At 59.1% G+C, this 52,558-nt stretch carries 43 protein-coding genes and 7 pseudogenes; 30 read left to right on the plus strand and 20 right to left on the minus strand.

Translation table 11 applies throughout. The features are described 5' to 3' along the window. Window positions 1-247 (plus strand): annotated as a pseudogene (locus CO656_RS26745) (integrase core domain-containing protein); the annotation flags it as partial. Window positions 248-723: 476 nt separating this feature from the next. On the opposite strand, the gene CO656_RS26750 reads toward CO656_RS26745, so the two are convergent. Together CO656_RS26750 and CO656_RS26755 are read right to left on the minus strand one after the other, a co-directional pair. Continuing rightward, a complete protein-coding gene (locus tag CO656_RS26750) occupies window positions 724-1,428 on the minus strand; it encodes a hypothetical protein (RefSeq protein ID WP_097527803.1) in 705 nt (234 codons plus the stop codon). Further along, window positions 1,428-1,940 carry a DarT ssDNA thymidine ADP-ribosyltransferase family protein gene (locus CO656_RS26755; RefSeq protein WP_097527804.1) on the minus strand — a complete coding sequence of 171 codons (513 nt, stop codon included), beginning with the start codon at window positions 1,938-1,940 and terminating at the stop codon, window positions 1,428-1,430. Before CO656_RS26755 ends, CO656_RS26750 begins: the two co-directional genes overlap by 1 nt. A 359-nt stretch (window positions 1,941-2,299) precedes the next feature. Between CO656_RS26755 and CO656_RS26760 the strand changes: the two are divergent. Then, window positions 2,300-2,535, plus strand: a pseudogene (locus tag CO656_RS26760) (DUF6429 family protein). Window positions 2,536-2,542: 7 nt separating this feature from the next. Here CO656_RS26760 and CO656_RS26765 read toward each other — a convergent pair. Both CO656_RS26765 and CO656_RS26770 read right to left on the minus strand, forming a co-directional pair. Next, a pseudogene (locus CO656_RS26765) lies at window positions 2,543-2,968 on the minus strand (transposase); the annotation flags it as partial. Window positions 2,969-3,008: 40 nt separating this feature from the next. Continuing rightward, a complete protein-coding gene (locus CO656_RS26770) occupies window positions 3,009-3,179 on the minus strand; it encodes a transposase (RefSeq protein WP_234819648.1) in 171 nt (56 codons plus the stop codon). Between the two features lie 147 nt (window positions 3,180-3,326). Here CO656_RS26770 and CO656_RS26775 point away from each other — a divergent pair, with 147 nt between their 5' ends. Together CO656_RS26775 and CO656_RS26780 are read left to right on the plus strand one after the other, a co-directional pair. After that, window positions 3,327-4,346: a hypothetical protein gene (locus tag CO656_RS26775; protein WP_097527805.1), complete on the plus strand. Its 1,020-nt coding sequence runs from the start codon at window positions 3,327-3,329 to the stop codon at window positions 4,344-4,346. Continuing rightward, window positions 4,343-4,954 carry a RelA/SpoT domain-containing protein gene (locus tag CO656_RS26780; protein ID WP_097527806.1) on the plus strand — a complete coding sequence of 204 codons (612 nt, stop codon included), beginning with the start codon at window positions 4,343-4,345 and terminating at the stop codon, window positions 4,952-4,954. The genes CO656_RS26775 and CO656_RS26780 overlap by 4 nt, the downstream gene beginning before the upstream one ends. A 66-nt stretch (window positions 4,955-5,020) precedes the next feature. Here CO656_RS26780 and CO656_RS26785 read toward each other — a convergent pair whose 3' ends face one another. The 7 genes from CO656_RS26785 to traA all read right to left on the minus strand — a co-directional run bounded on the left by CO656_RS26785 (window position 5,021) and on the right by traA (window position 16,484). Beyond that, window positions 5,021-5,500, minus strand: coding sequence for a hypothetical protein (locus tag CO656_RS26785; protein WP_097527807.1), 480 nt, complete (start codon window positions 5,498-5,500; stop codon window positions 5,021-5,023). A gap of 1,449 nt (window positions 5,501-6,949) precedes the next feature. Next, window positions 6,950-9,421: an EAL domain-containing protein gene (locus tag CO656_RS26800; protein WP_097527810.1), complete on the minus strand. Its 2,472-nt coding sequence runs from the start codon at window positions 9,419-9,421 to the stop codon at window positions 6,950-6,952. A gap of 781 nt (window positions 9,422-10,202) precedes the next feature. Then, the gene (locus CO656_RS26805) at window positions 10,203-10,373 is read right to left on the minus strand and encodes a hypothetical protein (RefSeq protein WP_165914072.1); all 171 of its coding nucleotides are present in this window, start codon (window positions 10,371-10,373) and stop codon (window positions 10,203-10,205) included. A 440-nt stretch (window positions 10,374-10,813) separates the two neighbouring features. After that, on the minus strand, window positions 10,814-11,422 hold the full coding sequence (locus CO656_RS26810; RefSeq protein ID WP_097527811.1) for a TraH family protein: 609 nt from the start codon (window positions 11,420-11,422) through the stop codon (window positions 10,814-10,816). Window positions 11,423-11,456: 34 nt separating this feature from the next. Further along, the gene (locus CO656_RS26815; RefSeq protein ID WP_097527812.1) at window positions 11,457-12,620 is read right to left on the minus strand and encodes a conjugal transfer protein TraB; all 1,164 of its coding nucleotides are present in this window, start codon (window positions 12,618-12,620) and stop codon (window positions 11,457-11,459) included. Further along, on the minus strand, window positions 12,610-13,176 hold the full coding sequence (gene traF, locus CO656_RS26820) for a conjugative transfer signal peptidase TraF (protein WP_097527813.1): 567 nt from the start codon (window positions 13,174-13,176) through the stop codon (window positions 12,610-12,612). The genes CO656_RS26815 and traF overlap by 11 nt, the downstream gene beginning before the upstream one ends. Beyond that, window positions 13,173-16,484 (minus strand): Ti-type conjugative transfer relaxase TraA, encoded by a 3,312-nt coding sequence (gene traA / locus CO656_RS26825; protein ID WP_097527814.1) that lies wholly within the window; start codon window positions 16,482-16,484, stop codon window positions 13,173-13,175. The genes traF and traA overlap by 4 nt, the downstream gene beginning before the upstream one ends. A 250-nt stretch (window positions 16,485-16,734) precedes the next feature. Here traA and traC point away from each other — a divergent pair, with 250 nt between their 5' ends. From traC to CO656_RS26855, 6 genes and pseudogenes are all read left to right on the plus strand, one after another. Continuing rightward, window positions 16,735-17,031 carry a conjugal transfer protein TraC gene (traC, locus tag CO656_RS26830; RefSeq protein WP_097527841.1) on the plus strand — a complete coding sequence of 99 codons (297 nt, stop codon included), beginning with the start codon at window positions 16,735-16,737 and terminating at the stop codon, window positions 17,029-17,031. A 4-nt stretch (window positions 17,032-17,035) separates the two neighbouring features. Beyond that, a complete protein-coding gene (locus CO656_RS26835) occupies window positions 17,036-17,251 on the plus strand; it encodes a type IV conjugative transfer system coupling protein TraD (protein WP_018097559.1) in 216 nt (71 codons plus the stop codon). Beyond that, complete coding sequence (gene traG / locus CO656_RS26840; RefSeq protein ID WP_097527815.1) at window positions 17,244-19,220, plus strand: Ti-type conjugative transfer system protein TraG; 1,977 nt, start codon at window positions 17,244-17,246, stop codon at window positions 19,218-19,220. Before CO656_RS26835 ends, traG begins: the two co-directional genes overlap by 8 nt. Before the next feature lie 360 nt (window positions 19,221-19,580). Beyond that, window positions 19,581-20,021 (plus strand): annotated as a pseudogene (locus CO656_RS31085) (thermonuclease family protein). Window positions 20,022-20,185: 164 nt separating this feature from the next. Next, window positions 20,186-20,479 (plus strand): WGR domain-containing protein, encoded by a 294-nt coding sequence (locus tag CO656_RS26850; protein WP_234819649.1) that lies wholly within the window; start codon window positions 20,186-20,188, stop codon window positions 20,477-20,479. A gap of 33 nt (window positions 20,480-20,512) precedes the next feature. Next, complete coding sequence (locus CO656_RS26855; protein WP_097527816.1) at window positions 20,513-20,827, plus strand: hypothetical protein; 315 nt, start codon at window positions 20,513-20,515, stop codon at window positions 20,825-20,827. A 270-nt stretch (window positions 20,828-21,097) separates the two neighbouring features. Here the strand turns inward: CO656_RS26855 and CO656_RS26860 are convergent, their stop codons facing one another. The 4 genes and pseudogenes from CO656_RS26860 to CO656_RS26880 form a co-directional block, all read right to left on the minus strand. Then, on the minus strand, window positions 21,098-21,409 hold the full coding sequence (locus CO656_RS26860; RefSeq protein ID WP_097527817.1) for a DUF736 domain-containing protein: 312 nt from the start codon (window positions 21,407-21,409) through the stop codon (window positions 21,098-21,100). Window positions 21,410-22,008: 599 nt separating this feature from the next. Then, the gene (locus CO656_RS26870) at window positions 22,009-22,932 is read right to left on the minus strand and encodes a zincin-like metallopeptidase domain-containing protein (RefSeq protein ID WP_097527818.1); all 924 of its coding nucleotides are present in this window, start codon (window positions 22,930-22,932) and stop codon (window positions 22,009-22,011) included. A gap of 301 nt (window positions 22,933-23,233) precedes the next feature. Then, the gene (locus tag CO656_RS26875; protein WP_097527819.1) at window positions 23,234-23,821 is read right to left on the minus strand and encodes a hypothetical protein; all 588 of its coding nucleotides are present in this window, start codon (window positions 23,819-23,821) and stop codon (window positions 23,234-23,236) included. A 434-nt stretch (window positions 23,822-24,255) separates the two neighbouring features. Continuing rightward, window positions 24,256-24,462: pseudogene (locus CO656_RS26880) on the minus strand (plasmid partitioning protein); the annotation flags it as partial. A 354-nt stretch (window positions 24,463-24,816) separates the two neighbouring features. Here CO656_RS26880 and CO656_RS26885 point away from each other — a divergent pair. Continuing rightward, window positions 24,817-25,272: a GNAT family N-acetyltransferase gene (locus CO656_RS26885; protein WP_103452589.1), complete on the plus strand. Its 456-nt coding sequence runs from the start codon at window positions 24,817-24,819 to the stop codon at window positions 25,270-25,272. A 243-nt stretch (window positions 25,273-25,515) separates the two neighbouring features. Here CO656_RS26885 and CO656_RS26890 read toward each other — a convergent pair whose 3' ends face one another. After that, window positions 25,516-26,496: a DUF3991 and toprim domain-containing protein gene (locus CO656_RS26890; protein WP_234819650.1), complete on the minus strand. Its 981-nt coding sequence runs from the start codon at window positions 26,494-26,496 to the stop codon at window positions 25,516-25,518. Window positions 26,497-26,710: 214 nt separating this feature from the next. Here CO656_RS26890 and CO656_RS31340 point away from each other — a divergent pair, with 214 nt between their 5' ends. Continuing rightward, window positions 26,711-26,845, plus strand: coding sequence for a hypothetical protein (locus CO656_RS31340; RefSeq protein WP_280951819.1), 135 nt, complete (start codon window positions 26,711-26,713; stop codon window positions 26,843-26,845). Window positions 26,846-27,836: 991 nt separating this feature from the next. On the opposite strand, the gene repC is transcribed toward CO656_RS31340, so the two are convergent. Continuing rightward, window positions 27,837-29,105: a plasmid replication protein RepC gene (gene repC, locus CO656_RS26895; RefSeq protein WP_097527820.1), complete on the minus strand. Its 1,269-nt coding sequence runs from the start codon at window positions 29,103-29,105 to the stop codon at window positions 27,837-27,839. A 721-nt stretch (window positions 29,106-29,826) separates the two neighbouring features. Here repC and CO656_RS26900 point away from each other — a divergent pair. From CO656_RS26900 to CO656_RS26915, 4 genes are all read left to right on the plus strand, one after another. Continuing rightward, a complete protein-coding gene (locus tag CO656_RS26900; RefSeq protein WP_234819651.1) occupies window positions 29,827-30,222 on the plus strand; it encodes a DUF2867 domain-containing protein in 396 nt (131 codons plus the stop codon). Window positions 30,223-30,398: 176 nt separating this feature from the next. Further along, complete coding sequence (locus CO656_RS26905) at window positions 30,399-31,469, plus strand: LacI family DNA-binding transcriptional regulator (RefSeq protein WP_097527822.1); 1,071 nt, start codon at window positions 30,399-30,401, stop codon at window positions 31,467-31,469. A gap of 206 nt (window positions 31,470-31,675) precedes the next feature. Beyond that, window positions 31,676-32,782 carry a histidinol-phosphate transaminase gene (gene hisC / locus CO656_RS26910; RefSeq protein WP_097527823.1) on the plus strand — a complete coding sequence of 369 codons (1,107 nt, stop codon included), beginning with the start codon at window positions 31,676-31,678 and terminating at the stop codon, window positions 32,780-32,782. Between the two features lie 305 nt (window positions 32,783-33,087). Beyond that, window positions 33,088-34,116, plus strand: coding sequence for an LLM class flavin-dependent oxidoreductase (locus tag CO656_RS26915; protein ID WP_097527824.1), 1,029 nt, complete (start codon window positions 33,088-33,090; stop codon window positions 34,114-34,116). Between the two features lie 141 nt (window positions 34,117-34,257). Here the strand turns inward: CO656_RS26915 and CO656_RS26920 are convergent, their stop codons facing one another. After that, window positions 34,258-35,184: a LysR family transcriptional regulator gene (locus CO656_RS26920; RefSeq protein ID WP_097527825.1), complete on the minus strand. Its 927-nt coding sequence runs from the start codon at window positions 35,182-35,184 to the stop codon at window positions 34,258-34,260. Window positions 35,185-35,472: 288 nt separating this feature from the next. Here CO656_RS26920 and CO656_RS26925 point away from each other — a divergent pair, with 288 nt between their 5' ends. Next, on the plus strand, window positions 35,473-36,063 hold the full coding sequence (locus CO656_RS26925; RefSeq protein ID WP_097527826.1) for a NodA family N-acyltransferase: 591 nt from the start codon (window positions 35,473-35,475) through the stop codon (window positions 36,061-36,063). 397 nt (window positions 36,064-36,460) lie between these two features. Here CO656_RS26925 and CO656_RS26930 read toward each other — a convergent pair whose 3' ends face one another. Next, complete coding sequence (locus tag CO656_RS26930; protein WP_097527827.1) at window positions 36,461-37,672, minus strand: beta-ketoacyl-[acyl-carrier-protein] synthase family protein; 1,212 nt, start codon at window positions 37,670-37,672, stop codon at window positions 36,461-36,463. A gap of 7 nt (window positions 37,673-37,679) precedes the next feature. Continuing rightward, window positions 37,680-37,931, minus strand: a complete 252-nt coding sequence (locus tag CO656_RS26935; RefSeq protein ID WP_097527828.1) for an acyl carrier protein — start codon at window positions 37,929-37,931, stop codon at window positions 37,680-37,682. Between the two features lie 972 nt (window positions 37,932-38,903). Here CO656_RS26935 and CO656_RS26940 point away from each other — a divergent pair. The 13 genes and pseudogenes from CO656_RS26940 to nodD1 form a co-directional block, all read left to right on the plus strand. Next, window positions 38,904-39,494 carry a NodA family N-acyltransferase gene (locus CO656_RS26940; RefSeq protein WP_097527829.1) on the plus strand — a complete coding sequence of 197 codons (591 nt, stop codon included), beginning with the start codon at window positions 38,904-38,906 and terminating at the stop codon, window positions 39,492-39,494. Continuing rightward, a complete protein-coding gene (gene nodB, locus CO656_RS26945) occupies window positions 39,491-40,150 on the plus strand; it encodes a chitooligosaccharide deacetylase NodB (protein WP_097527830.1) in 660 nt (219 codons plus the stop codon). The genes CO656_RS26940 and nodB overlap by 4 nt, the downstream gene beginning before the upstream one ends. 12 nt (window positions 40,151-40,162) lie before the next feature. Further along, a complete protein-coding gene (nodC, locus tag CO656_RS26950) occupies window positions 40,163-41,521 on the plus strand; it encodes a chitooligosaccharide synthase NodC (protein WP_097527831.1) in 1,359 nt (452 codons plus the stop codon). Window positions 41,522-41,537: 16 nt separating this feature from the next. Then, window positions 41,538-42,155 (plus strand): nodulation methyltransferase NodS, encoded by a 618-nt coding sequence (nodS, locus tag CO656_RS26955; protein WP_097527832.1) that lies wholly within the window; start codon window positions 41,538-41,540, stop codon window positions 42,153-42,155. Window positions 42,156-42,190: 35 nt separating this feature from the next. Next, window positions 42,191-43,915: a nodulation protein NodU gene (nodU, locus tag CO656_RS26960; RefSeq protein ID WP_097527833.1), complete on the plus strand. Its 1,725-nt coding sequence runs from the start codon at window positions 42,191-42,193 to the stop codon at window positions 43,913-43,915. 4 nt (window positions 43,916-43,919) lie between these two features. Continuing rightward, window positions 43,920-44,834: a nodulation factor ABC transporter ATP-binding protein NodI gene (gene nodI / locus CO656_RS26965; RefSeq protein ID WP_097527834.1), complete on the plus strand. Its 915-nt coding sequence runs from the start codon at window positions 43,920-43,922 to the stop codon at window positions 44,832-44,834. A 3-nt stretch (window positions 44,835-44,837) separates the two neighbouring features. Further along, the gene (locus CO656_RS26970) at window positions 44,838-45,626 is read left to right on the plus strand and encodes an ABC transporter permease (protein WP_097527835.1); all 789 of its coding nucleotides are present in this window, start codon (window positions 44,838-44,840) and stop codon (window positions 45,624-45,626) included. Between the two features lie 34 nt (window positions 45,627-45,660). Beyond that, a complete protein-coding gene (locus tag CO656_RS26975; protein WP_097527836.1) occupies window positions 45,661-46,713 on the plus strand; it encodes an NADP(H)-dependent aldo-keto reductase in 1,053 nt (350 codons plus the stop codon). Window positions 46,714-46,860: 147 nt separating this feature from the next. Beyond that, a complete protein-coding gene (locus CO656_RS26980) occupies window positions 46,861-47,622 on the plus strand; it encodes a sulfotransferase (RefSeq protein WP_097527837.1) in 762 nt (253 codons plus the stop codon). A gap of 5 nt (window positions 47,623-47,627) precedes the next feature. Further along, complete coding sequence (gene cysD / locus CO656_RS26985; protein ID WP_097527838.1) at window positions 47,628-48,527, plus strand: sulfate adenylyltransferase subunit CysD; 900 nt, start codon at window positions 47,628-47,630, stop codon at window positions 48,525-48,527. Further along, window positions 48,527-50,419: pseudogene (cysN, locus tag CO656_RS26990) on the plus strand (sulfate adenylyltransferase subunit CysN). The gene cysD and the pseudogene cysN overlap by 1 nt, the downstream one beginning before the upstream one ends. 215 nt (window positions 50,420-50,634) lie before the next feature. Continuing rightward, window positions 50,635-50,982: a nuclear transport factor 2 family protein gene (locus CO656_RS26995; RefSeq protein ID WP_097527839.1), complete on the plus strand. Its 348-nt coding sequence runs from the start codon at window positions 50,635-50,637 to the stop codon at window positions 50,980-50,982. A gap of 1,179 nt (window positions 50,983-52,161) precedes the next feature. After that, window positions 52,162-52,479, plus strand: a pseudogene (nodD1, locus tag CO656_RS27000) (transcriptional regulator NodD1); the annotation flags it as partial. Between the last annotated feature and the right edge of the window lie 79 nt (window positions 52,480-52,558).

A 52,558-nucleotide genomic window follows, 5' to 3' on the forward strand; every position in this document is an offset into this window, starting at 1 on the left:
AGACGAGCTCTTGAATGAAACCCTCTTCTCGTCACTGACCTATGCTCGCTCAGCGCTTTCAAACTGGCGCAGCGATTTCAACGATCACCGACCGCACTCTGGCCTCGGCTGGCTGACACCGGCCGAGTTCGCTCAGACCATCAACCCGCGACGTGCTGCGGTGCTGCGCAGCCGAAATGGCTCCGCACCGCAACCCGCCGCTACCGCCCCAAATACAGCAACCCAAAACCGCAGGAGCGAACTCAAAAACTGGATAAAACTTGGGGGCAAGGTCAATCGGAGCCATCTGATGGATTTCACAACACCAGACTTCGGGCTCAATAACGCTATCAAGCAATTCCAGGGCATCGGATTTCAGAGAATGGCGGAGATCGATTCACTGACCAGGTTCGATAAGTATGTCCTAAAGTTTTTCTACGAGGGGATCACACCTGATGACAAGCCGCCAACACCACGGACTGCGATCGATCCACGTAACGGAGGCAGCCTATCGACAGCGTGAAGGAAGTATGCTGCGTTCCCTAATTGTGCGCTCTGAAGATGGAGCCCCTAGACGTCCGAAAGCATGGCCTCCCTGAAGCCTGCTTCAGCCGCCAAGGGCCTTGCGGCGCCCGGGTAGGCTTTTTCTAACACCGATGTCGGTGCTAGAAGTGTTCCAATATTGTGCTAGTGCCTGCGACTTCTTGGATTTGCTCGGTTCGATCGACATCCCATGCCAGTGGTCTAAAAGTGCAACTGATCGGCCTGTTCAGGCTGCGAGCGCTTTGACCGAATTTGCTCTGACATCAGCGTAATGAACTCCTCTGCCGAGTTCATGGCTCTATCCATAAGACCGGCGCGCATCAAAGAAACGAACAGAGCGCAGGATTTTGCTTGGCAATTGATCGACTTTTTGGGGTTGAATTCGATATCGGTAAATCCCGCGTAACGCATATGACCGTCAATCCTTTCCCTAAGCCACTCCCGGTGCGGGTAAATGGCGTTGAGGTATAGCCAGTCATAGAAAACTGTGGACGGTTGGAGCGGAAATTCGCTTCCGTCGATTTCGAACGCCACTAAGCGACCAGATTCCCGCAATCTGGGATCTCGCTTCGCGCTGCGCGGATCGGTCACGTACAGATCGATATATGGACCACCGTACTCAAAGACCTTGCTGCCTTGGAATGCGTTTTCGAGAGGTATTGATCCCGAAGCAGTATCTACTTTGAGATGAAATGCGCTCAGGTGGCGGCCTGCCTTCTCCTCGGACTTGGAAGATATTTCGAGCAGTGGGCTATATCCAGCTCGCGCGGCGGCAGCGTGTAGCGAGTGTACGTTCTTCTGTTTCTGAACCGGCGCGAAACCCGTTGCGAACGGGATATCAAAGCTCACGACTTTGACGAACCCGGGAGAATTGACCGATGGTATGAAAATGGGGCGCTCTGCCATCAAATGTTTCCGATCAAGTCGAGAGGTATCTGGCATGGAACCAGAACCTCGTATTTTTCTGCCTGCAAGAGCCGCTGCTGGATCGCCGGATCCTTCCAATCCGTCCGAGTATACAAAACCTCGAAATCGATGAGAGCGGCTGCCTGCTCTATCGGAACGGATTCTACACCACTTTTGTTCGAGACGTCATTTGTAAAACGTACGCCGGCAAAGTCGAGGACTGCCGGATGGATACGGAGGAAAATTGAGTCTGTAATGCGACCGTCTCTTCGTGCCACGAATTCCATGGGATGGCTATTGCGGAAACACAGATGCACGTAGTTTCCCATCCCTTTCAATGCATCGGCGTCTCGGCTCCATTCGTTTCCGCCTGGGGCGGGAACGGCGACGCCTCCTGCCATGAGCTGCGCGATCGGGAAAAGCCCGCCGTGCTGACGAATGAGGTCGAGATTTCTCCGGTCGGTAAAGTGGTATAGAAAGGGGACTTTCTTAAACGGGCTGTTTGGGTCCATCGTGGCCTCCTCCAAAGGGCTAGTGCTACCATGTCGTGTATTGGCAGGGCGCTCAATACCCTACTTTTGAGTTCGACCTTCCCTCCAATCGCCTCCAGTGCAAACAACGCATCAATCAGCTATCGCCGCCGTAAGTTGGTGCCGATCTTTCGGTAGTTTTGGGACTTCTAGGGTGTTTAACGCGAGAATGTCGGCGACTTATGTGTCCGCCTCGAGCAGCAGCGACCTAAAAGTAGTTATCAGCGATGTTTACGGATTCTCAGTTTGGTTGTGAGGCTGTACAACAATGGGCGTCTGCTTGTGCGTATCCATCGAGCAGGGCCGCAGGATTTTAGCGCCGCGCGTGGTAACGTGGGTTCATGGAGATCGATGAGGACAAGATCGACGATGCGGTTTTGGCCCTGCTATGGCTCACGCTGCATAAACGAACGTTGTGCCTGGAAGGGCTTCGACTGGGCAACGACGGATAGGCTTCACAAGAAGGGCTTGATCGGCGACCCGGTCAACAAGTCGAAGTCATTGATCCTGACCGATGAAGGGCCTGGAGCGTTCGCAATCATTGTTCCGGGAGCTGTTTACGCGGCCGCCGCAATAGCCGTCCCTTAGTGTGTCTTCCATTGCCAAGGCAGCAGTTCGTGCAGGCGGGAGACGGGAAGATCGGCGATGCGGGCGAACACATCGGCGAGCCACGCCTTGGGGTCAACGTCGTTGAGACGACAGGTCGTGATGACGGAGAGCATGATGGCGGCTCGATCGGCCCCACGCTGGGAACCGGCGAAGGTCCAGTTGCGGCGCCCGAGTGCAGTTCCTCTCAGAGCGCGCTCGGCCGCATTGTTCGTCAGACAAATCCGGGCATCGTCCAGGAAACGGGCAAAACCATCTCAACGCTTCAGCATGTAATCGATCGGCTCGATCACCTCGGACGATTTGCTGAGCGTGGCGCGCTCCGTTTTCAGCCACGCGTGCATGTCGTCGAAAAGCGGCTTGCACTTTTCCTGCCGCGCGGCCAACCGTTCTGCGGCGCTCAATCGGTACAAAGCCGCCGACAGGCGACGCAGCATCCAGTTGTCACGCTCGCGCGAGCCGGCGCCATTCATATAGTTGCGAACGCGATATTCCATGTCGCCGCGCCGTTGTCGCACACAAGCCAGGTTCCGAATAACTCTCCGCGACAGTCTGGAGCTTCAAAACGACGACGCCGACCCGTATCGACAATCTCAACTCGATCCAAAGCCGCACTGTCCTTTTTGACGTCAATAAGGACAGTCAGTGCCAGATCCGACAATTCCTACAAGGCGGCCCACCTCGGATGCGTACGCTTGTGCGGGACAGGCATTATATGTAGCTGTTGTAAAATCGAAGTATTCGGCAGCGAGGGGGATAAGTTTGCCTATCGAGAGCATCCATACATACCTTGTCTATCCCAATAAGGGGGCAACCGAGCCATCGGCCATCGTCGGAAGCCAAGTGCCGCATGACGGCGACATGTTTATCCTAATGAGAAACGTGTACGAAAAGGCCGATACCGAATGCAACATCGGCATCGCCTTCAACAAGGGCAATGGCGGCGCTCAAGCCAACGCGCGTCGTGACATGTTGATTGCCTATGCGTCAGCGCCTGGGGTCGATCTGGGCCGTGCGCTTGCCGAGGAACTGGCGACAGTAACGACCCGCCGCTCGGGGCTCGGGCTTTTATTCCTGATCAAAGGCACCGAAGGTGCCGAGCACAAGGTGGTGATATCACGCTTTCGCGCCAACAATGGCGTGGTTGTAAATGAGGCTGCCGACATGTTGACGGTCGAATTCATCGACCGCGTATTCATGAAAAATGCGCATTCCTACAAAGCTGTCGTTTACAAGCATCAGTCATTCCAAGGTGGTTTCTGGAGTGGCATGGCCGTCGACAAGCAGATTAACAGTCAGGATCTGGAGTCGTCGGACTACTGGGTTAAGGAGTTTCTGCTGTCGGACTTCATGACCAGTCCTGCGTTCGGCACCCGTCGTCTCGCTGTCGCATTGAAGAAGGCGATCAAAACGACGGACGATTTGGAAATCAAGCGCCAGATCACTGCCGCAGCTACGTTGGCCAGTGGGCTTGGTACAGAGACATTGAGCGTTGAGGCTTTCTGTAATCGCTACGGATTTTCCGAGGGCGCCAAGGCCGCCGTGGTGAAGCAGCTCGAACGAGCTGACCTGGCCAATGATAATTTTCAGTTCGATGCCACCGAGTTCACTCGGCAATTGCCTTATCGGACCGTGGAGCTGGACAATGGGGCCATGCTCACGGCTGACGCTGCCTCCTTCGATAAGGTCTTCGAACACAAACCCGTCGAGAAAGGAGCCGATAAGATGCGCTTCAGCACAGTCGGCTCAGTGATTAGCGAAAAACTGGAGAAGGGTAGATGACCGTCGAAGCTCAATATCGAGCGCGGTACGAAACCGTGCTCTTCCCCATCGCCAACAAGCTTGCCAACTTATTGCAGGACATCTTCGCCGGTCAGCCGCGGATCGATCGCATCTCGACGCGCCCGAAGTCTGTGGAGCGCTTCATGGGCAAAGCCGCTGCTGAGAAAGATGGAAAAGCGAAGTACGATGATCCGCTTCATCAGATTCAGGATCAGATCGGCGCGCGGATCATCACTTTCTATAAGGATGATGTGCATAGGATTTCGGAGGAAGTTCAGCGCTACTTCCACGCCATCGAATCGAAAGACATGTTGCCAGAGAACGAGTGGGAGTTTGGGTATTTTGGAAATCACCATATCCTTATGCTGCAGCAAGATCTGATCGACCCGAGTTACGACAAGAACCTAGTGCCCTACTGCTTCGAGTTGCAGATCAAGACTCTCTTTCAGCACGCGTGGTCCGAAGCGAACCATGATCTCGGCTACAAGCCTGGGCAGCAGCCACTGGCCAGCGACGAGTTGCGACAGCTTGCCTTCACATCGGCTCAGGCGTGGGGAGCGGATCGGGTGTTCAACGATCTGTTCGTAAAGCGGAGCGCGCAGCATTGAGAACAAATGCTTTAGGCCTGCCTATCGTACTCGTTTAGGTAGTCACCCAGCGTTGGCTTCCTGGTGTCAGGCCGGCTCGACCTCGGCCGCTTCTGAATGCTCCTTAGCCTGGGCTTCCTCCAAAGAGATTTTGCTGGCCACATATTGCTCCAGCTCGGCAGCGTGGTTTTCACAGCCCTTCGCCTGCTTGCGGAGAAGTAGTATATGGTCTGAGAGTTCTCGCGGCGTGCAAAGGCTTATGGGAACCAGGGCCCTCTCACCGTTTCTGATCACGGGATACGATTTAACCAGACGGGTATGGCCCGGAAAGACCATTTGAGGAGAGGCGGGATCGTCGCTCATGCCGATGCGCTTCAGCATTCGCGTAACTACCTTTACCAGTTCCTTCTTGGCAAACGCCCTGTAGAAGTCGGCATGAGGACCTGTCAGAGGCTTGTTCTTAAAAATTTCTTCAACAATCTGGCTTGGCTGGGCAATCTGGCCAGCGTCCATCCGCTGTCCGATCAGCTTACGCAGCTCAGACAATAGTGCAGCGTCTTTGGCCATGAGCGTCGTCCTATCAATCCTTGAACAGAGAAAAAGGTACGGCCACGCAGGCGCTTCCGCCCCCTTCACGGCTCCCAGCGCTCGGGAGGAGCTTGGCTGGAAGCTATGCATTGCCCAGTGATAATCCACGGATTCTAAAGATTGTCAAAGCAGATGTTCTGATTTTGTTCGAGGAAGCGATAACGCGCTAGTCAATGGAGGAGGTAATCGCCATTCAAATTCAAAAGTTGAAGTTCGCGAAGACAGATATCTTGCCCACGTCCGCCATAGCTACCGGTCCGCTGCCGGAAATGATGCTGAGATTCGCGAAGGCCCGCCGCGCAGGTAGCGGTAAGGTGCCAGCGGCGTCCTTGCCTGGGTTTTGCCCATCTTCATAACAAGAGTGCCAGGGTCATCAGCGCCAGGCACGAGCACGCCGCGATGACGATCGACATAGGCGTCGAGATAGCAATAGAGATTTCAATAGATCCAGAAGAATTAGCCGGAGGTTTTGAGCCGAAGAACGAGGAGTTGGCGTTCTCGAAGGCGTTCGCCGGGACCCGCCACGCTTCATATCCTGTCGGGCCGACGCTCCGATGTCAGGAAATGCCCAGCGGACAGAAAGCAGTTGCCGCAGGTTCTTCTAGCGAAGCCCAAGATGCAGGCCCAGGCGTAGGAACGATCGGACCGCCTCGGCAGCAGCGCGAGGATAGAGTTCCTCATCCGGCAGGCGCTTGAGGATCTCGTCCACAGTATTCGACAAGCGGGCTGTCAGCCTCCGTTTGCACAAGCGCAAGCCAGATTTCAGGGCGGTGCGGCGTCACAATGGGGGCGAGCGGCGACTGGTGAGCACAAAAAGAGCGGCGTCCTTCGAGGGGATCGAAGGCGCCGCTGCTTTTGCCTTTGTCGCGCTGAGGTGAGGGCGACGAAGACAAACTCCGGCGTTCCGGAATTGGTTCCCAAAAGCGTTACTTCGATTTGAAGGGGCATCCAGTAGGGACGGAGCCCCGATAGCTAAAAAATTTGACGTGCAAGAAGTCTCCGCAGGATAGGAAACATTCATTGCCGAGCGCGCCGTGGAGCGCCCTTTCGATCATTTCCAACGCGTCGGATCCAAGTGGATCGAAACTCAAGGGTTGCGCGAAATCCATCGTATTCCCTCCGACGACGCCGACGCAGCGCCGTTAGAAAATCTAGGCTGGTTGATCGAGATCGCCAGCCTCTTATCAGTCTCAGGATGTACGCTCGGGGACCTGCGACTCGCCATGAAAAAGGTGTGGGTGGAGCCGCCGTGGCGCCGTTTCCGGTTGCAGGGCGCCTCAGATTTACTATTGTCGGGCGGACCCTTTCGAACGCTCGGGCCGAAGCCTTCTTGTCGTCTTGGTAGCAGTGGAGGCTTTTCTTTTCTTTCTCAAAGAGTGCCAATGACGGATAAGATCGGGCCGCCGTCGGCAGTCGGTCGGCAAAGTTCTATTGCGAACACTTGATTAGCTCCTCTAACTGTGCAGCGCGCAGGGGGCGTGAGAAAACGTAACCTTGCGCCTCATCGAAGCCTTCAGCCTTGATAATCTCGAGCTGGTCTGGAGTCTCGACGCCTTCCACGGTTGTGGTGATTCCCAGCGTGCGTCCAATTCCGGCAACCGCCCTGAGGATCGCCAGCGATTCCTTCCCGGCCGGCAGATCGGAAACGAAGCTACGGTCGATCTTGATTTTGTCGAACCGAAAGCTCCTCAGATAGCTCAGCGACGAATAGCCGGTCCCGAAATCGTCGATCGCGACTTTGACTCCGAGTTGCCGAATCTCCTTTAGTATCTGAAAATTGCGGTCGCATTCATCGAGCAATACCGACTCGGTGATTTCGAGCTCCAGGCGCGAGGCATTCAGACCCGTCTCTTTCAATATGTCGCAGACAGTTGCAGCAAGACGGCGGTCGAACTGCACAGGCGATAGGTTGACCGCCACACTGATATCGAGCGGCCATTTCGCTGCCTCGGTGCAGGCCTGACGAAGGACCCACTCGCCAAGTGGCCCGATCAGGCCAGCTTCCTCGGCAACCGGTATGAACTCGGCCGGAGAGATCTGGCCTCGTCCGGGTTGCGGCCATCGGACCAGCGCCTCACATGTCGTGAGCCTGCCCGTATGGAGGTTGACCAGCGGCTGGTACTGGACTTCAAGCGCATTGTTTGCGAGCGCCTGCCGAAGCAAAACCTTTATCTCATGTTTTGCCTGGAGATGCGTGTCCATTCCCGGCTCGTAATCTACATATGTGCCGCGGCCACCAGCTTTGGCCTGATCAAGCGCAATATTGGCAGCCTGGATAAGCTCGTCTATTGACTGGTCACCCTTCGGAGCAGCCGCAAGTCCGACAATAGCGCCAAGATCGACATGCGATCCTGCGAGCCCATACGGTACTTCAACGACATCGATAAGCTGCTGAGCAAGGTTGCGCGCTTCGTCATTGCTCTTGATGCCCGTGCGCAAGACGAGGAAATCGTCGCCGCCGAGCCGGCAGAGGATGTCGGATTGCTTGACACAATTTCGCAGCCGATCGGCGACACGGCGTAGCAGCAGGTCGCCGCTGGCGCGACCATAGGCGTCATTGATCGACTTGAAGCGCTCGAGATCGAGGCAGAGAATTGCGATCTTCGTGTCCGGCACGATGTTGTTCGATATGCGTTCGAACTCCTCGCGGAGAGACTGCCAGTTCGGCAATCCCGTCAACGCATCGTGTCGTGCCATGTGGTGAATTTGCTTTTGCGCCAGCAGTCGGTCCTGTTCTGCCTTGCGGCGTTCGGTGATGTCGAGGGCAATACCAACGTAGCCGAGGAACCGCCCGTCGGAGGCAAAGCGTGGCTGACCGAGATCGATGACCCAAGCCCAACTGCCATCGGCGCGCCGGAGACGGTATTCCACCCGGACGGGTTTTCGGTCGCGCATTGCCGCCTCGAACCCAGCCTCAACCTCTTGTCGTTTCTCCGGATGAACTGCATCGGCCCATCCAAGACCTCGGGACTGCTCGGTGGTTTGGCCAGTTGTTTCGAGCCAGAGACGACTGTGGTAAGTGGCAGCGCCGTTTTCATCAGTCACCCAAATCATCACTGGCGCGTCGTCCGCGATTGCCCTGAACTGGGCCTCGCTCTCCTTAACGGCCTCTAAGGCTCTTCGGCGATCGTCGACATCTTCCAGGATCCCGTACCACCGGATGATCGTACCGTCCCCCGCCTTTCGTGCAGCCGCGCGACTGCGAAACCAACGGTGGCCTCCCTCGGCGCTCGCCAGCCGGAATTCGACATCCAGCGGGTCCCCGGTTGAAAGCGATCTGGACCACAGCCGCTCCACGTCCTCAACATCATCAGCATGCACCGCCTTCGCCCGCTCTGTCCCGAGCGCATCGGCAACCTCGAAGCCGGTAATCTCTTTCCATCGCGGGCCGACTTCAAGAAGCTCTCCGGATGGGCGCGCCGTCCACGGGACCTGAGGATGGAGCTCGATCAAGGACCGATAATGCTCTTCACTGGCGCGGAGCTCTGCCTCTGCCCTACGACATGCGGTCATATCCAGCATCGTCACCACCAGCAGCATCTCCTTCGAGCCGCCACTGGCGAGTTCGACGCGGCGTTTCTGTGTCACCAGGTTTCTGACGGTTCCGTCGGCTGCAGTGATGTCTTCCTCAAAAGAGAATTCTTCCCCGGTCTCAAGAACCTGTTGGTCCATCGCACGTATGCGATCGGCCTCTGCCGCCGGTAGGATGTCGTGATCCGTGCGTCCGATCAGATCGCTGCGTGCTCTGCCGAGAAGAGCACAGGCGGCATTGTTAAGGAAGCGGAAGCGCGAATGTTTGTCCTTCACAATGATCGGCTGAGGGACGGCATCGGAAATCACCTTGAGTGCGTGATCGAACTGGAAAAAATCTTCCCATACGCTGAGTTGCGTGTTTTCCATGGCGCTTTAACGGTCCATTTTTGGAAGAAGAGGCTGGCAACGTTTGCTTCCGTCGTCGAGGCGAGGAACGCAATCGTCCGCTTGATCGAATGGCGCGCATCCGCGCCTTGTCAACACTTTACGGTAGCAATCGTGAACAAGAAATGAACGAGTACGCCTCATAGAAACAACCCCGCCGGGGCCATGATCGTAACCCTCGTGAACCCTTCCGGACACCACGAAGGGACGGCAGCAGCGCTCCGTATGATCGTACCTGTGCTGCACTCAAGCAGGTTCATCGGTGTCGGAGTCGGTGCCATCCGGCAGCCGGACGGTTTTACCCCTCACGCGTTCCGACGCTGCAGGGGGCGGTCATCGATCTGCTGAAAGGGGAGCGCAAGCATGTCTTACCGTTGGCGCGCTTCGTAGCCGGTCGCCAGTTAAAGTTTGCGTATCGCCAGCACTCTCTCTCTCTCTCTCTCTCTCTCTCTCTCTCTCTCTCTCTCTCTCTCTCTCTCTCTCTGATGAGCCGGTCGCGATCGAAAAGATGAAAGGCAAGCGATTGCTCGAGGACCGCAAGGAGTTCACGCAGGTTTGGTGTTGTGGCCGCCGCTCTCAAGGTCGGCCAAGATTTCACGCTGAAGTACCACGTGGCGAGCACCGTCAGCTACGTGTCTCTCCGCCAACGCCAGGTGAACTTCGATGAGGGCCAGTCCATCCATGATGAAGAAGGATGATAGCATTCGTCGGCTTCGAAGAAACGTGGCTTCGGTGAGACACGTTTCCGCTTTGGCCGCTGCACCTACGCGCTTCCCGCAGTCTCGCTGCCCTCATCCAAGTCGTTGAGGGGCAGGTAAGCATAGGACTCCAGCCACTCGCGAACGAGGAGGCGCATCAGCTCTTCCCGCGTCATCTGGAGTTCCTCGCACGCGAAAGCTAGCGCTGTCTCCACGTCGTCATCGAATATCATCATGCTTCGCATCTCGCTTTGCATCGGCGGGAGCTGCCACGACTAAGGCAGTGCCCGCGCGACACGGACACTGCCTTGTTACAAGCCATGAACTGGGAAGCCGCCCGGATAGGGGAGCGGCAGGAGCGGCATTTTTGAGGGCGTACAGAGAACACCGCTTCCTTATTTACATCTGCCATTTACGTCGCTTTGGTGTGCGACGGTACTAAACGCAGGTTTTCTAATTTAGTTCCGGCAAAACAAAGCGGCCAGGTTAAACCGCAACTGGCGCAGAGATGTAACCGGGAATAGACTGCCACACCTGCCGAAAAGGTGGGGCAGTGGGGGAAATTCCCCACCCAGTTTTGCGGTTCGTCAGCCACTTAGGTGTGGCAATGGAGGCCTCGGCCGGAATGACCATTTTTAATCGGGACATTCCCGTCTGTCTCCGTCGCGCGAGAATGTCATTTGCCGCCTATGCTCGACAGGTCGATCCGCATCTCGGCTGAACCAATCTTGCTGGCGTCGGGCGGTTCGGCGGCGGCTTCCTCCGGGTGGATGTTGCTTTTGTTTTCCGCACGCACCGGCGATACGTTTTTCATCGTGACGCTTCCTTCCGGATCGGGAGCTTGAAACACCCTCATCCCCTCGAACTCTCCGGTTTTCCATGCGTAGACGGCGTCTTCGAAGATCTGCGCGAAGGCGTCATCGTTCGTGGGATTGCCGTACCACTTTGAAACGATCCTGATGATCTTGGCGAACATAGCCGTGCCCTTGCGAACGTTTTGGCAAGCGTCGAGCAAATCCCGCTTGAGGTCCGCTGGGTCCTTGACTCCCACGCCAACTGGAAACTGCGTCAGACCGACACGGACCACCGCGTTTCCCGCATATTGCCGCACGATTTCCAACGCTTCGTCGGCTGATTTGGCCGGCGGGACAAGGATCAATCGACCACCCGATCTGACGGTCACGGAGAGGGGATCGGCCGATCCGGCCGCCGTCACGAACTGTTCAACGATCGCAGGCTTCAGGGAAGGGTCGGCACAATCTTTGATCAGGGCAGCGTCGAGCATGGTGTCTCCTTGGGCATCCGGTATTGAGGCGCCATCAGGTGTTGAAGGAAAAAACAACCGGTTTTTCGAACAGCTTCGCCCAGGCCGCGGTGCTGGCACGCTGGATGGCGACAATGGACGTCCCTTTTGTCCACCAGCCGTTGCCGACAGCCACGATCAGATCCGGATCACTAAGCATCGATTGAAGGATTGGCCAGACGATCAGTTGCTCATAGCAGATCAGTGGTGCAACTCGTGTGGCTCCGAGAGTGAGAATCGGGTTTGCGAAGAAGTGCGCCCGCGTCCCGCCGCTTTCCTCTAAAAGCGCTCGCCACGGCTGCCACATCGAGCCCGGCACCGGCATCCGTTCCCGGTACAGGATCTGACCGCCCTGGGCAGACAGCGCGATGAGCACGTTATCGTATCCGCGTGCGTTGACGACCGCGGCACCCGCGAGAATCGTGATGTCCCGGCCCTCCAGAGACCGCGTCCACAGCCGCTCGATCCTCGGCGTCCAGAAACCCAAGGTACTCTCGGGAAGAGCAATGTAGCGGAGGTCCTCGGCTGCTCGATCCTTTACTCTGGCAATCAGATCACGGTGACGCTGTATGCTGGTCTCCCGCCCAAGCGAAGCACCCAGTTCGAGATTGACGCCCTGCCACGCTTGCGGTGGCGTCGGATCCGTCCAGAGCGCGGCGGACCCGAGCCAGAAGCCTGCGAGGGCGACAGCAACAGCCGTCCTTAGGCGTGAGACGAGGCCCGCAACGCCGGCTGTCGTCGCCGCCAGGCCCCACCATCCCCATCCCGGAAATAACACGCCGGCAGCCGTGACGGGATGAGCCCAACCGGTAATACCGAGAGGCGGAACCGTCATAAGGACGGCCGCCAGGACATAGCGGTAGGGCAGGCTGCCGGCATCTTTCGTCCAAAGCAGCGCGTGTAAAGAGACAAAGCTCGCGGAGGCGATTAGCCACAACAGCAGGCCCGGCCAGAGATCCGAGGCATAGAAAGTTGCCACGCCTTGCGGCAGGCCACGCGACGCTGCCAGGAAGTACCCGATCGAAACGAGTGTTGCCGCGGACCTCGTTCGCGCCAGCGACCACAGGACGGGGAATCCCAGCGCGATCGGCAGCAGCAAGACATGGCCGTTCCATGCTACCGTTCCGGCGATGACCGACGCGATGATGAGCAGCGTTGGCCGGAGCCAATCACGGCGCATAGGTCAGCACCTCCTGCGCCAGGCCGAGAACGTTGGAAGCCGGCAGCGGCCCCAAGTAGCGGGAATCGTAGGAGCCGACGAACGAGGAATGCAGGAACACGTGTCCGTCTGGCACGACGCCGCTTGGGGAAGGCCTCAGCCGCCGACCTTTTCCGTCACGCTGTGCCAGAGCGGAGGAAGGAAGCGCGCGCCCATCGATCGTCACTTCGGCGCCGATTTCGACACGCTGCCCAGCGACGCCGACGACTGTCTTGATGAGCGGCGCGACACGGCCCGGGCAAAGACCGGAGCGGAGATATCCCCGCGCTCTCGCCTCCGGCATGCCGGCCATCCCGGCTGGGCAGACAAACACCAAATCTCCGACGCTCGGCGGACGATGTAGCGGAACAATGCGCCAGAGACCGAGAGCCTCGCTCGGAGTCTGGTTGATCCGATAGCCGCCCAGGAAGCCAGTTACTGCGATGAGGACGATGGCGGCCGCGGCCACCGACAGAATGCCAGCCGTTCGCCTCCGTCGCGGGATGATCGGTAGGCGTTTTTCAGCTCCAGCCCTCATTTCAGGGAGAGTCCCTGGCTCTTCGTCTGCCGCATCGTTGCCGCCTGCTTCAGCGCCTCGGTGGTGCGCTCATGAGCTGCAAGTTGCTGCACCGTCCGCATCGAATTCCAAGCGGATTGCAACTCCGCCTTCTGCGCGTCCGACATGCCGTTGGTCACGGACTGGAACGCCTGTCCGCCCGTGTCCTTGGCGGCAAGAGGCAAGAAGGTCCGTTCGCCAAAACGCTCCGAAACGGCTCTGGCAAATACTTCGAGCTCCGCTTTCACCGTCTTGTCGGCAAGCGCGTATTCGAGCCCTGCCTGAAGATCGTTTCGGTCGATGGCGTCTCGGACGCGCTCGAGCGTCTGCTTTGCCGCCGGCGACAGAGCCGGGATGTGGACCGCCACCTTCAGACGAAGGGCGCGTTCTTCGATTTCATACTTGCGCGCCGCCACCGTCCGTTGACGCAGATAGCGTTCGAGATTGCGCGCCAGCGCGGGAGCGTTGGCGTCGGCCGTATCACGGGTCTGCTTGTCCGCGCGGCTGGCGAGGATGCCGGTCTTGCCCTTCAGCGCGCCAAAGGCTTTGGGCTCCGAACCGATCCTGGATATCGTGGTTTTCGCGGCAGCTCCGTCCTTCAGCATCGCGTCAACATTGGCGGCTTTGAACGCCGCTTCCGGCTGGGCATAGACAAGATGGAAGCGTGCCGAGACTTCCTGCCATTGCTTCATCAAGCCTGGATCTGCCGCAAGCCTGTCCTCGACAGCCTGCTCGAGAGACTTCGCGAAGGTGGTGATGCCGGGGACCATAGGTTTCAACTCCTCGACCGTGCGCGGTTGAGAGGTCCCGCCTGCGGCAGCAGAAAAACCGAGCTTGCCGGCGATCGCTGAGAGACGTGCGCCGAGGCCGGCGAACCTCGATTTCTGGCGGACTGTCCATTCGAGCCGATCGCGGACGAGCGTTCGGGCGACACTGACGAGGTGGAAACCCCGAGCCCTGGCGAAGCGCAGCGCCTGGCGGTACAAGCGGCCGTTCGCATAATCGAGCGTGATTTCCTTGGCATTTTTCCGCGACAGGATCGGAATCAGGCCGCCGGCCTTGGCGAAAGACCGACGGCCGTAATAGACGGCAAGATCCTCGCGATGACGTGTCATGGCGACGTAAGCGAGATGGCGGTCGAGCGACAAGGACGCCAGCACCTTGACCCGATCGACGGTGGCACCCTGGCTCTTGTGAATCGTGGTGGCATAGCCGAGATCGACGTTATTGTAGAAGCGGCTCTCGACCGTAACCTGCCGGCGGTGTTCGCCTTCTCCGACTTCAACAACGATGCGGCCGGGCGCTGCGTCGACTACCTTCGCCAACATGCCGTTCTTGACCCCGAGCGCGCCCTCGTTCTTCAGGAAGACAATTTGGTCGCCGGTGGCGAACTTGCGGGTTCCGTCCTCGGTCCTGAAGGCAAATCCCTCGTCGACGATGCGGCGCTCGACGAGCTTTGCGCGCGCCATTTCGTTGAGCATGCGAACGTCGCGACGAAGATGAGCGAGGATCAGCGAAGTTCCGATTGGATCGTAGTCGCTGTTCCAATCGGTGATCAGCGCCTGCATTGCCTCAGTTTTGAGCTCCGATCCACTGACGTGCCCATGTGCGCGATAGGCCTCGACCGCTTTGCCGACATTCCCGCGTGCCAAATCAAGCGAGGCGTCGCGCATCCACTGCTCGCGTTGGCGGTAGATGGTTCCGAGCTCGGCATAACCGATACGATCGGCAATGGCGCGGAACGCGGCTCCGGCCTCAATCGGTTGGAGCTGTTGCGGATCGCCGATGAGCACGAGCTTGGCTCCGGCCTTGGTTGCCGTTTCGACAAACAGAGCCATCTGTCTGGATGAGACCATTCCGGCCTCATCAAGCACGAAGACGGTCCTGTCGTCGATCAGATCACGGCCCTCGTTCCAGCGAAGCTCCCACGACGACAGCGTGCGGGACAGAATGCCAGCTTCCTTTTCCAGGCCCTCGGCGGCTTTGCCGGCAAGCGCGCCGCCTACAACGCGGTAGCCGGCGGCCTCCCAGGCTTCGCGGGCCGCCTTCATCATCGTCGTCTTGCCGGCGCCGGCACGGCCGATCACAGCGGCGACCCTTTCTCCCGCAACAACGTGAGCGATAGCGGCCTTCTGCTCTTCCGACAGACGAGTGTGACGCGCAAAAATCGCCTCCAGCACGGCGTTTCGAACACCGTGGGAGGATTGTAGAGAGAGCCAGTTTGCCCGGTCGGCCATCTCCGCTTCGAGCCGGATCAGCTCCCTCGTGGTGTATTTCGCCGGCGCACGAAGCCCGCTCGCAAAATCAATGCGTTCGCGCTCGAGGCGGAGCGTTTCCGGGCTCTGCAGGATTCTTGCCATCAGACTATGGAACCGGCCGGCATCGGCGAAATAGCGGTGCAGGATCTTGGCGACATCGCGCTCGTCGAAGACGCTTTTCTCCCGGGTGATCAGGTCGAGAACGATCTCCGGACGGCGCTGGATGCGGCGGGCGTTTTCGGCTCGACGTTCTTCCTGCAGCTCCAGCCGTTCCAGCGATATGTGCCGGTCGGCTTCCGCTGACTTCCGCTCGATCGCCTTGGCCCCGACGCCGAGATGAATGGTCGGCGTGAGCTCGATTCCCTGCTTCTCGAAGGACCGGCCGTCGACCCGTATATCAAGGCCGGCGAGTGACAGATGCTTGTTCTGGCAGGCGAACCAGCCATCGCGGAAGGCATTGAAGTCGGGGGCGCTGCCGCCCCAAAGGTCGTAGACGATCTTGCCGGAATCGTTGCGGATCGGGTTGCCGTCAGGCCCGAGGACGGCAATCTTCTTGGCGCCGAATCCATCGTCGGTAAGCGGTCGCAGCGTCGTCATCAGGTGCACATGCGGATTACCGGGTGCATCGTGATAGACCCAGTCGGCAACCATGCCTTTCGAGGTGATGTGGCGGTCGATGAAATCCCGTATCAGCACGATGTTCTGCTCCGTCGAAAGTTCGATTGGGAGCGCGATCGTGATGTCCTTGGCGAGTTGCGCATCGGCGCGTTTCTCGAACCCCTCGACTTTGTTCCAGAAGGCCTCGGACGCGCCAGACACCGACTGATCGGCGATCATCGCCCGCAACCAGTCCGGCGCACCGGCCGGGACGACGAATTCTTCGTGCAAGAGCCCCTGCTTGCGGGTGTAGTCGATCGTCCGGGCTTCCCGCTCGAAGGCCATTTTGGCGCAGTGCCGATAAGCCGCCGACAGCACGGCGCTGCGGCCGGAGCCGCGAGCGACGATGCTGACGGAGAAATGAGGGACGGCCACGGCGGAATTTTTCCCGATTACGAGCGGATCAACGTGTTCGACAGCGAGATTGGCCCCGCCGGGCCTCAAGAAGAACGTCGCGCCAGCGACGTATAATTGCGCCCTTGGATGCCGCTCTCACCGAGCGGCCGGGATCATTCGCGAAAGCATCGCCCTTGGCGATTGTATGATTCACAGTAGTGCGTTCCGCACTCACCTCCGGAAGATTGGGTCCGAAAGACAGGCGTTCACGCCCAAGGAGACAGTCGAAATGAAAAAACCAGCTTTTAGAATTCGCGACGAAATCGCCAAGCTCCAGGAGCAGCTCAAGCTAGCCGAGACCCGCGAGGCCGAGCGCATCGGCAGGATCGCGCTCAAGGCCGGGTTCGGCGAGATCGAGATCGAGGAAGGTGAACTGCAGGCGGCGTTCGAGGATGTGGCGAAACGCTTTCGCGGAGGCGAGGCCCGTTCGACCGGAGGAAAGAGGGCTGCCGGCGCCGAAGAGAGCAGCATCCCCGCCACGCAGAACGCGTCTGGCGCGGCTCAGGGCGGGGCTGGCGAGGCTTGAGCGGATGCGAAGAGCCACGACATCCGACGCCCGCAAGAAGGATACGCGCGAAAAAATCGAACTCGGCGGACTGATCGTCAAGGCGGGGCTGCGCTACGAGAAGCGGGCGCTGCTGCTTGGGCTCCTTATCGATGCGAGCCGGCGGCTGAAGGGAGACGAGCAGGAGCGCTCCCGGCTAACGGCAATCGGTGCAGAGGCCTTCGGGGAGACCGATGACTAGGATCCTCCTTTTCCTTGCACCCTGTGCCTTGATGATCCTCGCGGGCATCGGCATGACCGGGATCGAACAATGGCTTTCCGCGTTCGGCAAGACGGATGCGGCACGGCAGATGCTCGGCCGCGCCGGCATCGCTTTGCCCTATGTCGTCGTGTCGCTCGTCGGTATCTCCTTTCTGTTCGCGAGCGCGGGCTCGATGAGGATCAGGGCGACCGGTTGGGGCGTCGTCGCGGGTGCGACAGGGACGCTCCTCACCGCAGCGATACGTGAGGCAATGAGGCTCTTCGCATTCGCCGAACAGGTCCCGGTCGGCAAGTCCATATTCAACTATCTCGATCCCGCGACTGCGATCGGAGCCACCATCGCGCTGATATCGGCGCTGTTCGGCATGCGGGTTGCGATTGTCGGTAACGCCGCCTTCGCCAGAGCCGAGCCGAAACGCATCTACGGCAAGCGGGCCCTGCACGGTGAGGCGGGCTGGATGAAGCTGTCGCAAGCCGGAACGCTGTTTCCCGAGAGCGGCGGCATCGTCATTGGCGAGCGCTATCGTGTCGACAGGGACAGCGTCGCCGTGCAATCGTTTCGCGCCGACAGAGCAGATACGTGGGGAGCGGGCGGCACGTCGCCCCTGCTTTGCTTCGACGGCTCGTTCGGCTCGTCGCACGGTATTGTCTTTGCCGGCTCGGGCGGCTTCAAGACGACGTCAGTCACGATCCCGACGGCGCTCAAATGGGGTGGCGCGCTCGTCGTCCTCGATCCGTCAAACGAGGTGGCGCCGATGGTTTCGAACCACCGTGGCAGCGCCAACCGCGACGTCTTCGTCCTTGATCCGAAACACTCCGAGATCGGTTTCAACGCGCTTGACTGGATCGGCCGCTTCGGCGGAACGAAAGAGGAGGATATTGCCTCCGTTGCTTCGTGGATCATGAGCGACAGCGGTGGCGCGCGTGGCGTCCGCGACGACTTCTTTCGCGGCTCGGCTCTGCAACTGCTGACAGCGCTCATGGCCGACATTTGCCTCTCCGGCCACACTAAGGAAATCGACCAGACGCTCCGGCAGGTGCGAAAGAATCTCTCCGAGCCGGAACCCAAGTTGCGCCAACGCCTGCAGTCGATCTACGAAAATTCGGACTCGGACTTCGTGAAGGAAAATGTCGCTGCCTTCGTCAACATGACGCCGGAGACCTTTTCGGGGGTCTACGCCAATGCGGTGAAGGAAACGCATTGGCTGTCCTACCCGAACTACGCCGCCCTGGTTTCGGGAACGACCTTCACGACGAGCGATCTTGCCGGAGGAAAGACGGACGTCTTCATCAACGTCGATCTCAAGACACTGGAGACGCATTCGGGCCTGGCGCGCGTCATCATCGGCTCGTTTCTGAACGCGATCTACAACCGCAATGGCGCGATGCAGGGGAGGGCGCTATTCGTCCTCGATGAGGTGGCGCGCCTTGGTTACATGCGGATCCTGGAGACCGCCCGGGACGCCGGCCGTAAGTATGGGATCACGCTGACCATGATCTACCAGTCGATCGGCCAGATGCGCGAGACCTATGGCGGCCGGGAAGCCGCCAGCAAGTGGTTCGAGAGCGCCAGCTGGATTTCCTTCGCCGCGATCAACGATCCGGAGACTGCGGAATACATTTCCCGCCGTTGCGGCACGACGACGGTGGAGATCGACCAGGTCAGCCGCAGTTTCCAGTCGAAAGGGTCATCGCGCACACGATCGAAGCAACTTGCAGCCCGACCGCTGATCCAGCCGCATGAGGTGCTGCGCATGCGTGCCGACGAACAGATCGTTTTCACCGCTGGAAATGCACCGTTGCGTTGCGGACGCGCGATCTGGTTCCGGCGTGACGATATGAAGGGGTGCGTGGGCAAGAACCGGTTTTCCGAAGCCGGGAAAGACGCAGCGAGCTTGCCTGATCGGCCGACGCGCAGTGCAACCAGCAAGGTCGATCCGGAGAGATGAAGAGCATCGGAGAAATCAGCATGGCGGCCGCCTAAAGGGCGGGATTTCGGGAATTCTCGTCGTGCGAGGAGCGGGAACAGGGCAGCCGCAGGAGCCTCAACGAAGTGGCCCCAAGGGAGGCGGGACCGACTGCGCCCGCCCCTCGCACACCACCCGAATCTCGGCATGTCCTTAAAGACTGAAACCCAGTCCGAGATTGGTTGAGCCAAACCGAAGAGGACCGGCAAGTGGCGAAATCGAATGTGGTTCCGTTCAGAAGCGCGCGAAGTCCGGCAGCAGGAAAGATCGAAATCCCCCACAGGGAAAATGGCCCCACGGGAAAGAACGGCCCGAACACATCGCTGACGGCGGTTCCTAGCCATCATCATTGCTGCAGGAGGATGGCTTGCCTTCGGCGGCGCCGGCGATCTCTCGGGTGTCCTCGCTCTGAGCAACATACCTCCGCCGGATACGTCGGCAGCCGCGTTTTCATTCTGCGGCGATAGCACGCAAATGAACGGCGTCGTCGATGGCGACACGTTTGGTTCAAGGGGGAGAAGATCCGTATCGCAGATATCGACACGCCGGAGCTCAGCCCGCCGCGCTGCGAGACGGAACGGATAAAAGGCGAGGCGGCGGAAGCACGCCTGCTGGCGCTGCTCAATGCCGGAAAATTCTCCATTGGCCGGTTGGCGCAACGAGGACAAATATGGCCGCAAACTTCGTACCGTCACGCGAGGAGGGCGCTCACTAGGAGACAGTCTCATCATTGAAGGCCTCGCGAGGCGCTGGGACGGCGCAAGACACGGGTGGTGCGGCTAAGCTGTCGCGAGCAATCGTCACTCGGATGGCCAAACCGCGCTCGCGGATTTGGTGAGCGCGATTGAGGCTGTGCGCCGCAGGCGTCTCGCTCAAAATCCCTGCGGAAGGCTTCGCTTATCATCACTGATGTGAATCGATCCTTGCCGAACGATTCATAACTGTCGTTGGACGTGATTCCCAGGATCGGCGGTTCTGATCTCATAATCTCGCAGCCCTATCACCTCTATGTCGAACGCACGGATGCGGCAAAGAACATGGCGCGCTACTACGCCATGTCGATCGAGCCGAACCTGTTCGGGGATATTTGCCTGCTCAGGACGTGGGGCCGCATTGGCGCAAAGGGTCAGACAATGATCCATCATTTCGGGCGGGAAGAGGAAGCCGTCGAACTGTTTCTCGATCTGCTGCGACAAAAGCGAAAACGCGGCTATCGTCCGCGCGCCTCAGCGCCAACATGAGAGAGGCTCGCCGAAGCGGGCCATGATGCCTCATTGGCGCCGCTGGGCCGCGCCGTCCTTTACGCAGGCGTGCAGCCGGAGGACGGGTCGGGGAGAATCCCTGACAGCCGGGACCCCGGTCGAGCGGACCGGCTCACATTGCAGGGAAAAAAATTTGCCGCCTCAGAAGGGCGGCCCGGCCTCGATCGCACCGTCCTGTTCGGCAAGCATCACGGCCAGGTCAGCTTGGGCCAGCTCGAGCTCGGCCTGGATCTGGCGGCGCTCGACGGCATCGCAGGCGCTCTTGAGCCCGGCCCGCAGTTCTCCTTGAGTTCGCGAAAGACGGGGCCGCAGGGCGGGAAGAGATGACGCGGGTCAAGGAACGCGGAAGCGACCGGCGGAGCCGGCGCGTGGGGGAGCCGATTTTGTTGGAGCGGAGGAAACCGTGAGCGGAGGCAAAATTGGGGGCACCGCTCGTCCTTTGAGACCGGCATTTCCTCCCGGCACGATAGCCTCATCTAAGCAGACAAATTCCGGTTCCTTATCGAAGCGAAAAAAGCCGGGGGCAGGCTCGATGCCTGCTTCCGGCTTGTCCTTGCACCAGGTGGCCCCGCCTTGCGGGCGGGGCCTGGTCTCGGTCTAGTCCCGGTTGGGGCGGGACCAGATCAGCTGGTAGCCGTCCTCGCCCTCGACCTCGGTGAGCGTTGCGTAGATCGGGGCGGGGAAGCTCGGGTCGTCGAGCTTGACCGAGAGGTAATCGCGATCCGTCTGCTCGGAGCGCTTTTGCCAGGCGGCGCCCAGCTCGACGTTGCCAGCGTAGATGCGGAAGTGCGGGCCCTTGTCGGAGGGGGTGTCGATGCGGGCGATGCGGGCCTTGACGTTGAGGGCGAGCGTGCGGATCGAGCCGTTGAAGCCGGTTTCGGAGGTGGTGAAGATGCCGATGGTTGCCATTTTCCTATTCCTTTCGCTGTTTCGGGCCGCGCCCATCGCGGCCTCGATGGCTGTCGTAAGGATCGGGGACGATCGGTCCGCACCCAGAGGGCCGGAACAAGGTGGAGGGCGGCCAGGCGAAGCTTTGTTGTTCCGCGAGGAATGAGCGCATCGCGCTCAGGGGAAGAAAGTTTCGGGAAGGCCGTTGCGGGAACACGATCGAGGCGAAGCCGGTCTTCGATCAGACATGCCTCATCGAGCCCGCGAAGGACGTGACCTGGCGCAACGGTCGAAGGAATATGGCGACGGCCGTTGCTCTCCGACTGCCTGACGGGACTATGCGATGGTGGGTCCGTTGCCCGGTCCACATGTCAAAATCAAACGTCCCAGACAGATGAGCCTGGCCGTTTGCTTTGCCCATTTTCGGATATCGCATGCCTCGCCGTTCGTCGCTTGGACGATGTATGCAGCAGACAAGGCCGTTTATCGTTGAAATCAAGCCGTCCCGGAAGCTCAAGCCAATTGAGCGGAAACCTTGATCTGAGAGGTTTCTCTGATCTCGACAAGTTCCCCGCGACCAAGCCCGTTGTCTGCCGTGGGCGGGACCACCGACCGAAGCCTCACGTAGCGAGCCGCTCTTGGGCGGCTTCGTGCTGCAGGTCATGCAGGAAGTTTGCTGCCCGTTGCGCATGCGCCGCCGCCTGGAAGATCGCTCGTCTGTCGCCGGTCAGGACCTTGAGCCAGGAGGCAAGATACGAGGCGTGATCGGGGCGGGGCTCGAGCTCGGGAGCGATGCCGAGATCCGCGCACAGGAAGCAACTGCCGAGTTCGGCAATGAGTTCCTCGCGGGCACGCTCGGATTTGTCTTTGGCATAGCGGCTGAGGTCGCGACTGAGTCGATGCGCCGGCGCCGTCCAATGCGTGACCTCATGGCTCAAGGTGGCATAGTAGCTTGCCGCGTCCTTGAAGCTTTCAAACGGCGGCATCTGGATAAGATCGGCAGTAGGCGCAAAGAAGGCCTGGTTGCCACCATGGCGGATCACAGCACCCGTGTTGCGGAAGAAGCGATCGGCATGCTCGATACGTTCGAGCGGATCCGGGGCCGGTGCCGGCCGGTGATGATACTGCTCAGGTAGTCCTTCAATCTGTTCGACATTGAAGACACTGTAGGCTTTAAGGAAAGGGATCTCCCGCTCGACCTGGCCGCCATCTTCGTCGATTTCGGACTTCGTGAAACGGTTGGCGAAGACGACGGTCGTGCCTGTCTCGCCCTTGCGGACGGCGGCGCCTAATTCGAGGGCCTGCTTGAACGTCATCCACGTGGATGACGTATATCCCTGCGCCATGCCCTCCGACCAGAGAAGCAGCACGTTGACGCCCGAATACGGCTGCCCGTTGAACCGCAATGGCCGGGTTATGCGGCCGGTCGTATTTTCTGCATTCCACGGCTTCATCCAGGGCCGCACGCCCTTCGTCAAGTCTTCGATGATCTTGTCGGTGATGCGGGTATAGAGATCGACCCGCTGGTTCTCTGTGTTTTTCACGTTTTAACCCTCCGTTTTGAGTCCGCGCCCACCGCGGCCCGTTGCGGAGGGATGAAGGCAGGAGCCCTTGAGCCGGCGGATGCACCGGAACGGCAGGAATGAAGTGGAGGACGGCGAAGCCGTTGCGTCCGCCGGCGGCTTCTGCAGACCCGACGAACGGCACGGGCCGCGGGACGTGCCGCCTGCCCGTTTTCTTTTTCCTTATTGGCCGCGTCGGCGACATGAAAACAGGCCGGCTCCGGCATGGAACCAGCCGTTCTCGTGTTGATAGGTAGAGCGGGGCCGGAGCCCCGCCGGTGGCCTAATCGAAGGCCGAGATCTGCGCCTCAGCGGCCTTGCGGTTGAGCGAGTGGCCCGGCTGTTCGACCGGCCGGTCGAAAGGCTTCCAAGCCTCGCCGATCACCTGGGCATAGGCGGCTACAGCACCCTCGGCCGCCATTCTGAGCAAATGGGCCTGCACGCCCATGTCGGCCGCAAATTCGCGCTTGCGCTGTGCCGCGCTGTCATACCCGACGGGACCGTCGAGATCCTCGTCGCGGACATCGTTGGCGGCCTTGGCCGTGGCATCGCGCGCCTCGGTGACCGCGCGGCTATAGAACTGGCCGGCGCCGTGAGCGGAGCCAACGAAGGCGCCTACGATGCGCTGCAGGTGGATCTGCATGGCTTTGTCACCGAGTCCGTTGCCGAGCGCATCAGCGGTCTCGATGACGAGCCGTTCGTGCAGGTCGCGGATGCCGTCGCTGTCGATGACGGCGGTGCCGAAACTTTCGGCGATCTTCAGGGCCTGGGTACCGTCGGGGCAAGTCAGCCGGACCATCTCGATGGTGACGCCCTTACGCCGTTCCACGACGCGCGCAGATTGGCGGGAGGAAGTAGTGGGCTGAGCCATGGTCATTTCCTTTCGAAGTCGTCCGAAACGGCTCCGGCCCCATGCCGGCTTACCCTTCGGTGCGGTCATCCCGAACCGGCAGAAGGCGGGCGCTTCAGGGTCCGGCCCTACCTGGACGAGCGGAGCCGGTTTGCGTGCTAAGGTGGCAAACTGCCCTCGAAAGAGCACGCGAGCCTGCTCCGCGAGAGACGGCGGGGTCCGGCCGCACCGCGGCGCGACAGCGGCCTTGAAGCGTACCCGGCCGCCGGTTCAGACCGCGCTAAAACCGAAGGGCCATCCGGCTGGGGAGGGATCATGACGCCTTCGAAAGGAAACGACCGGCGCTCCCGCCTTGTCTCCGCCTTTCCAACGGGTGCTGTGTCTGCCGCCGCGCCACTTCCGTTCTGGCGAGCTGCGGCCTGTTGCTCGGAAGTGGAAGTTACGCCGGCCTCGGGCGCGGCGGCGGCAATGGTTCTGAGCTGCTGCACGTTCGGCATGTCGCCCCTGGCCATCTGGTCGAGCATGGCGGGCAGCACGTCGGCGAGAAGACGAAGCTTGCGGATCTGCCGGACGGGAAGCGCGAGCGCCACAGCGATCGCGTCCCCGGTCCAGCCGAGCGCGACCAGCCGTTCCATGGCGCGCCATTGGTCGACGGGATTCATGTCTTAGGTTATGCGTCAACTGTCCTCTTTGCTCGACTGCATTGATAATCCGAGCGTTTTGGCTGCACGGGCATTTCAGGCTGTATCTTTTGGTCTCCGTGCTTTCGCCGGACTTTACTTCGGCAAGTCCAGCTTCACCGTGCTGTTTCGAGGTGAACGCGGATGCTTTCCGTAAGAAGTTCCCGCGCCTGCACAATTCATCTTAAGTCATCCGGAATCGTGCCCAATGTTGCTATTCTTATGCATAATTGGATGAAGAATGCCGTTCATCAGACCCGACATTGCCTATAAAAGTGAGTGTCGGGCTTGCGCCGCTGGTAGCATGAATCGGGATTTTGACCAGTAGGAGAGAATATGCCTTCCATATCTACTCGCCGCGCCCACGCAACGGACGTCGAGACGGTCGCCAGTTTCATTCACGCACTGCTCGATGAACTCTCTGGCGGGAAAGCGCCCACGCCCGACGTCGTCAGACAAAGCGCGGAGACAGTGCTTGCCGACGCTGGCGTGTTCGCTGTGATCGCAATTGCAGATGACGAGCCGGTCGGCATCATGGTGCTGAACGAATGCACGGCGATCTATGCAGGAGGCAAGTTTGGACAGATTTCGGAGCTTTATGTTCGACCGGACATGCGCTCCAAAGGGATTGCCCCTCATCTGCTCGAGGTGGCCTCGCGGGAAAGCCGCGCTCGCGGATGGAAGCGACTTGAGGTTGGAGCGCCCGGGCAACCAAAATGGAAGCGCACTCTCGATTTCTATCAGCGGAACGGCTTCGAGGAGGTCGGCCCTCGGCTTCGTCGAATATTCTAGGCTCAGGGTGTCTGATGCGCCGGTGCCTATTTGGCATCTGGATTTTGGCTTTGGAGCAAGAGGCACCGGTCTTACAACTTGGTCACGTTCTGCGAGGCGGGCATTGTGACGCCGCTGGCGATCGACCTCCGTTTCGGCTTCGAGGATACGCCTTGCGCGGATTCCGGACCGAAGCGCGGCACAGCCCCTCTCGACTTCGCCAATCCACCCCTTTTGGGGCCGCCGACATTGCGACCGGGCGGGTCAAGGGCCGGCTGAAGCCGGGCGAAGCCTGACGCGGGTGGCGCGCATGCGGCACGCCTTTGCCTGCTCCTCCTTTCCCTCTCTTCTATTTCCCTTAAGTTTCAGCGTTTCGTTCCAGTCCTCCTCCGACGGCCGGAGTCGCGTCCAGTCGCAGCCGGCATCACCGGCGAGCAGCCGCAACCGCTCGGCAAAAAACTCGCCCTGGGGATTGGCGTCCGTGGCGGCGACGAGCTGGACGTCGGGGCGCCTGGCCAGTTCGCGAAGCGCCGCGGCCGTGGTCGGCGACCAGCCGCCGCCGGTGCTGAGATAGAGCGTACCATCGCGCAATCCCTCGATTGCCGCGAGGCTCATGGCGTCGATGGCAGCTTCCGTGACGGCCAGGCGCAGTGCAGTTCCAGACCCAAAGCGGAAAAGGACCTTCGTTCCTCCGGAGGAGAAACCCCGGTATCGCGGGCCCCGCGCCTCCCAGCCGGTGATTTCACTGGCCTCATTCGTATGCGCGGCCCACATGCTGCCGTGCGGGCCTTCGCGAAGGAGGTTGCCCTTGATCGCTGCGCGAAGCAGAGCCACGGGCAGGCAGCGCTCATCATGGAGGTAGCGCCACGTCGATGAGCCTGGCCAAGGGCGGCGTCGCGCTTGCCAGCGATTGGCAACAGAAGGGTCGGGTTGGTCGTCAGCAATGCGAGGCTGCCACCTGAGGCCGGAAACTTCGAACCCCACGAGGTCCGCGACCTTTTCAAGGCATTCCATGAAGGCGACGCGATCGAGATGTTGGACGAGCCCGAAGACATCGCCTTTTGCATCGCTGAGAGGGTCGAACCATCCGCGGCCATCATGCGTGACGATAATGATCTCGCCGCCGCGCCGAAACTTCAGGGCCCGCCGGGTGCTTTCCTTGGCATCGTTGGCAAAACCGGCCTGTTCCAGCACCGCGGCGCAGCTTACCTTGTCGCGGAGCGTTTCTATTTCTCGTCTCTCCATTTTCCTTCCGATCGCGAGAGCGATTGCCTCCATTTCCTCAGCTCTATCCGTCCGCCGCTTGAGCGGCCGCGAAGAGCAGAGGACGCAAGGGCGCGGCTGGCAATTTGGTGAATCATGCAAAGGTCGGCCGCGGCGAAGCCTCCCTTGCGGCCTGCCGCTCGCAAGCGGCAAAGCCGCAAGCTATGCCGGCGGCTCAATGCCAAGGCGAGTATTCATGGACGATTTCAAGATCATCGTCCGGCTCGATTTCGTCGGACGGGAGAACGCCGTATTGGCCGTCGACGGTGAAGAGGGTGACCGGGGCCATCAGGTCGCGGGAAAGCTGAAAGGCGTGGGACTGTGCGAGTGAGAGATCGTGCGACATTCGAGAGCCTCCAATAGGAGCGGGCCAATCCCGCTCGATGGCTCCTCAAAAGGCACGGCTTCCGGACGCGATCACCGCAACGCGAAGCGGCAGCGGCCGCAGCTTGGCTCGCGGACCCCTCGCGGGTTGATCGTGGAAGATCCGGAACCGTGCCAGGACGCCATCCTCAAGAAGCGGGATTGGACTGCTCCGGTCGGAACATCGTTGGGCACGGCTTTCGGGGTTCGTTGCTGAATCGGGATTCGCGGCGCCCATGGGGCGGATGCCCACGGCCAATCACCTGCTCGGCAACTGAGTGACCGATTCAGCCACGGGGCATTGTTGAGCCTAAGCTCGAGAAGGGGATGTCGCGGAGGCTGCAATGTTGCTCCCGCAGACGTGAACCAGGCTAAGCCGGGCGATGACGCATGCGGTAGCCCGTTCGCACATTGCCACGGCTTCAATGCCATTTTTGGCGAGGCGATTCGTCCCGGGCCTTTTCATAGCAATCGGCATGGGTCGGTCCCTTTCGACGCTGCGTCCGCGTCCAACGAGGCGTACGATCTCCAGATCTTGCGACGGCGCCGCTGCAACAGGTTTCCACTGGCGTGAAATCCGGACGCCTGTCGCATGCGCTGTCCGACCGAGTTCCCTTGCCGTACGACCCCAGACGGAAGCGCCACTTTGCTGGTGAATGTGTTTCTTTCCTCGCGTTGAACGAAGGGCGATGGTGCAAGCGGGGCGCTAACGGCGCCGACGTGTGAAAACGTGGAGCACTCGTGTCGTTGCCTATCAGTTTGCGACAAAGCCCTTCTCCCGGCGTGTGATGCGGCTGGGAATAGCCTTGCACCTACCGTGCCAAGAAGAAATTCGTTTAGAAGCAGGGTGATACTTCAAGACTGTTGTGACGTTTGTCGGATATTGTCGGGCATGCGACAACAAAAGAGCGCATTTGAACGCTCTTCTGTCCACCGTGCCTGAAGATGTTATTTCGAACCTAAGTCAGCGGCTCCATGGTGTAGCGGGCTCCGAGCCCAAAGATCGAACGGGAAAGGTGTAGTTCGCCGGAGCCCGCCCGCTCAGTCATTGCTCGCAGATAGCCCTCTGGCGAGGAGACTTCCTGCCGATCGAGCTTCTGCAGGGTAATCGCGATCGCAACGGCGGCCCGGTGCTCGCCCATCTGATCGACGGCGCGGCGCCGCGCATCGTCCGAAATACCGGCAATTCGGCACATTTGCGGAGCAATCCGGGCGAGATCGGCCCAACTGCGGGGCAGCGCCAAACCGTAAGTGCTCAGTGCTGGTATGGCTCGCAATATGTCCTGCAGTGCGACCATCTCCTGCCGCGAATGACGTGGTTGTTTGACTGCGCGCCCGCGTCGCCGCGGGCTTGCTTCAGAAGCCCATTCGCTGGCGGCGCCCGCCCTGGCTGAAGTCATTGGTCCAGCGGTAGCCGTACACTGGTTATCGTTACTCTCTTCATGTGAATCAGGGCTTGTACTCTGTCTGTGCATGCCGCTTTCGGCACATCTGCATGCCGGATCTTGCGGCGCAAACGCAACTTCAGGCCGTCGCGGGAGCTGCATAACCCGTTCGACAAACCACTCAAGAAGCGCGGTAGCGCGAAGCAACAGGGCGCTTGATGCGCGCGTCGCGATGCCGACCAAAATGATGACTTTTTCAAGACGCACCTCAAGCCGCGCCCGCGTGCGCTGCGGAAGGCAGCAAGCCGAAGCAAGCGCACGTCGCAGATTACGCAAAGCTCCGCGATACCGCCGCAGCGCGGCATTTGCGGCAGCCTTTTCGACTCTGGCTTGCTTTACGAGTTCATCAAGCTCGCGGTAACGAACGATGAGTATTCGCAGGTCGATCCCGCAACCGTCGACAATGACGCCTTCGACGTCTCGGGTGGGATATCGCTTGTAGTTGCCGCTGTCCTGCATGGTGATCAGCCCGGCATCGAAAAGCCTCGACAGCAGCCGGCTCACCCGCCCGGCCGAACGATTGATTTCGAAAGCGAGTTGCTGGTTCGACTTGAAGACGATTGGCCGGCCGCCTTTGTCGAACGCTTCCGCAGGTGCCGTGTTGATCAGTGTGGTCAAAAGATACGCTTCGGTCGCATTGACCATCCCCGTGCAGGGCAGATTTTGCGCAAGCACGGCGAGCTGTCCGCGTGTCACGGTCCCGATTTCAGCCGATAGTGCCAGGCGGCGGAATTCGGCACGTGTGGGCGTCTGTCTACGGCCGATCGACCGCTTTGGTGGCATCGGTTCTCGCACTCTCGTCTCCTGTGTTGGAGACCAGGCAAAGAAACCCCATTCACCGAAACGGTGTTTTTTAAGTTGACGGAGGAAGTGAGGTTTGCTACTGAGGATTTGGCAAAATTGATTATTTAGCAAACCGCTTCCGGATCTGTTTCGGGGCGGTTTTCTTTTCTGGTCCGGTCGGTTTTTCTCCGTTGCAAGTTTGGAATACTTTGCTCAACCGAAATGACCTTCGGCGCATTTTGCGCGGACGATAACCCGAATCATCTTTTTGGCGCAACAATCGTGCAGCGCCGCTGAGCGGACCAGTGGCGCAAACGACTGCGTGACTACAGGCCGCGCGTCGCGAACTGCCAACCGATTTGCATTTGAGCACGCGGCCTGTCTGCCGACGCCATCGCCCGTGCTCAAGCGTTCTGCCTCTATGGCTTATGCGGCCTGCCTTGGGCTTTGATGTCGTCGTCCTAAAGCCGCTGCGGCTTTCTGGTCGGACGCACGTGCGACGATTGGCGCTCGGCTGCGACAAGCGGTCTCGTAGCTGGTACCTGCTCCCGGAGCAATCATGGACCATTCAGGGTGGCGGCAAGCGCCCCGGCAATGCGCTTAGCAAAGGCGAAAGGAAGCACTCATGAGACCACGAAGGGTGCCCGTCAGTTTGCCGAACCCTTGGCTTCCGGGAGCAGACTGGGCCGATCGTCACGAGCTTCTCCTCTTCTTCGAGCGCATGACTGCCGCCGAAGCGGCACTCCGAGCACTTCGGAACGCTGCGGGCTGGGTGCGAAGTTTTTGGGAATGGCGCAACTGCGTGGCAACTGCCCTTGGGCTGAACGCGGCCCCGCACCCCACTCAATCCGACCTGATCGGCAGCATTCCGATCATGCACAGCGGCGATCGGGAAACTGTCGTCGGCTATGATGCGCGGCACTTGCATTTTCGTATTGTGGTGGATGTTCGTGAAGGTCCTGCCGACGGCCAGGTCATCGGAATGACCACCTTGGTGCGCCGCCGGAGCGCGATCGGGGGGCTCGTTTTCGCCGCGGCGATTCCCTTGCACAAGGCGATCGCCCCGGCCTTGCTGAGGGGAGTTGCGCGACCCGGCCACGGCGTAGGGAAACGGTGATACACAACTAGAGATTGACTCCGCCCGCCCACATTTTTCTCCATTTCTCGCGCCCCTGCCTCGACCGCTCTGGTGCCGCGATGCAATGCATCGATGCCGTGGATGGGTTGATAGATATCCATCAAAATACATCATGTCTTTGCATCCTTTCCGATGACGATTTATCAGATAGAGCCATGACCAAGCGTCCCACAATTAGCGATCTCGCACGCGAATCAGGATTAAGCGTTGCGACGGTCGATCGAGTTTTGAACGCCCGCCATCCGGTACGGGAAGAGACCGCGCGGCGCGTCTACGAGGCGGCGCGCGCGCTCGGCTATCCTACGGCTCGCCTCATGGAGCAGCGGAGGCAGCACAATCTGTCTGACTACCGGCTGGGTTTTATTCTCAAGAAGCCCGCACACCCCTTCTTTGCCGCCCTTGCACGCGAAGTCGAGGCGGCAGTGAATGCCGCATCTTCTTTTCACGGCATTCCGTCCATCGAGTTCGTAACGTCGAATGCACCCGGCGACCTGGCAGTGCTTCTCAAAAATATGGGCGCACGCTGCCATGCGATTGCCATGGTCGCTCCGGACCACCCGACGATCACGGCAGCAGTCGAAGATTTGAAGGCAAAAGGCGTTCCGGTCTTCTCTCTGCTTTCCGATTTCGCTGCGGGCGCACGCGCGGGCTATGTCGGACTTAACAACCGGCAGGTTGGGCGGACGGCTGCCTGGATGGTAGCCAAGGCCGCAAAACGGCCGGGCAAAGTGGCGGTCTTCGTTGCAGGTCACCGTTCCCTGGCGGAGGAGCTTCGGGAGATCGGCTTCCGTTCGTATTTCCGTGAGAACGCGCAGAACTTCGAGGTGCTCGCTACGTTGGTGAGCCCTGAGACACGGCAGCTCACCTATGAAGCCACTCTCGATATCATTCACCATGAACCCGAGCTCATCGGATTTTATGTGCCTGGTGGCGCTATGGAGGGAGCCATCGCGGCGCTGCGCGAGCGGCGCGAGCGCCGGGATCTTGTCGTAATCGTCAATGAGATTACACCTAACTCACGGGCGGCGCTGGCAGATGGCGTCATCACGATGGCGATCGCCACGCCGTTACGGCGGCTGTGCCGCGAGCTGACGGCGTTGATGGCGCGGGTAATCGAAACCGGAACGGCAATTCCTTCAGGGCAAATCGACCTGCCGTTCGAGATCTACCTGCCGGAAAACATTCCATATCCGACCGAGACCGCGAGCTTTGGCATTCTATCATAATGATAGATTTAAAGATGGAATCCTATCATCGCATCAGAAAATTTATTGACCCTCCTCCATCAGTCTGGTCTCGTGGGTGTGCTTCTACGGCGCGGCGATCTGCCGCAAAGGATCCGACCGCGCTCCAAAGCGGAACGCCAAATTGGCGCTAAACACTCAACCAAACGGCGAGGCCTCGGACGTGGAGACTGAAAACGGAGAAAGATATGCCTGACGCGAAATTGCAGAGCGTGCTTTCATCTCTTTCGCAGCAGGCGAGTGAGTTAAATGTGCTGCCGTCCAATTGGCCGGTGCCTGATGCAACCTGTGTCAAACTCGACACGAATGAGAATCCATTTGCGCTGCCGGCGCCCGTGATGGAGTGCGCCGTTGCGGCGCTGGAGCGCCAATATCTCTATCCGCAAGATGATAACATCAGCTTGAGGGAAGCAGCCGCCAAAGCGTACGGGCTCTGTAGGGATCAGGTGATCGCCGGTAACGGATCCTCTGAACTGCTAGGGCTTATCTACAAGGCTTTCCTTAGTCCGGGCGATGCCGTGGCGATGATTTCGCCAGGATTTTCGCTCAACCGCAAACTCGCCACTTTGCAGGGCGCTAAATTTCTCGAAATACCATTGAGCGAAGCTTATTTGCTGCCGACAGAGCAACTGCTTTTCGGCCCTGCCAAAGATGCCAAGTTCATCCTATTAGCCAATCCGAACAACCCTACCGGAACGTTTCTTCCGGTGGCCGAAATCGAGAGCCTCGTAGCACAATCGGACCGATTGATCGTGGTGGATGAGGCCTATGTCGACTTTGCGCCGGACAATGCGCTGCGCCTTCTCGATCGCTATTCGAACCTTCTGATCTTGAGAACATTTTCGAAAAGCTATGCCGCCGCCGGCATTCGGATTGGTTTCGGTTTGGGTCATCCTGAGCTTGTTGGAAGGCTGCGCAATCTTCAGAATGTCTTCAACATGAACGTGATCGGCCATGCCGTTGGCATCGGCATCCTTTCCCATCGTGAAGCGTATGAAGAGAACCACATACATATCAAGCGGGAAAGACAGAGAGTGTGCGTGGCGCTGTCGCAACTTGGTTTTTCCGTGACACCTTCCAATGCCAATTTCCTGCTGGCCCAAGTGCCTTCAGGGCAAGACGGAACTTGGTGGCAAGCATCTCTGAAGAAGCGAAAGATACTCGTTGCCGTATTTCCTGAAGATGGTCTCGAAAACTGCATTCGCGTCAGCATCGGTACAAAAGCCCAAATGGATGCTTTTCTCACAGCTGTCAGAGACATTTCTGGCCGGCTTCAGCACGACCCTGGCCGCTGAGTTCTGACTGCTAGCCAGAGGCACGCTTACACTCACTGATCTTCAAATTCAGACAAGCCCACATCGTCGCTTCGTAGAACCGCGAACGAGAATGGGTATCGCCTTTCGCTGGAGCCACTCAGCAAAGCTCCAGGGATAAGCCCGTGCGTATTGACGGTCACCGCTGCCGCGCTGTCCGACGCCGCACTGAGAGGACCAATATCGAATGAGGAGCAAAGACAATTCTCGGACCAGATACACATCAATGCCAGCGGTCGCTTGGGGCCGGCTGCCAAAAATTCCGCGCCAGAGTTGGAGATAATTGAATGAAAAGCGCCTCTTCTTCTAACCTCGCCATCGGCATCTTCGATCACCTGGACGAGGACGGCAGCGATATCGCCCGACAATACGCGGATCGCCTGACGCTGGCGGAGACGTGTGATCGCCTCGGTTTCTATGCGTATCATCTCGCAGAGCACCATTTTACCCCTCATGGGAGAGGTCCGTCGCCAAATCTGTTCCTATCGAGCGTCGCACAGCGTACCCGTCAGCTTCGTCTCGGCCCAATGGTAATGCTGCTTAGCCTTTGTCATCCGCTACGCGCGTTTGAAGAGATCTGCATGCTGGATCAATTGAGCGGTGGCAGGCTAGAGCTGGGCATAGGGCGCGGCTCTCTCCCGATCGAATTGGGTTACTTCGGGATCGGTGCGGACGCGGCACCAGAACGCTACGCGGAAGCCAGCACGATACTTATGAATGCAATGGGAGGGGGCACGCTGTCCTATCAAGGCGACTATTTCGAGCTGAACAGCGTTCCGTTGACGCTGAGGCCATATCAGCGTCCGCATCCGCCGACCTGGATCGCCACCAATCGACCCGAGTCCGCAAGCTGGGCGGCCGCGAACGGTACGAACATCGCGTGCGTAGGGCCTGCCGCTTCAGTTCGCAAAGTCACTGACGCCTACCGCGCCTATCGAGAGCGCAGCATTGACGTCGACGATCAAGCGCCGTTTCTAGGCCTGCTTCGCATGGTTGTAATTGGACGCTCTGAAAGAGAAGCGGTTTCGCTCGCGATGCCTGCTTACACCCGGTGGCTCGAAAGCTTTAAGTTTCTCTACGAACTCAATGGGATCCCAACACCACCGAACCTGCCTTTGACCTTCGATGCAGCGATCGAAAGTGAATTGTGCCTAGCAGGAACGGCAGCTTCTGTGCGGCAAGCCCTTCTTGATCAGCTGGAGGCGGCAGGCGCCAACTATCTGCTATGTCAACTCGCATTTGGAAACCTGCCACTAGAGGCTTCGCTCTACACCGCGACAACCATTCGGTCGGAAATTATGGACCGAGTTGCCTGACGATGTGATACACCGAAACTCAGTCATGCTTGTCTCGGCTGCGAGGCTCAGCTTAGCGCGTGGCGCCCGGGTTGTAATCTACTCTACGATGGCGGTACCCCGCGCTGCGGTTTGAACGCTTGAATCCGGGCCGCCGAAACGTCACCTGGACTCTTGCGGCAAACCCATGCGGGATGCCTCCTCTACCAGCATATCGCGCATCCAGAGGCTTGCAGGATCACTATTGTGAAGGGCAGGCCATTGAACGGCCTCGGTGAATGGGGGAAGTGGCAACGGGAGCTCGACGATCCGCAGCGGAATAGTTTTTGCGAAACGCTGTGCCAGTCTTAGAGGCATGGTCCCTATACGCTCGGTACCCGATACCATGGGCGCTATCATGCTGAAGCCCTGTACCACAACGTCGACACGTCTCTTCATGCCGTGTTCGAGCAAATACCATTCTTCGAGGGATGGCTTGCGCGTATTGCCGAACTTGACCACGACATGCCCCATCGACATGTATTTCTCGAATGTAAGCGGCTCTGACAGTTGCTCGTTCGCGCGACAACCGACGCAAACATGTACCTCCTCGAACAGTTTCGCTCGAGGATGAGCGTTTGACATGAAGATTTCCGGCAGGATCAGAAGATCGATGTCGCCGCGCCGAAGAAGGTCCTCATAGTCGTCCGCAATAGGCAGAAATTCAAAGCTGACGCCCGGCGCTTCGCGCGCAGCCCGCTCCACGATCTTCTCGAAAAAAACGATTGTGGCGTAGTCGGAAAGGATGATTCTGAAGCGACGATCCGACTGGGCCGGGTCAAACGGATCCGAGGAAATGATCGAGACCTGGACGTGCAGCAGGGTCTCGCGAACCGCCGGGGCAAGCCGTTCCGCACGTGGTGTGGGAATCAGCTCACGGCCAATCATTGTAAAGAGCTCATCGTCGAAATAGGTGCGCAGGCGCCCGACCGCCGCGCTCATGGCCGGCTGACTGAGATTGATGCTGCGTGCGGCAGCCGTGAGGTTCCGTTCGGTCATCAACGCGTCGAGCGCGACGAGGAGATTTAAATCAAGGCCCTTGAAACGCATTTGCTCAATTATCCATGGTGTGGATGCGTGACATCCAAACTATCGATTTTACGTATTTACCGGCTTACTCCATTAGATCGTTGTCAATCGAAAGAAATCAAGTGCATCGTCGGCAAATTGCGAGCGGTGCAGGAAGTGACCGAAAGTGGTTGGAACGCCTGTCAGCTCTGGAACATGGTCCCACGAAGGATTGTACGAGCTCAATGGGCTGGCAGACGCGCCCCAATCGAGCGTGCTTTCAATCGCCTAAACTGTCCCAATAATCAGCGGAGAAGGAGAGGTCTGTGCATGGGCTCTGAGGTGCGGTGGAAGCTGTGCTGGGAAAACGAGTTGCAACTCGCCGACCATATCGAACTCGCTGAGTTCTTCCAAAAGACATATGGGCCCACCGGCGAGTTCAACGCCAAACCATTCGAAGGCAGCAGAAGTTGGGCCGGAGCGAGGCCAGAGCTTCGCGCTATTGCCTACGACTCGGACGGTGTAGCGGCCCATTTGGGCGTGTTGCGCCGTTTCATCAAGGTTGGCGCGGTTGACCTCCTGGTGGCTGAACTTGGCTTGTACGGGGTGCGTCGGGATCTCGAAAGACTCGGAATCAGTCATTCAATTCGCGTCATGCTTCCAACATTGCAGGAGCTTGAGGTTCCGTTCGCTTTCGGCACGGTCAGGCACGCGCTGCAGCGGCATGTCGAGAGACTTGGCCGACATAGTCCAGTGACCGTCTTGTCGGGGCTTCGCGTGCAGTCCACGCTCCCAGATGCTCGTCTCGACAAGCCGCCAACGCGTATCGAAGATGCACTTGTCATCGTTCTGCCAGTGGGGCGGCCAATCTCCGATTGGCCCGCCGGTACAATGATCGAACGTAACGGGCCGGAGCTATAGGGAGCTCGATTGCTTTTGATGTGTGCGAGCGTGCCCTGAGGTACCCACATGCTTACTGCGGACGCTCACGGCTGAGTACCCTACTCGGCGAGACCTGATGCAGCAAAGCATGAACGTGGTTGGATATTTTTCTATACGCCAACACTGTGGTTTCATGCTCGACCGGCTTGCCGATCACAGCCTCATCAGGAGCTGCTCCAGCAATTACGCTTAAACTATTGAAATTTAAGTGCGCAGCGTCTGTCGCGGACCCATGCCGTCATTGCGTTCACGACAACGGCTGCGCCTTTCTTCCTCCCGGACCTGGGACTGCATTTGCGTGGATGGCTCCGTCCGGCCGCCGACTTTTTGCCGCGGAATTTGTTCTGATTTCAGTGCGACTCCTTCGCAGGAGCCGTCAGGCCGCCGTAATTGCCAGCACGGCGTTGGTGCCGCCGAAGGCGAAAGAATTGCTGATCGCTGCCCGCACCTTGCGCTGGCGCGAAGTGCTGGGTGTCACATCGAGGTCGCACTCCGGATCCTTCTCCCGGTAGTTTGCAGTCGGCGGGATTAGCCCGTCGCGGAGCGCCATGACACAGGCGATCAGCTCCAGAGCGCCGGATGCCCCCATGCAGTGGGCATGCATCGACTTGGTCGAGGAAACCGAAAGGACATCGGCGTGACTGCCGAAGACGCGGCGAATTGCCTGGGTCTCGAGCCGGTCGTTGTATTTGGTGCCTGTGCCGTGCGCGTTGACATAATCAATGTCCTCAGGCAGGAGCCCGGCATCGGCAAGGCAGGCCTTGATTGCGGCGATCGGGCCTTCGACGGTCGGTGCGACAATGTCGGATGCGTCTGCGGACATTCCAGTGCCCGCAAGCTCGGCAAGGATCGGAGCGCCGCGCGCCACGGCGTGCTCATAGGTCTCGAGGACCGCCATGCCCGCGCCTTCGCCGAGCACCAGGCCGTCTCGATCGGCAGAAAACGGCCGGCAAGTCTCGCGGGCGACGGCGCGCAGCGCCTCCCAAGCCTTCAACACACCAAAGGCGAACGGCGCGTCGGTACCGCCAGCCAACATGACGTCAGCCCTGCCGAGCCTCAGCTGGTCGATCGCAGATATGAACGCGTGGTTTGACGACGAGCAGGCCGACGTTACGCCGAACACGGGCCCACGCAGCCCGTAGACCATGCTTACCTGACTGGCCGGTGCGCCTGGCATGGAGCGAGGCACCGCAAAGACATTCGTGTGTGATTTCCCGTCGATGAAGAGCCCGCGATAGTTCTCTTCGAGCGTCTCAGCACCGAAGATAGCTGTGCCGACGACCGCGCCGATGCGATCGGTGTTGACATTGTCGACGGTGAGCCCCGATTGCCGAAGCGCCTCGCCGGCGGCGAGAACAGCCAGCAGGCTGTAGCGGTCCATCGTCGCAAGACGCTTGCGATCGAACTCGAACTCGGGCAACTGCTTGACCTCTGCCCCGGTGCGGATTTTCGTCTTATGGAGGGGGATCCTGGTGATCTCGCCGATCGCCGATCGGCCTGCGCGCATCGCTTCCCAGATGGATGGCACGTTGACGCCCAAGCCGCAGATGCCGCCGAGGCCGGTTAATACGATACGGGACCGGGCCATGCGAAAGCTAACTCTTAGCTGTAATCAAAGCGCGTGTCGCCTCGACGAGGTCGCCGACGTTCTTGAGGTTGCTCCAGGCCTCGGAAGTGCTCATCTCGATCTCAATGCCGTAGGCGACCTCGAGATCAAAGACGATCTCGGTCAATTCGAGCGAGTGGATTTCAAGATCTCCGAGCTCTGAGTCCATCGTAATTTTTTTGTCTTTGTCCGCATGAGCTTTTATCTTTTCGATAATCTCGGTTGCCAGTTGATCGGCCATTGCCCTCACCCAAATTCCTGTTTCAGTTCCCTGTGCAACGAAGCTGAGCGGGCCAGCTGCATCTGTAGTTCCACACTGGAACTTTGTTCAATGTACCCTGTGGCCAGTCTTCATTTTGCTTAGTGGCCGCCAAGACCAGGCAGACGCACACAATCACGAAGAATTTCGCGTGAGGCCTTGCGCGAAGTGAAAGCCGTACCTCATCGAAATACGGTGTTGTATTCGTGTAGTGGTCGCATGTCCTCGCATAGGTCGTGTAGCAGTTAACATTAGACGCGACGGTTCAAGTGGTGTTGCACGAGAATTCGCGTCGTTCCTCCATGCAGCTTTCCGCAACATTGGTAAAATCGATTATATGGATGCCATGCATCCATATTTGAATGCACTGCAGGCATGCTTGGCGCTTTGCAATTGCTGGCCCTAGGATGCGGGTGCATTTGGGCGACGTCTTGAGAGGGAGCAACGACCGTCTCAACCGACGGCTGTCCGCCCAATCCCATGCTCAGGCGCGCAGATGTTGTCTCGCAGTTTTTGATCTGAGGACATTCTCAACGGGTGGATAACCACGACGGCCGCGCGGGACTGATCTTTTGATGCTGAGCGCCCGCCAGCTTGCCCGTCAGGGGTCCAGCACGACACAGGCTGAATTAGCTCACAGCTGCTGAGCCATCCATGCCGTCGATGCATGCCATCCAAACAATCGATTTTACGAATTCATTGGCCTGCTCCATTAGAAGCCCATCACTTGACGGAAATCAAGATCCATCGACGGCGCATTTTGCGAGTGGCGCAGGAAGGGACCGGAGTGGTTAGGCAGCCCAGGCAGTTCTGGAACGTGGTGCTACGAATGGTTCTAGCGTTCCAGTTACAGGTCATCGCGATCGCTGACGACCGCCTCTGACGTTCAACATCGCTCGCAGCTTCGATCGTGTGATCGGGCGCTAGCAGCAGCAAAAATGAGGAGGTCTTTGCATGCGCTCTGAGGTGCAATGGCGTCTATGCTGGGAAAACGAGTTGCAACTCTCCGAACATGTAGAGCTCTGCGACTTTTTTCGAAAGACCTACGGGCCGACAGGGGCGTTTAACGCGAAGCCGTTCGAAGGCAGTCAAAGCTGGGCCGGGGCAAGACCTGAGCTTCGTGCCATCGCCTACGATTCCAGCGGTGTAGCGGCCCACATGGGCCTGCTGCGCCGTTTCATCAAGGTTGACGGAGTCGACCTGCTGGTGGCTGAACTCGGCTTGTATGGGGTGCGTCCGGATCTCGAGGGACTCGGAATTGCCCACTCGATACATGTCATGCTTCCAACACTGCAGGAGCTTCAAGTTCCATTCGCATTCGGTACCGTCCGCAACCAGCTGCGGAAACACGTTGAGAGGTTCGGCCGACACGGTCTGGTGACTGTTATGTCTGGGATCAGCGTACGCTCCACGCTGCCACACGCGCGTACCGACCTGCCGCCCACGCGCGTCGAGGATCCCCTTGTCATCGTCCTGCCCGTTGGACGGTCGATCTCGGACTGGCCCGCCGGCAAGATAATCGATCGGAACGGGCCAGAGCTATGACCCACCTCGATTGCTTGTCTGAGGTGCACAGTGAGGGCAGTGACGATACCGCTCAGCGCAGCGTTTACTTGACGTTCGACGACGGTCCTCATCCATTTTGCACTCCGGCAATTCTCGATGTGCTGGCGGAACACCGGGTCCCGGCAACATTCTTCGTCATCGGCCAGTTCGCGGCCGACCAGCCGAGCCTCGTCCAACGAATGGTCGCAGAAGGGCACGAAGTCGCCAACCACACGATGACACATCCGGACCTGTCCAAATGCGGACCAGGCGAAGTAGAGCGTGAAATACTCGAGGCGAACAGAGCCATCAAGGCGGCGTCCCCTCACGCCTCGGTGCGGCACATCCGTGCTCCGTATGGCATCTGGAGCGAAGAAGTGCTGACGGCGTCGGCGAAGGCTGGGCTGACCGGGGTCCATTGGTCGGTCGATCCTCGAGACTGGTCCTGCCCTGGCGTTGACGCCATTGTTGATGCAGTGCTCGACTCTGTCCGGCCGGGCGCAATTGTGCTCTTGCACGACGGATGTCCTCCCAACGAAATGCAGCCCGGCACTGGCCGCAATCTGCGCGCGCAGACCATCTTGGCGCTATCCAGCCTAATTCCGGCCTTGCATGGCCGCGGTTTTGTAATCCGCTCGCTTCCTCAAGATCACTGAAGAAGAGATCCCATGAATTTTCTTGATACAACCAGCACCGTCGCCATCTCGCTTTATGCGCTGCTCTCGACTGCTTATAAAAGCATGCAGGCCGTTTACTCTCAGCCGGCATTCGATTCATCGGCGTCTAAGCGCCCGGTCGGCTTCGACCAGCTGCCGAGCGTGGACGTCATCGTCCCTTGCTTCAACGAAGACCCGGGCACGCTGTCTGAGTGCCTGGCTTCCATCGCAGATCAGCAATACCCCGGGGAAATGCGCGTCTATGTGGTGGATGACGGTTCTGGCAATCGCGACGCGTTGCGACCCGTGCACGAGACCTTCGTGCGCGACCCCAGGTTCGATATCATTCTGCTTCCTCAGAATGTCGGAAAGCGCAAGGCACAGATCGCTGCGATACGCCGCTCTCATGGAGATCTGGTGTTAAACGTTGACTCTGACACGATACTCGCGTCCGATGTCATCACGAAGCTTGTACCCAAGATGCAGGATCCGGCCGTCGGCGCGGCCATGGGGCAGTTGACGGCCAGCAACCGAAGCGACAGTTGGCTGACCCGTTTGATCGATATGGAGTACTGGCTGGCTTGCAACGAGGAGCGTGCGGCACAGGCTCGCTTCGGTGCCGTTATGTGCTGCTGCGGCCCATGTGCTATGTACCGCCGCTCTGCGCTCGTTATGCTGCTGGACCAATACGAGTCACAATTTTTTCGGGGGAAGCCAAGCGACTTCGGTGAGGATCGGCATCTCACCATTCTCATGCTGAAGGCAGGCTTTCGAACCGAGTACGTGCCAAGCGCCATCGCAGCTACAGTCGTTCCGAATAAACTAGGTCCGTATCTGCGCCAACAACTGCGCTGGGCACGGAGCACGTTCCGGGATACGTTGCTTGGGCTGCGCCTGCTGCCCGGCCTCAATCGCTTTCTGACACTGGACGTGGTCGGACAGAATCTCGGACCGTTGCTTCTGGCGCTATCGGTACTAACAGCGCTCGCACAGCTCGCACTGACAGGGACCGCGCCTTGGTGGACAGTCCTGATGATTGTGGCGATGACCATGATTCGCTGCAGCATTGTGGCGTTTCGGGCCCGCCAGCTTCGATTCCTGGGCTTTTCTCTGCACACATTCATCAACATTTTTCTGTTGCTGCCCTTGAAGGCCTACGCACTGTGCACACTGAGCAATAGCGACTGGCTGTCGCGCAGCTCTGCTGGCACCTCGTCGAAAAAAGCGGCGGAACAGGCCCCCATCCAACGTTCGACTCCTGAATCTCGCACTACAGAATGTTCGGGACATACGACACCACTTCGAAGGCTCAACCTTGCGCGCGACTCTTCGAGGCTAGTGACGTCTGAATGCATTTGCAGCGACGAGTAAGAGCTACATACCCGAGGTGAACGAGTTGACACAGATCGACAATTATCAATTGCTGAATCGGGAACTGGCCACAGACGATCCGTGGGGACTCGATGCCAATCCATTCGAGCGTGAGCGTCACACTCAAATGCTCCGCCTGTCGCTTGCCCAGGGATCTATCGCAAATGCGCTCGAAGTGGGGTGCGCTGCCGGCGCCTTCACGGTGCAGCTAGCACCCCACTGCCAACGCCTCACCGTGATCGATGTTGTGCCTCAAGCTATAGAAAAAGCGCGCCGACGCATGAAGGACCCGCCGCACATCAGCTGGATAGTCTCTGATGTTCAACAGTTTGCACCTGATGAGCGGTTTGATCTGATCGTTGTGGCGGAAGTGCTCTACTACGTTGGAGGAATAGCCGAGATGCGGGCGGCCGTGCGCAATTTGGTGCGGATGCTGGCGCCAGGTGGACATCTGGTTTTCGGATCGGCGCGCGACGCCAATTGTCGTCGCTGGGGCCACGTCGCTGGTGCTGAGACGATCGTCGGCATGCTGAACGAAACTTTGCTCGAGGTAGGGCGGCTCGAGTGCCGGGGTGAGTCGGTCAACGAAGACTGCTTGCTCGCCCGTTTCCGGAATCCGGTTTCTGCTTCCTGACGAACTGAACCGTCGACGTTAGACATGGAGACACTATGCGCATCTGTGGTATCAAGCTGACCCATGACGGGGCGATCGCGCTTGTCGAGGATGGACGGCTCGTCTTCTGCATTGAGCAGGAGAAGCGGGACAACAATCCGCGATATCAAACCGTCGACAATCTCGACGCAATCGTCGCCGCTTTGGCGCAACACGGTCTCAATCCGCGCGATATTGATCAATTCGTTATCGACGGCTGGGATGGTGAGGACGAGTCACAGTTCCAGGTCCTCAGTGGAGTGGCACCCTTAACCCTAAAAGGGGCGCCTTATGTCGAACGCCATGCCGATGGCCTTCTCGATTCCCTCGACGGCTCTGGACTCATTCTCGACGACCGCGCATTTCCTTATAAAAGCTATCCTCATGTTACGGGCCACGTGGCCTCCGCATACTGCACCAGCCCCTTTGCCAACACCGGGCAACCTGCATTCTGCCTCGTTTGGGACGGCTGCATCTTTCCGCGCCTCTATTCCGTGGACGGCCGAGGCGCACGGTTCCTCGAATGCCTGTTCCCTGTGATAGGCCAGGCCTACGCTGCGGCGGGCCATTATTTCGGACCCTATAAGAAGGCGAGCCGGGGAGGTTGGGACCTAGGGGTTGCTGGGAAGTTGATGGCCTATATCGCGCTTGGGTCGGTTGATGAAGATATCGTCGCGGTGTTTCAGGAGCTTTACGAGGAGCACTTTGCGGCCGATACGGAGCTTGCCAGTCGCTATCGCGCCAACATCACGGACGCCGAGTCCTCGCTCGCAGCTGTGCATGATTTCTTCGAAGCCAGCGTGATGCGTTTGGAGACGAAGGCACCTGAAGACGTGCTTGCGTCGTTTCATCTCTTCCTTGAGCGTCTCCTTGTCCACGAAATGACAAATGCTGTGCGGCGCCATTCGTTTCCGGGGCCGCAGAACTTGTGTATAGCCGGGGGCTGCGGTCTCAATATCAAATGGAACAGTGCACTGCGGGAGACGGGCCTGTTCGATGCCGTCTGGGTACCGCCATTTCCGAATGACAGCGGCTCGGCAATCCGTGCCGCTTGCTGCGCAATGGTGGAGCAGCAAGGCTTCGTGCCCCTGGAATGGTCGGTCTACAGCGGCCCGGCCTTGCAGATTGGGCGTGTGCCGCCGGGATGGAAGGCCCAGCTGTGCGGCATGCCGGAACTTGCCACTATCCTCGCCAGCAACAAGCCCGTGGTTTTCCTTTCCGGGCCCGCCGAGCTTGGGCCTCGGGCGTTGGGAGGCCGAAGCATTCTGGCAGCCGCGACTTCACCGGAAATGAAGGATTTTCTGAACGACGTCAAATTTCGCGAACACTTCCGGCCGGTGGCGCCGATATGCCTGGAAGACCGGGCACCGGATGTATTCAACCCTGGAACTCCGGATCCCTATATGCTGTTCGATCATCAGACTCGGATGGAATGGCAGGACAAAATTCCGGCCGTTGTCCATCTCGATGGATCGGCACGATTGCAGACCATGTCCAGGCACTCTCTTCATGAAGTCGCCGAGCTACTCGTCGAATATGAAAAACTCACGGGCATTCCGCTGCTTTGCAACACGAGTGCAAATTACCATGGACGAGGCTTTTTCCCGGATGCAGCTGCAGCCTGCGAATGGGGACGCATCGACAACATATGGTGCGACGGCTTGCTGTTTACGAAAACGCAGGCAACTGAAGAAACGCCAGTCGACCCTCACGGTAACCAGTCGGCCCTCACGGTAAGATGAGCGCATGTCCATGACATCAATCGACCTTTCCGGCGTAAGCAAGACCTATGGCGACAAGGTTGTGGTCGACAAGCTGTCGTTCAGCGTTGCCCCGGGGGAATGCTTCGGGCTGCTTGGACCGAACGGCGCGGGCAAAAGCACGATTGCGCGTATGATCCTCGGCATGACATCGCCTGATGCGGGGAAGATCACTGTGCTCGGCGTGCCGGTGCCGGCAAGGGCTCGCTTGGCGAGAAGGGGCATCGGCGTGGTCCCCCAATTCGACAACCTCGACCCTGAGTTCACGGTACGCGAGAACCTGCTGGTCTACGGACGCTACTTCGGCATGAACACACGCAAGATCAAAGCGGTCATGCCGTCGCTTCTTGAGTTCGCACGCCTGGAGAGCAAGATAGATGCGCGGGTCTCCCAACTTTCGGGCGGCATGAAGCGGCGCCTGACGCTTGCACGTGCATTGATCAATGACCCGCAGCTGCTTGTCATGGACGAGCCGACCACCGGTCTCGATCCGCACGCACGCCACCTGATCTGGGAGCGCCTGCGTTTCCTGCTGGCGCGCGGCAAGACGATTATCTTGACGACCCACTTCATGGAAGAGGCTGAGCGGTTATGCGATCGGCTTTGTGTGCTCGAAAGAGGTCGCAACATCGCAGAAGGGCGTCCGCACGCGCTGATCGATGAACTGATCGGGTGCGAGGTCATCGAGATCTATGGCGGCAATCCGCATGAACTGGACTCTCTGATCAGACCATATGCCGATCGCATCGAAGTCAGCGGCGAGACACTCTTTTGCTACGCCCCCGATCCGGAAAAGGTGCGAGTGCGGCTGCGCGAGCGCTCAGGATTGCGTGTTCTGCAACGTCCGCCGAATCTCGAGGATGTGTTTTTGCGGCTGACCGGGCGAGAGATGGAGAAGTGAGCTATGGGTGAAGGTTTTGCCGCGGCTCTGCCCGCCAACGCTTGGAACTGGATCGCGGTGTGGCGACGCAACTATCTGGCCTGGAGGAAAGTAGCACTTGCGTCAATTCTCGGGAACCTGGCCGATCCTATGATCTACCTGTTCGGCCTCGGCCTTGGCCTCGGCCTTGTTGTAGGTCGCGTCGACGGCACGTCTTACATTGCGTTCCTTGCAGGCGGCATGGTGGCGACAAGCGCGATGACGTCTGCGACATTCGAGACGATTTACGCGGCTTTCGCGCGAATGAACTCCCAGCGAACCTGGGAAGGGATCCTCTACACACAAATGACGCTCGGCGACATCGTTCTCGGTGAGTTGGCATGGGCAGCCAGCAAGGCGTTTCTCGCCGGTACGGGTATTATGATTGTCGCCACCGTGCTGGGCTATGCGACGTGGCCGTCCGTCCTTTATGCGCTACCGGTCATCGTGCTCACTGGATTTGCCTTCGCGAGCCTGGCGATGGTGGTCACGTCGCTTGCGCCCAGCTACGACTACTTCATTTTTTACCAGACGCTTGTCCTCACACCAATGCTGTTCTTGTGCGGCGCGGTGTTTCCAATAACGCAGCTGCCCCAGACCTTTCAGCAGGCAGCGCAATTCTTGCCACTAGCGCATGCAATCGACCTCATACGTCCGGCAATGCTGGGCCGGCCGGCGGGCAGCATGGGCCTGCATATGGGCGCGCTTTGCCTCTACGCAATCTTGCCGTTCTTTCTGTCGGCGGCACTGTTTCGTCGGCGCCTGATGTCGTGACGCCACTCACGATTACACGAGAAGGAGAATCGCGATGCAGTGTCGCGAACTTGGCCGTAGCGGTCTGAAGATAAGCGTGCTCGGCCTGGGCACAATGAGCTGGGGAGAGCAGAATACCGAAGCGGAGGCGCACGCGCAGATGGACGCGGCCCTCGATGCCGGCATAAACTTTGTCGATACCGCAGAGATGTACCCCGTGCCGCCCCGCCTGGAGACGCATGGCCTGACAGAGCGTTGCATCGGCAGCTGGATACGAAAGACCGGCCGCAGGCAGGACATTGTGCTCGCAACAAAAGCCGTCGGGCCTGCTCGGGCAGGAAAAGCGAACTTGCCTTATGTGCGCGACGGCCGGGTCAGCTATACTCGCGCCAATCTGTTCGAGGCCGTGGACGCCAGTCTCCGAAGGCTTGAGACGGATTATATCGATCTCTTCCAGCTGCATTGGCCAGACCGAAGCACTAACGTCTTCCAGCTGCTCGACTACCAGTACGAGCTGGACGACGATACTGTTGCGATCCTGGAGACGCTGGAAGCGTTGAGCGCACTCGTCGACAGCGGTCGCGTTCGTCACATCGGGCTCTGCAACGAGACAGCTTGGGGTCTTGCGCGCTTCCTGCATCACGCGGAAGCACAAGGGCTAGCACGCGTGATAAGCACTCAGAGTCCTTACAATCTGCTCAACCTGGATTTCGAATATGGTCTCGCCGAGATGGCGCTGCGCGAACAGGTGGGCCTCCTCGCGTATTCGCCGCTCGCAATGGGCACGCTGACCGGGAAATACCTCGGAGGTCACCGGCCAACTGGCTCGCGGCTGAACTTGTTCGGACGGTTCTTCCGCTACAGCAACGAGAGGGCTCAGCACGCGGCACTCGCATATACGACGCTCTTCCGTGAACATGGCATCGATCCAGTGCACGGCGCGTTGTCGTTCGTCAGGGGCCGGCCATTTGTGGCAACCACCCTGATAGGGGCCACCTCTGTGCAGCAACTGCAGCACAACATCGCCAGCCTGAAAGTCAACCTGTCACGCGAAGTCCTGGATGGTATCCAATCGATCTATCAGCGCTATGGAACGACGGCACCATGAGCCGCGGCGGCCTCCCTGCTGCAACCTACGCCAATTTTTGAGCAAGTCACGCGGGTGAAACTGGACTCGCGCCGATCGGGGTGGGCGAGTTCGTTATGCTGGCGCCACCCAAACTTTCACGAATTATTTGAGTCGGGAACACGTGCAATGACCAACACCGCACCGGCGCCTGAGCCATTTGCGATCCTTGGAATGCCGAGAACTGGAACGCACTACCTTGAAGAGTTGCTGAATGAGCATCCGAACGTGTTGAGCAACGGTGAGCTGCTTAACACGTACGACGCGAATTGGCCCGATAAGGATCGCCTGCTAAGCAGCGATCGCGAGCTTCTGGAACTTGCCTATCTGCGATTTCCCATGCGGAGCGACAAGAAGGTCACGCATGTTGGATGCAAGATCAACGAACCGCAGTTTCAGGAACGTCCGAGCTTTTTCAGCGAGCTGGCGCGCTGGCCAGGGCTCAAGGTCATCCTTTTGTCTCGCAGGAACACCTTGGAGTCGCTGCGTTCGCTGGTGCAGGCAAGGCAAAGCCGCCAATGGCTGAAATTCAGTTCGGACGACGATACGGCTCCGCCGCCGCGCGTCAACTTGTCGATCGACACCTGCGAGGACTACTTCAAGGCCGCTGATGAGTTTCATGCTCGCGTCGCGCACTCCGTCGCTTCGAACAGGTTGCTTGAGATCGAGTATGAGAGACTTCTGCGTGAACCCACCGGATGTCTGGAAGCCGCCTGGCGATTTCTGGGCGTTCCTGCGTTGCAACTTTCAGGCAGCGGTACCCTTCAGCGCCTGGAACAGCGGCCGCTGGACGAAACCGTAGAAAATTTCGAAGAGTTGCGGCGTCATTTCGCAGGCGGACCTTACGCGAGATTCTTCGAGCTTGATGACGCATTGGTGCCGGTGGGGTAAGTGACATGTCTCTTTCCCATCTCCGGAGACTTGAAGCCGAAGCCATTCATGTCCTTCGAGAAGTAGTCGCGACGTTTTCGAACCCGGTTGTCTTCTATTCGATCGGCAAGGACTCGTCCGTTCTCCTGCATCTGGCGATGAAGGCGTTCTTTCCGGCAAAGCCGCCCTTTCCCTTCCTGCATGTGGACACGACGTGGAAATTCCGGGAAATGATCGAGTTTCGCGATAGGATGGCGCGAGAACGCGACTTCAAACTTCTCGTCCATGTCAACCAGGACGGCGTCGAGCAGGGTATCAATCCCTTTACGCATGGGTCCAACCTGCACACCCACGTCATGAAGACGATGGCGCTGAGGCAAGCCCTCGAGAAATACGGCTTCGACGCGGCTTTGGCGGGAGCGCGGCGGGACGAGGAGAAGTCGCGGGCCAAGGAACGCATGTTCTCGATCCGCAACGCCCAGCACGGCTGGGACCCGAAGCGCCAGCGGCCGGAGATGTGGAAGACCTACAACACCCGCGTCGGTGCCGGTGAGACGATGCGGGTGTTCCCGCTCTCCAATTGGACCGAGTTCGATATCTGGCAATACATCCATCAGGAAAATATCCCGATCGTGCCGCTCTACTTTGCGGCGCGCCGGCCGGTGGTGAGCCGCGGCGGCATGCTGATCATGGTCGACGACGGCCGCATGCCGCTCGAACCCGGCGAAGAGGTCGTGGAGCGGATGGTCCGCTTCCGTACGCTCGGCTGTTATCCACTGACAGGCGCGGTCGAATCCGAGGCTGCCACGGTTCCGCACATAGTGCGGGAGATCATGACGGCGCGCACGTCGGAGCGGCAGAGTCGCCTGATCGACACGGACGAAGTCGCGGCGATGGAAAAGAAGAAGCGGGAGGGGTACTTCTGATGTCGCATATGCCTCCGATACCGCCGCACGACCTGGCGGCGCATCTCGCCGAGCACGACAACAAATCGATCCTTCGATTCATCACCTGCGGCTCCGTCGACGACGGCAAGTCGACGCTGATCGGGCGTTTGCTCTATGATGCGAAGCTGATCTTCGAGGATCAATTGGCCAATCTCGGACGCGTCGGCGCGGCGAACGGCAGTGAGATCGACCTGGCGCTGCTTCTCGACGGCCTTGAGGCCGAGCGCGAACAGGGGATCACCATCGACGTCGCCTACCGCTATTTCGCCACGGCGAAGCGCAAATTCATCGTCGCCGACACGCCCGGCCACGAGGAATATACCCGCAATATGGTGACGGGCGCCTCGACGGCCGATCTCGCCATCATCCTGATCGACAGCCGCCAGGGCATTCTCCAGCAGACCCGGCGTCATTCCTATATCGCCTCGCTGCTCGGCATCCGCCATGTGGTTCTGGCGGTCAACAAGATCGATCTCGTCGACTTCCGCCAGCAGGTCTTCGACGAGATCGCAACCGACTATCTGGCCTTTGCCAGGGAACTCGGCTTTGCCAGCATCCAGCCGATCCCGATCTCGGCGCGGTTCGGCGACAATGTAATCTCGGCCTCTGTAAACACGCCGTGGTACAAGGGGCTGGCACTCCTCCAATACCTGGAAACAGTGGATTTCGACCCACCCGCAAAGGAGCGGCCGTTCCGGTTTCCGGTCCAACTGGTGATGCGGCCGAACGCGGACTTCCGCGGCTATGCAGGCCAGGTTGCGTCGGGCCATATCTCCGTCGGCGATCCGGTGGTCGTCGCCAAATCCGGCCAGCGATCCACAGTCAAGGAGATCGTGACCTATGCCGGGAGCCGCGACGCGGCGGGGGAGGGGGAGGCCGTGACACTCGTCCTTGCCGACGAGGTCGATGTCTCGCGCGGCAACATGCTGGTCCCCCCTGCCGCGCAGCCGTACGTGGCCGACCAGTTCCAGGCGCATGTGATCTGGTTCGATGCAAGTCCGATGTTCCCGGGGCGGAGCTACATCCTCAGAACCGAAACCGACAGCGTCAGCGCAACGGTGACGACCCTCAAGCACCAGGTGAACATCAACAGCCTCGTCCGCGAAGCCGCGAAATCGCTACAGATGAACGAGATCGGCGTCTGCAACATCTCGACGCAGTCACCCGTCGCCTTCGACGCCTATAAGGACAACAGGGCGACCGGCAACTTCATTTTCGTCGACCGTGTGACAAACGCCACCGTCGGCGCCGGCATGATCGACTTCCCGCTCCGCCGCGCCGACAACGTCCATTGGCATGCACTTGAGGTGAATAAAAGCGCGCGCAGCGCGCTGAAGAACCAGCGCCCTGCCGTGCTCTGGTTCACCGGGCTTTCCGGTTCCGGCAAGTCGACGATCGCAAACGCGCTCGACCGCATCATGCATGCCCGCGGCAAGCACACCTACCTGCTCGATGGCGACAATGTGCGCCACGGGCTCAATCGGGATCTCGGTTTTACCGAGGAGGATCGTGTCGAGAACATTCGCCGCGTAGCGGAGGTGGCCAAGCTTATGGCCGATGCCGGCCTGATCGTTCTGGTGTCCTTCATCTCGCCGTTCCGCGACGAACGCCGCATGGCGCGCGAATTGATGGAAGAGGGCGAGTTCATCGAGATCTTCATCGACACGCCGATCGACGAATGAGCGCGGCGCGATCCGAAGGGGCTTTATCAGAAGGCTTTTGCCGGAAAGATCGCAAATTTCACCGGCGTCTCCTCACCCTATGAGGCGCCGGAGAACCCGGAACTCCATCTGAAGACGGTCAAAGAGGACCCGGTCGCCCTTGCGCTCAAGATCGTGGACTTTCTCGACAAATGGATGGAGGAGAAATGACACCCCTTTGCGAAGTCTTGGTACGAATAGCGCTCGATACGGGAGCGGCATTCTCTGATGTATCTACGAGGCCCCCGCCAAGGTGTCTTGCAAGGGCGTGCGGGTCCAACGTTCTTGAACACTGACGAGGCGTTCTTGAGTGCTCCTCATCACGGTCAAGGAGTCGTACTTCAGGCGTGCTCCAATGATCCTAGCCGGCAGATGGAACATTCTCGATGAAGCCGCGTGAAATCGTCGAAGAGTGGATTAGACGCTTCAACAGGCGTGACGCGGTCGCCCTTGCAGAACTGTATCGAGAAGATGCCCTGCACCTTCCAGCAAAGCAGCGTTCTGTCGAAGGTCGCTCTGCAATCCAGGAAATGTTTGAGCAGGATTTCGCGGTTGCGGGAATGACCTGCGTTCCAGAGGTCATATACGAAATAGGTGCTAGCGCAGTACTCGAATGGCGCGATCCATCCGGCCGGCGAGGATGTGGCGTCTTCGCTGTGCGCGATAGCCGCATCTCCTTTGCGTACTGGGACGAACGTGCATCCGTCCGGATGCAAAATCTTCCGATCCAGTGAAGGCCATTTGCCTTTCGATCGTGCGCTCTGTTTTCGTTTCAGGGACCATCTGTGGTCGGCAGCGTTCCGGTGCCCATTGTTCTTCTCAGCACCGGCGGCCGCTGCTTGCGTTCATCATCCATAACGAGAATGGGGTCCATCCATACAATCGATTTTACCGATCTCGCGTAATGCTGCATTGACGAAGACCTGGGCACTGAGGCCCGCCTGCACGACCAGACCTCCCAGTCGTGCATGATTCCAACACTGGATGGCCGGGATTGTAATCCGCTCCGTCCTCAATCATGTCCCGCTCCGGCCGTGGCCGGTAGGAGGAGGCGAACCAGGCTCCATTTTAGAGAAGCCGCAGGGGTAAGATGCCGATGCTCAGCGTTGTCATTGCGCACGACGAAAATGTCCTCAATTCCGACGACGTGTGCACGCCGGTTGTTCTTTTGCCTCGGCCAAGGGCGGCGGAGTCTTCCCTGGTTTCTTCTCAAAAATCGTCGTCGAGCTCCGTAGTTGCATGCTGAGGCGCTGGAACTTTCCCCTGATGTCCTGCAAGCGCAGGCCGTGTCGCTCGAATCCCTGGTTCTTCGGTGTCCCGAACGACAAGGTGTCGAAAGTGCACTTCTGGTTCAATTTCAACATAGAGCATCAAGCGAGGCGCCACAGAAATGAATGACAATGCTCTTCTGGCTTTCGCTGTAACGCTCGGGCTCTTTGTCGGCGCTGCTGGCACAAGGCTTGTTGTGTCGTTGATCTTCCCCTCTGCCCAGTCCCAGACTTTGGGGCGTCGTCGGAGGCTGAAGCACTGTGGTCTACCGCATCTCACCCTGCTTTCCCATTGGAACCGGAAGCACAAAATCGCGCATGCGACAGGCCAATGTGTGCTCGCACAGATCCCGACTTCGCTAGGTCAGCATGCCCCCTCAGGTGGTGCAGGCTGATGAGATCGGCGGCTTTGCCCGGCGTCCGTCGAGTGGGTGGCGGCAATCACGATTCAAAGCCGCTCTGCAGCCGGCTTTAACGTCACCTGCCCATTCTTCTATGCAGTCAGCTCGATCGTGCTCATGGCCCTTCATTTCTTTTGCTTAAAACGAATTCCATGTCGGAAGCGGATACGCTGGGAAGAAGGCAAGCTTTTGCCTGCCAAGCCTCGTCACCCTTCTCGACACCTCGCGACGGGTAGATGAAGACATGCGCTTCAAGGGCCTTGATCTAAATCTCCTCGTCGCACTCGACGCCCTGATGGCGGAGCGTAATCTCACGGCGGCGGCACGCACCATTAACCTGAGCCAGCCGGCCATGAGCGCGGCCGTCGGCAGGTTGCGCACCTATTTCAATGACGACCTTTTTACCATGGTTGGCCGCGAACTCGTTCCGACCCCGCGTGCGGAACGGCTCGCGCCCGCAGTGCGCGAGGCCCTGCTTAACATCCAAATCTCCATCATTTCCTGGGAGCCGTTTTGCCCAGCCCAATCGGATCGCTGCTTCAAAGTCATTCTTTCCGATTACGCGTACCCATCCGGTGACGGCCGCCTTGCTGAGGCAGGCTGAAGGCTGCAAGTCCTAGTGCAAACACTAGGAGTAGTCC

Source organism: Sinorhizobium sp. FG01, assembly GCF_002531875.1.
Taxonomy (GTDB): domain Bacteria; phylum Pseudomonadota; class Alphaproteobacteria; order Rhizobiales; family Rhizobiaceae; genus Sinorhizobium; species Sinorhizobium fredii_C.

What these genes read in the sequence shown, in the direction of transcription:
- CO656_RS26750 (WP_097527803.1), bottom strand. Translation starts at nt 1,428, where the DNA reads ATGGCAGAGCGCCCCATTTTCATACCATCGGTCAATTCTCCCGGGTTC.
- CO656_RS26755 (WP_097527804.1), bottom strand. Translation starts at nt 1,940, where the DNA reads ATGGACCCAAACAGCCCGTTTAAGAAAGTCCCCTTTCTATACCACTTT.
- CO656_RS26780 (WP_097527806.1), top strand. Translation starts at nt 4,343, where the DNA reads ATGACCGTCGAAGCTCAATATCGAGCGCGGTACGAAACCGTGCTCTTC.
- CO656_RS26785 (WP_097527807.1), bottom strand. Translation starts at nt 5,500, where the DNA reads ATGGCCAAAGACGCTGCACTATTGTCTGAGCTGCGTAAGCTGATCGGA.
- CO656_RS26800 (WP_097527810.1), bottom strand. Translation starts at nt 9,421, where the DNA reads ATGGAAAACACGCAACTCAGCGTATGGGAAGATTTTTTCCAGTTCGAT.
- CO656_RS26805 (WP_165914072.1), bottom strand. Translation starts at nt 10,373, where the DNA reads ATGATGATATTCGATGACGACGTGGAGACAGCGCTAGCTTTCGCGTGC.
- CO656_RS26810 (WP_097527811.1), bottom strand. Translation starts at nt 11,422, where the DNA reads ATGCTCGACGCTGCCCTGATCAAAGATTGTGCCGACCCTTCCCTGAAG.
- CO656_RS26815 (WP_097527812.1), bottom strand. Translation starts at nt 12,620, where the DNA reads ATGCGCCGTGATTGGCTCCGGCCAACGCTGCTCATCATCGCGTCGGTC.
- traF (WP_097527813.1), bottom strand. Translation starts at nt 13,176, where the DNA reads ATGAGGGCTGGAGCTGAAAAACGCCTACCGATCATCCCGCGACGGAGG.
- traC (WP_097527841.1), top strand. Translation starts at nt 16,735, where the DNA reads ATGAAAAAACCAGCTTTTAGAATTCGCGACGAAATCGCCAAGCTCCAG.
- CO656_RS26835 (WP_018097559.1), top strand. Translation starts at nt 17,036, where the DNA reads ATGCGAAGAGCCACGACATCCGACGCCCGCAAGAAGGATACGCGCGAA.
- traG (WP_097527815.1), top strand. Translation starts at nt 17,244, where the DNA reads ATGACTAGGATCCTCCTTTTCCTTGCACCCTGTGCCTTGATGATCCTC.
- CO656_RS26860 (WP_097527817.1), bottom strand. Translation starts at nt 21,409, where the DNA reads ATGGCAACCATCGGCATCTTCACCACCTCCGAAACCGGCTTCAACGGC.
- CO656_RS26875 (WP_097527819.1), bottom strand. Translation starts at nt 23,821, where the DNA reads ATGGCTCAGCCCACTACTTCCTCCCGCCAATCTGCGCGCGTCGTGGAA.
- CO656_RS26885 (WP_103452589.1), top strand. Translation starts at nt 24,817, where the DNA reads ATGCCTTCCATATCTACTCGCCGCGCCCACGCAACGGACGTCGAGACG.
- CO656_RS26890 (WP_234819650.1), bottom strand. Translation starts at nt 26,496, where the DNA reads ATGGAGAGACGAGAAATAGAAACGCTCCGCGACAAGGTAAGCTGCGCC.
- CO656_RS31340 (WP_280951819.1), top strand. Translation starts at nt 26,711, where the DNA reads ATGGACGATTTCAAGATCATCGTCCGGCTCGATTTCGTCGGACGGGAG.
- repC (WP_097527820.1), bottom strand. Translation starts at nt 29,105, where the DNA reads ATGCCACCAAAGCGGTCGATCGGCCGTAGACAGACGCCCACACGTGCC.
- CO656_RS26900 (WP_234819651.1), top strand. Translation starts at nt 29,827, where the DNA reads ATGACTGCCGCCGAAGCGGCACTCCGAGCACTTCGGAACGCTGCGGGC.
- CO656_RS26905 (WP_097527822.1), top strand. Translation starts at nt 30,399, where the DNA reads ATGACCAAGCGTCCCACAATTAGCGATCTCGCACGCGAATCAGGATTA.
- hisC (WP_097527823.1), top strand. Translation starts at nt 31,676, where the DNA reads ATGCCTGACGCGAAATTGCAGAGCGTGCTTTCATCTCTTTCGCAGCAG.
- CO656_RS26915 (WP_097527824.1), top strand. Translation starts at nt 33,088, where the DNA reads ATGAAAAGCGCCTCTTCTTCTAACCTCGCCATCGGCATCTTCGATCAC.
- CO656_RS26920 (WP_097527825.1), bottom strand. Translation starts at nt 35,184, where the DNA reads ATGCGTTTCAAGGGCCTTGATTTAAATCTCCTCGTCGCGCTCGACGCG.
- CO656_RS26925 (WP_097527826.1), top strand. Translation starts at nt 35,473, where the DNA reads ATGGGCTCTGAGGTGCGGTGGAAGCTGTGCTGGGAAAACGAGTTGCAA.
- CO656_RS26930 (WP_097527827.1), bottom strand. Translation starts at nt 37,672, where the DNA reads ATGGCCCGGTCCCGTATCGTATTAACCGGCCTCGGCGGCATCTGCGGC.
- CO656_RS26935 (WP_097527828.1), bottom strand. Translation starts at nt 37,931, where the DNA reads ATGGCCGATCAACTGGCAACCGAGATTATCGAAAAGATAAAAGCTCAT.
- CO656_RS26940 (WP_097527829.1), top strand. Translation starts at nt 38,904, where the DNA reads ATGCGCTCTGAGGTGCAATGGCGTCTATGCTGGGAAAACGAGTTGCAA.
- nodB (WP_097527830.1), top strand. Translation starts at nt 39,491, where the DNA reads ATGACCCACCTCGATTGCTTGTCTGAGGTGCACAGTGAGGGCAGTGAC.
- nodC (WP_097527831.1), top strand. Translation starts at nt 40,163, where the DNA reads ATGAATTTTCTTGATACAACCAGCACCGTCGCCATCTCGCTTTATGCG.
- nodU (WP_097527833.1), top strand. Translation starts at nt 42,191, where the DNA reads ATGCGCATCTGTGGTATCAAGCTGACCCATGACGGGGCGATCGCGCTT.
- nodI (WP_097527834.1), top strand. Translation starts at nt 43,920, where the DNA reads ATGTCCATGACATCAATCGACCTTTCCGGCGTAAGCAAGACCTATGGC.
- CO656_RS26970 (WP_097527835.1), top strand. Translation starts at nt 44,838, where the DNA reads ATGGGTGAAGGTTTTGCCGCGGCTCTGCCCGCCAACGCTTGGAACTGG.
- CO656_RS26975 (WP_097527836.1), top strand. Translation starts at nt 45,661, where the DNA reads ATGCAGTGTCGCGAACTTGGCCGTAGCGGTCTGAAGATAAGCGTGCTC.
- CO656_RS26980 (WP_097527837.1), top strand. Translation starts at nt 46,861, where the DNA reads ATGACCAACACCGCACCGGCGCCTGAGCCATTTGCGATCCTTGGAATG.
- cysD (WP_097527838.1), top strand. Translation starts at nt 47,628, where the DNA reads ATGTCTCTTTCCCATCTCCGGAGACTTGAAGCCGAAGCCATTCATGTC.
- CO656_RS26995 (WP_097527839.1), top strand. Translation starts at nt 50,635, where the DNA reads ATGAAGCCGCGTGAAATCGTCGAAGAGTGGATTAGACGCTTCAACAGG.